Below are 56,574 nucleotides of genomic sequence, written 5' to 3'. Positions count from 1 at the left end.
ACCTGGTCGATGACATCGAACACCCCCAACTCCATCAGCATCAGTGCAATCGCCACATTGAACACCAGCCACACCACGCGGCCGGGATGACTGTGGGTGACCCGGGCGAAGAAGTTCGACCAGGCCAGGGAGCCGGCGTAGGCATTGGTCAGGTTGATCTTCATCTGTGAGACGAACACGAACAGCACCATCGCGCCCAGCGCCCACTCCGGCGAGGAGAACACATAACTGAAGGCCACCAGGTACATCTGCGTCGGTTCGGCGGCACGCTCCATGGGGATTTCGTGTTGCAGGGCGAGAAAGGCCAGGAAGGCGCCGGCGGCCATTTTCAGGGCGCCGGGGATGATCCAGCCGGGGCCGGCGCAGAGCAGGGCGGCCCACCAGCGTTTGCGGTTGGCCGAGGTTTTCTCCGGCAGAAAGCGCAGGTAGTCGACCTGTTCGCCGATCTGCGTCACCAGGGACAGGGCCACGGTACAGGCCGCGCAAAACTCCAGCAGATTGAAGTCACCACCGCTGGAGCTGCGGCCCAGGAAGCTGGTCCAGTCGCTGAAGGCCTGGGGATTTTTCACCAGCACAAACAGGTAGGGCAGCACCAGCAACACCAGCCACAGCGGCTGGGTCCAGAGTTGCAGGCGGCTGATCAGCGTGACCCCATAGGCCACCAGCGGGATCACCAGCAGCGAGCAGATCACATAGGCGAAGGCCAGCGGGATATGGAAATACAGCTCCAGGGCCAACGCCATGATCGCCGCTTCCAGGGCGAAGAACAGGAAGGTGAAGCTGGCGTAGATCAGCGAGGTGATGGTCGAGCCGATATAGCCGAAGCCGGCGCCGCGGGTCAGCAGGTCCATGTCGACGCCGTAGCGGGCGGCGTAGTAGCTGATGGGCAGGCCGGTGAAGAAGATCACCAGGCTCACCGCGAGAATCGCCCAGAAGGTGTTGGTGAAACCATAACTCAGGGCCAGCACTCCGCCGATCGCCTCCAGGGCGAGGAACGACACCGCGCCCAGGGCGGTGTTGGCGATGCGCAGCTCCGACCACTTGCGAAAGGACTTCGGCGTGTAGCGCAGGGCGTAGTCCTCCATGGTCTCGTCGGCGACCCAGCTGTTGTAGTCGCGACGGATCTTGGCGATGCGCTGGGTGCCGGGTGGTAGCACGGTGAAAGACTCCTGCGGTCAAGGCGCTCCGTGCCTGGCGGTGGTGTGGTGAAAAATTGAGCAATTTTCATGCCCCGTGCCGTTTGGCCGCCTTCGCGCCTGCTGGCGCGCGTCTCTGTGCAGCGCCAGGCGGGCCGGGCCTCGGGCGCTAGCCTGCGCCACCTTGGTGCGAATTTCCCTACGTCAAATGACGTATGCCTTTACGTCAGGCTGCGTATACCGGCCGCCGCTGCTCGCCGCCATGCTGATGCCATCACCGTTGCTGGCCGCCCTCCCAGGCGAACCCGCAGCGCCACCGCAGAGGAGTAGCAGCATGGAACCACGATTGATCCGCACCAAAGGTCTGTTGCCGCGCCGTCTGGCGCTGGGAGCGGCGGCCCTGTCGTTACTGGCCGCCAGTGTGTTCAGCCAGGGCGTGATGGCGGACGAGGCCAACACCACCGGCCTGGCCGTGACCCCGACTGAAGTCACCGTCGGCCAGCTGCACTCGGCCACCGGCACCATGGCGATTTCCGAAACCGGTTCGATCCAGGCCGAGCGTCTGGCCATCGAGCAGATCAACGCTTCGGGCGGCATCCTCGGCCGGCAGATCAAGGTGATCCAGGAGGACGGCGCCTCCGACTGGCCGACCTTCGCCGAGAAGGCCAAGAAGCTGCTGGTCAACGACAAGGTGGCGACGGTGTTCGGCTGCTGGACCTCGGCTTCGCGCAAGGCTGTGTTGCCGATCTTCGAGAAGGAAAACGGCCTGCTCTACTACCCGACTTTCTATGAAGGGCTGGAGCAGTCGAAGAACGTGATCTACACCGGCCAGGAAGCCACCCAGCAAATCCTTGCCAGCCTCGACTGGATCGCCAAGACCAAGGGCGCCAAGACCTTCTACCTGGTGGGTTCGGATTACATCTGGCCACGCACCTCGATGAAGATCGCCCGCAAGCACATTGAAAACGTGCTGCACGGCACCGTGGTCGGCGAAGACTATTACCCGCTGGGCAACACCCAGTTTGGTTCGCTGATCAACAAGGTCAAGTTGAAGAAGCCTGATGTGGTATTCGCCGCTGTGGTCGGTGGTTCCAACGTGGCGTTCTACAAGCAACTGAATGCGGCGGGCGTCAATTCCGCCAAGCAGACCTTGCTCACCCTGTCGGTGACTGAAGACGAACTGCTGGGTATCGGCGGCGAAAACATGGCCGGTTTCTATGCCTCGATGAAGTACTTCCAGAGCCTGGAAAACCCAAACAACAAAGCCTTCGTCGAAGCCTTCAAGGCCAAGTACGGCAAGGATGCGGTGATCGGCGATGTGACCCAGGCAGCCTACCTCGGCCCGTGGTTGTGGAAAGCGGCGGTGGAGAAGGCCGGTAGTTTCGACGTCGACAAAGTGGTCGCGGCCTCGCCAGGCATCGAGCTGAAAACCGCGCCTGAAGGCTACGTGAAAGTGCACGACAACCATCACCTGTGGAGCAAGACCCGCATCGGTGAAGTGCAGCCCAATGGTCAGTTCAAGGTGGTGTACGAGTCCGGTCTGATCGAGCCGAATCCGTTCCCTAAAGGCTACCAATAACGTTCAGGCCCTATCGCCGGCAAGCCGGCTCCTACAGGGGCTGGTTTGCCGGGGATGCGGTTTTTTTACTTCCACCGCAGGAGACCATCATCATGGAATGGCTATCGGAATTTGGTGCCATCGCGGCCATGCAGGGGTTCAACGGTTTGTCCGTGTTCTGCGTGCTGTTGTTGATGGCGCTGGGGCTGGCGATCATCTTCGGGCAAATGGGGGTCATCAATATGGCCCACGGCGAGTTCCTCACCATCGGTGCCTACACCACCTATGTCTGTTCGAGCCTGACCAGCCATTTCGCCCCGGCGTTCCAACCCTACTATTTTTTCTTCGCCATCGCGTTGTCGTTTCTGATCGCCGGCGCCATTGGCTGGCTGGTGGAGTGGGCGATGATCAGCCGGCTCTACAAACGGCCGCTGGACACGCTGCTGGCGACCTGGGGCCTGTCCCTGGTCATGCAGCAGACCTTCCGTTCGGTGTTCGGCGCCCGTGAAGTCAGTGCCACGCCACCGGAGTGGTTGATGGGGTCGTTCAACCTCACGGACTCCATCGAAATCCCGCGCAACGGCCTGTTCATGATGGCCCTGACCTTGCTGCTGACGGCAGGCATTTTTGTCCTGCTCTATCGTTCGCGCTGGGGCCTGCATGTGCGCGCCACGGTGCAGAACCGGTTGATGAGCCGGGCCGTGGGTATCAATACCCGCAAGGTCGACCGCATGACCTTTGCCCTGGGTTGCGGTGTCGCCGGGGTGGCTGGCGCGGCCTTCACCACCATCGGTTCCACCGGACCCACCGCCGGCTCGCAGTACATCGTCGACACCTTCCTGGTGGTGGTCTTCGGTGGTGCGCAAAGCCTGTTCGGCACCATCGCGTCGGCCTTCGTGATTGCCCAGACCCAATCGATCTCGGAGTTTTTCCTCAGCGGTTCGATGGCCAAGGTGCTGACCCTGTCCGGGGTCATCCTGATCCTGATGTTGCGCCCCCAAGGGCTGTTCTCCATCAAAGTGCGCAAGTAGAGGCGAGCCGATGAACGTTCTAGACAAGATGCTGGCGGGCAAGCCGAACCTGCTCGGCGTGGCGCTGTTGGCGCTGCTGATTTTCGTGGTGTTTCCGCTGACCCTGGATGCCTTCCGGTTGAACATGGTGGGCAAGTATCTGACCTATGCCTTCGTTGCCGTCGGCCTGGTGTTGTGCTGGGGGTATGGCGGCATTCTCAGCCTGGGGCAGGGCGTGTTTTTCGGTGTCGGCGGCTACTGCATGGCGATGTTTCTCAAGCTGGAAGCCTCCGATCCGATCAGCACCAAGATCCAGACCACGCCGGGCATTCCGGACTTTATGGACTGGAACCAGATCACCGAACTGCCCTGGCTCTGGGTGCCGTTTCACAGTTTCAGTTTCACGCTGCTGGCGGTGATTGTGGTGCCGGTGTTGCTGGCCTTCATCATCGGCATTGCACTGTTCAAGCGACGGGTCGGGGATGTGTATTTCTCCATCGTGACCCAGGCCATCGCGCTGATTCTCACGGTGCTGATTGTCGGCCAGCAGGGCCTGAGCGGTGGGGTCAACGGCATCACCGATCTCAAGACTCTGCTCGGCTGGGACCTACGCACCGACAGCGCCAAGTTGGTGTTGTACTTCATCAATGCGGCGCTGCTGTTCGGCTGCATTTTTATCGGCCGTTTTGTCCTCGCTTCCAAGTTGGGGCGCTTGCTGATGGCGATGCGCGACAAGGAAGAGCGGGTGCGCTTCTCCGGTTATGACGTGGCCACGTTCAAGATATTCGTGTTCTGCATCGCCGCCGGCTTCTCGGCCATTGGCGGCGCGATGTTCGCTTTGCAGGTGGGCTTTATGTCACCCACATTCGTCGGCATCGTGCCGTCCATCGAGATGGTGATCTTTACTGCGGTCGGCGGGCGTATGTCGCTGCTCGGCGCGGTGTATGGGGCCCTGCTGGTGAACTACGGCAAGACCTATTTCTCCGAGTCCTTTCCCGAGCTATGGCTGTACCTGATGGGCGGGCTGTTCATTGCCGTGGTCATGTACTTCCCCAATGGGTTGGCCGGGCTCTGGGACAGTCATGGTCGCCAGGCGCTTGCTCGATTGCTGCGACGTTCTCCTCGCTCACAACCGGTGGCTGCGTCCTTGCCACAGGCCGTACGTGTCGAACCGAAAGCTCCAGCCCCTGAACGTCCTTCCCTGGAGACACAGCCATGACCGCCATCGGTTTTCAGATGAACAAACCGGTATTGGCCATCGAGGGACTGACGGTGTCCTTCGACGGTTTCAAGGCGGTGGACAACCTCAACCTGTATATCGACCGCAATGAAGTGCGGGTAGTGATCGGACCCAACGGCGCGGGCAAGACCACGGTGCTCGACCTGATCTGCGGCAAGACCCGAGCCACCAGCGGCAGCATCCAGTTCGATGGGAAAGAGCTGACCCGGATGCACGAGTACAACATCGTCCGTGCCGGTGTCGGGCGCAAATTCCAGAACCCGTCGATCTACGAAAACCTCACGGTGTTCGAGAACCTGGAGATGTCCTATCCGGCCGGGCGCAAGGTGTTCAGCGCCTTGTTCTTCAAGCGCAGCGCGGCGGTGATTGCGCGGGTGGAAGAGGTGGCCCGGGAGATCTTTCTCGGTGAGCTGCTGGAGCAACAGGCCGACCTGCTGTCCCACGGGCAGAAGCAGTGGCTGGAGATCGGCATGCTGCTGATGCAGAACCCCGACCTGCTGATGCTCGACGAACCCGTCGCCGGGATGAGCGTCAACGAGCGCGTGCAGACCGCCGAGTTGCTCAAGCGCATCAGCCAGGGCCGTTCGGTGCTGGTGATCGAGCACGACATGGAGTTCGTCAAGAGCATTGCCCACAAGGTCACGGTGCTGCACCAGGGCAAGGTGTTGGCCGAGGGCAGCATGGAGTCGGTGCAGAACAACCCGAAAGTCATCGAAGTCTATCTGGGCCATTGAGGAAGCAGGCATGTTCAACGTCAACAAGCTGTCCTGTGGCTACGGCCAGAGCCAGATCCTCCATGACCTTGACCTGGTTGTGGCCAGGCAGGAAATCGTCGCCGTGATGGGGCGCAACGGCATGGGCAAGACCACGCTGTTCAAGAGCCTGATGGGCATTCTTCCGCAGTGGGGCGGGCAGGTCAGTGTCGATGGTCGTGAGGTCTCCAGTCTCGAGACCCACGAGCGGGTCGAGCACGGCATCGCTTATGTGCCCCAGGGGCGGATGATCTTTCCCAGCATGACGGTGCTGGAAAATATCCAGACCGGCTTGCCGGCCGCGGCCCGGGGCCAGGTGCCGGAAGACCTCTATGCGTTGTTCCCGGTGCTCCACGACATGCGCTCGCGCAAGGGCGGCAACCTCTCGGGTGGGCAGCAACAGCAACTGGCGATTGCCCGGGCGCTGGCGACCAATCCCAAGGTGTTGTTGCTGGATGAACCCACCGAAGGCATCCAGCCGTCGATCATCAAGGACATCGCCCGGACCCTGAAGGAAATCCGCACCCTGCGGGATTTGACCATCGTGGTTTCCGAGCAGGTGCTGTCCTTCACCCTGGAAATCGCCGACCGCTTTCTGGTGATCGAGAAGGGACGTTTCGTTATCGAGGAGACCCGCGACAAGGTCGACGAGGCGACGATCAGCCGTTACCTCTCCGTATAGACATCTACCCTCTGTAGGCACCGCTTTGACCCGGACTCGAAACCCCGGTCAACGCGGTCCCCTGTAGGAGCCAGCTTGCTGGCGATGAGGCCCTTGAGCCTTGCATCGCCTGTTCGGCCGCTATCGCCAGCAAGCCAGCTCCTACAGATTGCGGTGTTGCGAGGGGCTACGTCATCCGACGTATTGGCCGATTCGCGTCGCCATTCGAGACTGCCAGCAACGCTGTACATCCCTACTGTCCAGGAGCTTTGCCATGACCGATACCTTGATCAAAGTCGACCTCAACCAGCCCGCCACCGAGAACGAGCAGATCCACAACCGCTGGCATCCGGACATTCCGATGGCCTGCTGGGTCAAGCCGGGGGATGACTTCATTCTCGAAACCTACGACTGGACCGCCGGGGCGATCAAGAACAACGACGATGCTTCCGACGTGCGCGATATCGACCTGTCCACCGTGCACTACCTCTCCGGCCCGGTCGGCGTGCACGGCGCCGAACCTGGCGACCTGCTGGTGGTCGACCTGCTGGACATCGGCGCCAAGGCTGAATCCCAGTGGGGCTTCAACGGCTTCTTTTCCCGGCAGAACGGCGGCGGCTTCCTCACCGATCATTTCCCCAGCGCACAGAAAGCCATCTGGGATTTCAAAGGCATGTTCACCAGCTCGCGGCACATCCCCGGGGTCAACTTCGCCGGCTTGATCCACCCCGGCCTGATCGGTTGCCTGCCCGACCCGGTGATGCTCGCCGACTGGAACCGCCGCGAGCAGGAACTGATCGACACCAACCCGACCCGCGTGCCGCCCCTGGCCAACGCGCCGCTGGCCGCCACCGCACATATGGGCCGACTCAAGGGCCAGGCCCGCGATGACGCCGCCGCCACCGGCGCCCGCACCGTGCCGCCGCGCGAGCATGGCGGTAACTGCGATATCAAGGACCTGTCCCGTGGGTCGAAGATCTTCTTCCCTGTCTACGTCAACGGCGCCGGCCTTTCGGTAGGCGATCTGCACTTCAGCCAGGGCGACGGCGAGATCACCTTTTGTGGCGCCATCGAGATGGCCGGCTGGGTACACATGAAGGTCGAGCTGATCAAAGGCGGCATGGCCAAGTACGGGATCAAGAACCCGGTGTTCAAGCCAAGCCCCATCACCCCGAACTACAAGAACTACCTGATCTTCGAAGGCATCTCGGTGGACGAAAGCGGCCAGCAGCACTACCTGGATGTCAACGTCGCCTACCGCCAGGCCTGCCTCAATGCGATCAACTACCTGACCAAGTTCGGCTACTCCCCTGCCCAGGGTTATGCCTTGCTGGGATCGGCCCCGGTGCAGGGCCATATCAGTGGCGTGGTGGATATCCCCAATGCCTGCGCGACCTTGTGGCTGCCGACCGAGATCTTCGACTTCGATATCAACCCCAACGCCAGCGGCCCGATCAAGCACCTGGACGGCAGTATCGACCTGCCTATCGCCCACGATCTGTAAGGCGTCATCAAGATTCCGGGAGTTCGAACCATGCCGACTTACGAATACCAGTGCCAGGCCTGCGGCACCTTCACCATGCTGCGGCCCATGAACCAGCGCCATGAACCTTGCCAGTGCCCCTATTGCGGCGGCGCGGGCGGTGGTTTGCAGCTTTCGGCGCCGGCCTTGAACTGTCTGTCGAGCAGTCAGCGCCAGGCCATCGCCACCAACGAACGTAGCGCCCATGCGCCGCAGACCGTCGCCGAGTACCAGCAGCGGCGTCATCCCAAGGGTTGCGGTTGCTGCGCGCCAAGCAAACCGGTGGTGCCGACCAAGGCCAATCCCCTGGGACTCAAGAGCAAGACCGGGCCACGGCCCTGGATGATCAGTCACTGACAGAGGTTTTTCTCCATGCGCCATGGCGACATTTCCAGCAGCCCGGATACCGTCGGTGTTGCTGTCGTGAACTACAAGATGCCGCGCCTGCACAGCAAGGCCGAGGTCATCGACAATGCCCGCAAGATCGCCGAGGTGATCAAGGGCATGAAGCAGGGGCTGCCCGGGATGGACCTGGTGGTGTTCCCCGAGTACAGCACCATGGGCATTCTCTATGACCATGACGAGATGATGGCCACCGCCGCGACCATTCCCGGCGAAGAGACCGCGATCTTTTCCGCGGCCTGTCGCGAGGCCAATACCTGGGGTGTGTTTTCCCTGACCGGCGAACGCCACGAGGAGCATCCGCACAAGGCGCCTTACAACACCCTGGTGCTGATCGACAATCAGGGGCAGATCGTCCAGCGCTATCGCAAGTGCATTCCCTGGTGTCCTATCGAAGGCTGGTACCCCGGCGACCGCACCTATGTCTGCGACGGCCCCAAAGGCATGAAGATCAGCCTGATCATCTGCGACGACGGCAACTACCCGGAGATCTGGCGCGATTGTGCGATGAAGGGCGCGGAGCTGATCGTCCGTTGCCAGGGCTATATGTACCCGGCCAAGGAGCAGCAGGTGCAGATGTCCAAGAGCATGGCCTGGGCCAATAACTGCTATGTCGCGGTGGCCAACGCCGCCGGTTTCGACGGGGTGTATTCGTACTTCGGGCACTCGGCGATCATCGGCTTCGACGGCCGTACCCTGGGTGAGTGTGGCGAAGAGGAAATGGGTATTCAGTACGCCCAGTTGTCGATCTCACAGATCCGCGATGCGCGAGCCAACGACCAGTCGCAGAACCATCTGTTCAAGTTGCTGCACCGTGGCTACACCGGCATCTACGATTCCGGCGATGGCGACAAGGGCATCGCTGAGTGTCCGTTCGAGTTCTATCGCACCTGGGTCCTGGATGCCGAGAAGGCCCGGGAGAATGTGGAGAACTTCACCCGGCGCACGGTGGGCGTGGCGGACTGCCCGGTGGGGCAATTGCCCCACGGCGGTAAAGAAAAGACCGCGGGCTGAAGCATGTCGTCGATCCAGCAGGTCCCCGCGTCAGGGCAGCCCGAGGTGCGTCCGCTGACCTCGCGGTTCACCTTCGAACCGCAGCAGGTGATGGCGCTGCTGCGTAAGCGCATCGTCGGCCAGGACGCGGCACTGGCGGCGGTCGAGGCACAGCTCAAGGTGCTCAAGGCGGACATCGGTGATCGCGAGCGACCGCTTGGGGTCAACCTGTTCATGGGCCCGACTGGCGTTGGCAAGACCGAGATCGTGCGCCTGCTGGCCCAGGCCATTCATGGTCGTAGCGATGCGATGTGCCGCATCGATATGCAGACCTTGGCCCAGGAACATTACGCGGCGGCGCTGACCGGTGCGCCGCCGGGTTATGTCGGTAGCAAGGAGGGTGTCAGTCTGTTCGACAGTGAGTTGATCGAGGGCACTTACAGTCGTCCGGGCATCGTCCTGTTCGATGAGCTGGAAAAGGCCAGCGACGAGGTGTTGCGCAGCCTGTTGGGGATTCTGGAAAGCGGCAGGCTGACCCTGGCGGGCGGCAGCCGTACTTTGGATTTTCGTAACAGCCTGATCTTCATGACCAGCAACATCGGCGCACGGCAGGCCAACGCTCGACGGCAGCGTTTGAGTGGGGGCTGGAGACGTTTGCTGGGTTGGTTCGTCGAGGCTGAATCACGGCTGCTGGAGCGGGTGTTGCACAACCGTTTCGAACCGGAGTTTCTCAATCGGATCGATCGTATCCTGGTGTTCGAACGCATCGAGGGTCGCTGGCTCGACGCATTGTTGGATATCGAACTGAGCAAGCTCAATCAGCGCCTGGGGCCGCGGCGCCAGCTGTTGGTGGACGAGTTGGCCCGTGCCTGGCTGGGACGCGATCACGATCCGCGCTTCGGCGCCCGCGCCCTGGTGCGCAGGGTGCGGGTCGAGTTGGAACCGGCGATTGCCGATTGCCTGCTGGCCTGTGCCGACGCCGGGCAGATGACGGCGACGGTGCAGGGGCAGCGGTTGGTGGTGTTGCCGCAGGGCTAGCTTTCTGCGATCTCTACTCGATTGCGGCCCTTACCCTTGGCTGCGTAAAGTGCCTCATCCGCCACCGACAGCAACCGCGAGAGTTCGTACCCGGATTCCCCCGTGGTGACCAGCCCGATACTCACGCTGAGAAAGCCGGGTTCCAGCAGCGTCAGTCCGGCAAAGCCGGCCCTGATCCGCTCCGCCACTTCCATCGCGCGGGCTTTGTCGCTATCGCCCAGCACACAGGCAAACTCTTCGCCGCCAATGCGCCCGAATACATCCGCCGGGCGCAGGATCTGTGTCGTTACCCGGCCGAAGGCGATCAGTGCCTGGTCGCCCACGGCATGGCCGAAGGTGTCGTTCAGACGCTTGAAGTGGTCCAGGTCGCAGAGCAGCAGCGCCGCCGCCGTGCCCTGACGCCCGCAGTCGGCCAGCAGCTTTTCACTCTTGAACATGAACGACCGCCGGTTGCCGACGCCGGTCAGGGGATCGCTATAGGCCGCCGCCTTGAGCTGGCGCTCGGCGCGCTCCTTGACCATGGCCAGGGTGACGTAGCCGATCCCGACCACGTAGAGCATGGACTCGAACAGCATGAAGGAGAAAAACGGCACGCCTTCGCCGCTACCCGCGAGGGCCTGGTCCAGGCCCATGCCGGCGTCAGTAAAGGTCCGCACGCAGTAGAACAGAGTATTCAGTGCTGTCAGTGTCAGCGCGGGCAGGTAGGAGGCTTCGAGGCTGTGGCGACTACGCCAGAACTCCAGCAAGGTCAGCACGCCGTAGCCGACCGTCAGCACCGAATAGGCGGCCACCCGCAATGGCAGTGACTCCAGGAAGGTTGGCACCGTGCACAGCGCGAGCCAAGTCAGCGCGCCAGCGAGCATGCCTGGGACCGAGGGCGCGCGCCCGGCAAACACGCGCATGGCCGTCCAGTTCATCGCTGCGCTCAGCAACAGCGCCACGTTGCCCACCACCAGCGGTACAAAGTCGACGCCCAAGCCACGCAAGCTCACCAGCAGGATGCCGAGGGATGCCAGCAACATCATGCTGCCCAGGTAGGCGAGGCAGCGTTCGCGGGTTTCCCGCAGCCAGGCGTGCAGGCTCAAGAGCCCCATCAGGCAGAAGATGAAGACCGAGACCAGCAGCAGGGTGGGGATGTGCAGCAGCGTCATGTTCGGGCAACCCTGTTCAGCCGGCGACCGGGGGGCGCCCGGGACGGCGGCGGTGGGTGCCAGGGCACACCGCGAGTTGGAAAGCAGGACTTGGCACGTGAGCGAGCATCTTGGCAATCACTCGGCGGGATTGTAGCGGGATCTCCGTGGGGTTGCCTGCTTGTTGAAGGGGGCTGTTGACCAGGGTCCTACAGATGGCGTTGAGTTGTCTGGCATCCAATGCGGTCACTTCCTTTCGGCCTCGACCGTAAGCTTCGGTAACTGGGCCGAGCAGCTGATTTTCTGTTTTTGTCGGTCCTTCTCGAAGGAGCGAACGACTGTTGAAACAGGGATCTCGTTAACCGTGGGCCATTACGATTCCAGGGGCAATTACTCACCCACGCCGGGCCCGTGCTTTCCTTTGCCGTCGCGTAATACTGAGCGTCGCGTGCCGCCTCCAGAGCCTTATAACGGCGACTTCTACAGCGAGGCAAAGCGGACCATTGAGCGCCAGATTCCGACCAGCACCTGCCATGTCGGTTTGAAGTTCATCTGGGATAACGGCGAAGGCTTGGGGTGTGATTTGCCTTGCGTGCTGACCCCGGCCAGCGGCGAGCCCATTCGGACTCGGTTGGATGAGTACAGTCGGTTTGTCGGCAGTATTCCCGATGGAGCTTATCAGGCGCAGATGCTGGCGGAGGTCGACACCGAAGATCTGGTGGTCCGCAGCCGCGCCGAGGTGCAGGCCGCGCTGGAGGCGATTCTCGAAGCAGAGCGTGCCGAAGCGGCGGCGTTGCAGGCTATCCAGGATGAGCGTGGTGTTGTCACCAATGCATTCCATACCCATTTGGCGATTGGCAAGGGCGCGCTTTATGGCGCTTGGGGATTGGTCAAGAGCGCCAAGGAATATGGCGACCTGATCAATCCCTTGGTTACCTTTTCCAATGTCGTGGTGTCCGCCTGGAACGCCGACGCTTCCAATGGTGGCAGTTGGATCGCTTCCTTTCGCGACAACTTTTCCCAGGCGCAGCATCGTGAACTGATTGAGGCGCTGGGCTTCGACCCAAGCAAGATCACCCGTGAACAACTGGCCGAAAGCTACGAAACGGCGTGCTTCGTGATGGAGGACGGGCCGAGCCGGGACCTGCTGGCGCGATTTGCCGTTGACTATGTAAAAGCCCAGAACCGCGAAGAAATCGCCGAGTTCGGTGGTGCGGTGGTCTTCGAGATAGTGCTGATCGGGCTGTTGGTCATGTACAGCGGTGGTGCTGGTCTGGCGGCGAAAGGTACGGTGTCGATGCGTAACCTGGCATTGACGCAACGTCTGGGCTCTGGGCTGAAACGGCTTGGTCAAGGCCTCAAGAACGCTAGAATCAAAAAGGCGGGACGGGCAGAAGGGAAGGGCGCTGGGGCGCAGATTGTCAGGCTTGAATGGCCTAAGGAAATTGATCCGGCCACTTTATACCGGCCAGATAGGAAATTAGTAAACGACAAGCATGGTAGGCCCGTTCCCGATGCCGAAGAGCCCCACACCCAGCTTGCAAATAGAAGAGGAAGAAAAGATGAATACAGGCAAGCCAGAGAGTGGCATTTGAACAAAGATGGCAAACTGGAGCCCAAGCGAGATATAGACTTTACGGATCACGGACGCCCCAAAGAGCATACGAGTCCGCATCAGCATGATTTCATCCCAAATCCCACGGGGGGGACGCCCCAGCACGGGCCCGCAAGACCACTGGAGTATCCGCAATGAACTCAGTCACCTTGGCGTCTTTCCGGGCGGATGGAACAGTCCTGTTGCTAAGCGATTTGCTGGCGGTCATTCCTGATAATGATTGGGTGTGGTCAGTTCTCGAGTTTCAAGGTGTGGGTTGTGCACCTGATGGCCTTTCTATGGATGAGTATGAGGCTTTTCTACTCTCTCAGGAGAGAGGAGACATCATGACGTGGGGGCAATTGCTTGAGTTCTCACAATCGATGGAGCAAACGTTCAACTGTCTTGTGGTCGCAGTCAATACGGTCGCTGAAATTATTAAACCCTCTGGCTTCGAAATAGTGCCAGAGACTTATGTTTTAGCTATTGAAGCATTCGATAGTACCTGCTGGACACTTTGGAGCGACAGACCGGAAATTACTCAGGCGCTAGGGTTGGTGCAGGGGCTGAGTGTCGCAGGTGGCACAAGTGGGAACATTTCCTAAAAGCACATCATCTGCACTCATGTGCACTTCAAATGTTGACACTATGAATACGGATAACCGAGATTGACTCGGCGGTCGAGGTTGTCTGGTGGGTCGGCATCTGTTCTGAGGTCAAAGTGCCATAGGCGGAATAGTTACTGTCAGGACCGTGTATCTCTGAATGAATGTGAAAAGTCAGGCGCCCTAGTGGGTCGGGGTGGTTTATGGATGCGAATAAAAACAACAGTACCCGAAGACTTTCAGGAGAAAACACATGATGCCGCGAAAATTGTTGGGTTGCGCGACTGCAATATTGGGATTGAGTCTCGCTGCTTCGGTCAGCGCGGCGGAACTGAAACAGATCGGCACACTGGAGGTTCCAGGCGAGCCTCTCAACGGCTTCGACATCAGCTATGTCGATCAGGCGACCAACCGTTATTATCTGGCCGATAGAAGCAACAAGGCTATCGACGTGTTCGATGGCGCCAGCGGCAAGATGGTCGACCGGTTGCCCGGCGGATTCGCAGGACAATTAAAGACCAGTAGTGTGTCCGGCCCGAACGGCGTCGTCGTGGTTGGTGGCGAGGTGTGGGCCAGCGACGGCGACAGCACTGTGAAGGTCATCGACCTCAAGACGAAAAAAGTCACGGATAGCCTTTCCACCGGCGGAAAATTCCGGGTTGACGAGATGGCCTACGATCCGAAGGCCCACGTTGTGCTTGTCGCCAACAATGCCGACGAGCCGCCGTTCCTGACGCTGATTTCGACCAGGCCCGAACACAAAATCATGGCCAGGATTTCCCTTGAGGACGCCACGGACGGGATCGAGCAGCCCGTCTACGATGCGGTGACAAAAAGGTTCTATGTTTCGATTCCCGAGTTGAAGAAGGATAAGGCCAAGGGTGCCGTCGCGGTCATCAACCCGGCCAGCGGCAAGCTCGAGAAATTGCTGCCAGTCAATGACTGCCATCCCAACGGCCTGGTGCAAGGACCAGGTGCAAACCTGCTGTTAGGTTGCGACGCTGGCGGCAAGGGCAGCGGTCTGCCGCCGGTATTCGTCGTGATGAAGACCGACGGTTCGGTGGTCAAGGTCATTCCAGGCCTCGGTTCCGCCGACATGGTCACCTACAATCCGAAGCTCAAGCAGTATTACACCGCTTCGCGCGGCATGCCGGACGGCCCGGAGCTCGGTGTTATCGACGCAAAATCCAATACGATCGTCCAACGCATAAAGCTGCCCGGCGGCAATCCGCATTCGGTCGCGGTCAGCGAGAAAAATAACCACGTCTTCCTGCCGCTCAGTGCGAAGGACGGAGGCTGTAATGGTTGCGTGGCGGTGTTCGCGCCGGGCAGCTAGCAGGACAAGTGCTTTTGGCGCTGCATGACCGGGCGTGGAGTGTGTGCAGCAGGACCGGCACACTCTCCGTCCCCGCCAGCCATTCCCTCTGTGATCGTGTTGTAAAAATATAGTTTGGAAACTTGGACGCACGGTCAAGCCTGTGACCGCGGATCACATATGCTCGGCGAATTTAATGCTCATTTAGCAGCAATGAGCCGGGGAAGAAAAACATGCACTGCACGCATCGCACGACCCTACGCAAATCCAGGCATCGGCAGCCATCGACAGCCGGTCGCCTGACCGTATTAAGCCTGGCCTTGACGTCCGCGCTGGCGGCAATGGAACGGCTGTCAGTTTTTTGGCTAATAAGAATGCGAAAAAATCGGCGTATTAATGGCGTTATGTGCCTATTTTCAGTGAACACGCAGCCTTCCAGCGGAAATATTATGAAACACACATGTAAGGGTTGGCAGGATGATGTCAGTTAGGCATTATTTCGCCATTACTTTGACTTTACCGCTTCCTCCCGGCGGATTGTCGTGGACTCTGGCCCCCAGAGTCGTCCCCCAACCTCTTTGAATCATTTCTGGAGCCATCCGCATGGCCGTCCTTGACGTTGCTCGTGGGCAGCAATCAGGTGCCCGATCGCTGAGTGATAGCGAATTCTGGAGGCTCTTGCGCCAGGAAGTGTTGCCTCTTCGTCCGAGCCAGTACGACATCACCTCGATCTGCAACCTGACCTGCGAAGGGTGTCTTTTCTTTTCAGGCGATGACTATCTTGGGCACAAGGATGTGAAGGACCTGCAGAGCATCGAGCGGTTCTTCGCCGACGAAGGCGCACGAGGCGTGCGCTACGGCTACTTCGGCGGGGCGGAGCCGTCGCTGGCGGAGAACAAGTTGCTCATTGCCAGCCGGCACATTCCTTACGGCGTGGTGTTCACCAACGGCATCAAGCGCTTGAGTGCCGAGATCGACTATCGCGTGCATGTGTCGCTCTGGGGCAACCCCGAGCGCAGCCGCGAACTGCGCGGTGCCGACACCATGAACAAGCAGATCAGAAACTATCGCAATGACCCCAGGGCGGTCTTCGTCTTCACCCTGACCGCACGCAACCTCGACGATATTCCGTATATCGCCCAGCTCTGCGCGGACAACGGTCTGGCCCTGACCTTCAATCACTACAGCCCGACCAGCAAGTACCTGGACTTTATCGACAGCGGAGCCGGCGCCGATCAATACCACATCACCAGCACCGCCGCCGACAACCTGGTCCTGAGCGCCGACGATCTCCTGCGTGCCCGGGACAGTATCGGGCTGCTGCTGCAACAACCGGGGCAGCGGATTCTGTATGACGATGATTTCAATGCGCTGATTCACGACCCGGCGGGCCTGTATCCCGATGCCCAGGGGGCGGGCGCCGTGACCCGCGATTGTGGCGTACTGCTGACCCCCTCGCTGCGCCACTACAACACCGACCTGAGCCAGAGCGCCGGCAAATGCTGCACGCCGAACATCGATTGCCGCAGCTGCCGGCTCTACGCCCAGTCCTTTGCCAGCGTTCTGGCCCGGGCCACTCGGGATCTGCGCCAGGAGGGTGGTCAGCAACGACTGATCAAGCTATGGCGCCTGTGGTGCGAGCTGTTCCTCAACGACACTCGCCTGCGCACGCCTTACCCGTGCAATGGCAGCCAACCTTCACTCTGACCTTCAACACGAGAAGCTGCCATGTCGGCCATCAGCTTATTCAAAAATCACCGGATCGTCTGGGTATGGGGGCAGGTCACTGCCCAGATGCGCAGCGAACTCATCGCGTTCTGGGGCGAAACCGGCGCGATACCCGATCCCGCCGAGGCCTGGCGCAGAACCTTCGAGGTGGCGTGTGTGGTCCTGGACCCCGAGGGGCGGATCGTTGGGGTCAGCTCGGTGTATTGCGCCTCTCCCGGCGCCGGGGCGCTCTATTGGTTCTATCGCACCTTCATTCGTGAGGACCACCGTGAAGTTGGCCTGGCTCCCAGGTTGTTTACCCATACCTACGAGCAACTGGCGCTGGCCTATGCCGGCGACGCTCAGGCGCCCGTGGGGATGATGATCATTGTCGAGAATCCGAAGCTGGAGACCGCCGCTGGTATCCGTGTGATCCAGCGCGCCGGGTTCCAGCACCTGGGTATCGATGAGAGCGGTCAAAGTGTCTGGCATCGGCTGTTCCTGTCATGAGCCAGGGCGTTATCAACCCTTTCACCAGGAGCCCGATCGATGACTGAACGCGTTCTGCATTTCATTTCCGGCCTGCCCCGTTCCGGCTCGACCTTGCTGTCGGCCCTGTTGCGCCAGAATCCGCGTTTTCATGCGCACATGAGCAGCCCTGTGGCAGGCCTGGTCGATGACCTGCTCAATGGCATGAGCGGCAAGAACGAGTATTCACTGTTCATCTCCGATCAGCAGCGTGAACGCATTCTGCGTGGGCTGTTCGAGCAGTTCTACGGTGACGAATTTTCCGCGCCGGTGATCTTCGACAGCAACCGTGCCTGGTGTTCGCGCATGGCCTTGCTCAAAAGCCTGTTCCCCGCCAGCAAGGTGATTGCCTGCGTGCGCGACGTGCCCTGGATCATCGACAGTATCGAGCGCCTGGTCCAGAACAACCGCCTTTCGCCCTCGGCGATTTTCAATTTCCACGCCGGTGGCACGGTCTATAGCCGCGCCGATGCTCTGGCGAATGCCGAGGGCATGCTCGGTTATCCCTACAACGCCCTCAAGCAGGCTTTTTATGGCGAGCACGCCGCCAGCTTGCTGCTGGTGCGTTACGAGAGCCTGGTCAGCGACCCGCAAGCGGTGCTCGACGGTATTTACGACTTCATTGGCGAGCCGGCTTTCAGTCACGACCTGCATAACGTCCAGTTCGAGGCGCAGGAGTTCGACCGGCGGGCCGGTACGCCAGGGCTGCACGATGTGCGGCCGAGGGTACAGGCCGTCCCCCGGCCGACGCTGCTGCCGCCCGATGTGTTCGCGCGGTTTATCAACGACGCTTTCTGGCAACACCCTCAACACAACACTCAAGGGGTCAGGATTCTTTGAAGAGCCCCCATAAAAAAATCAAACCATTGGAGCGCACGAGATGAACAAGGGGATTTATCGATTGGTCTGGAACAGCGGCCTGGGAGCGCTGCAAGTCGTTTCCGAAGCCGCCAAATCGAAGAGCTGCGGCGGCTCGGGCACACGCCTGGCGGGGGCGCGCGGTAAAGCAGCGGTCTGGCCGCTGGCACTGCTGTCGCTGGGCATTGCCTCGTCGGCCTGGGCAAGTGCGGCCCCCAACATCACTTCCAATGCCGATTCCGGTACGGGTTCCTTGCGCGAGCAATTGTCCATCGGTGGGACGTTGCGGGTGGACCCTTCCGTCAACACGATCAACCTCGGTTCGGATGCCACGATCAACAGTGGGCTGACGACGCTGATAGTGACTGCTCCCCTGACCGTCACCGGTGCCAATCTGGTGGGGAACAACGGTTCTCTGGGGTTGAGCGGGGCGAGTGGTGGGATCATCACCACCGCGATCGCGGGGCAGTTCACCGGCGCTGCGGGGAGCGCAGGCCTATCGTTTCCGGGATCCGTGGGCGCAGCCGGCTCGAACGTCAGCTCGGGTACCGGCGGCGTCGGCGGCACGGGCTCCACCGGCAAATACTTCACCCCCACCAATGCTTCGGCAGCCGTCAACGGGAGCTTTTTTACGCTAACCAACAATGCGACCCTCACCGGTGGTCAAGGTGTTGCCAGTGTCCCCGGCAACGGTGGCAATGGGGGGGGTGGCGGGTCCACCAGCTTAGCATCCGGTAACACCGGGGGCTCCGGTGGCACCGGCGGGGCCGGAGCGAACGGAGGCGCCGGCTCGGCCGGTGGGGCCGGCATTTCAGGCAGTTTCTTTACCGTTACCAATAACGCCAGCATCACCGGCGGCAATGGTGCCACCGGTGCCACCGGTGGCACTGGCGGTCAGGGTGGGGCCGGCAGCTCTTCCGGTAAATATGGTGGTAGCGGTGGCAATGGTGGTCGTGGTGGGAACGGCGGTAATGGCGGGGTGGGTGGTGTCGGCATCAGCGGTTTCAACATTCAGGTGATCAACACCGGCACGATTCAAGGCGGTAACGGTGGTGTCGCCGGTGCTGCGGGCGTGGGTGGCGCAGGCGGTGCGGGAGGTTCGGGCTTTATTCACGCCGGCACGGCCGGGGTCGCGGGCGCCAACGGTGTTGCCGGCTTCGCGGGAGTAGGTGGCGCGGGTGTGGTGGTGACGGGCAACTCGACGGTCTTCAACGCCGGAACCATTTCTGGTGGTTTTGCCAATGGCGGCAGTGGCGCCCGGGCCAATGCGATCGAGCTCAGTGGTGGTGGTAACCAGCTGACGCTCGCCGCCGGTTCGGTGATCAATGGCAATGTAGTCAGCTCCAGCGGTGGCAGCGATGTACTGGCCCTTGGCGGCGACAGCAACACCGGTTCCACCACGTTCGACCTCGCTTCGACCGGCCCTCAAGGGAGCCCGCTGCAGCAGTATCAGGGCTTCGGCAGCTTCGAGAAAATCGGCAACAGCACCTGGACCCTGACAGGCACTGACACCTATGGCCAGAATTGGGCCGTCAACAACGGCACCCTGGTCATGGCCAGTGGCGCGAGCCTGCTGGGTTCGGTGGCTGTCGCCAGCGGTGCCACGCTCAACACGAGTGACGCTTCGATCGCCGGGGGGGTGAGCAACGCCGGTGCGCTGGTGATTGGTAGCGCAGCCACGCCTTTTTCCACGCTGTCGGTGGGGAACACCTTCAGCCAGAGCAGCAGTGGCACGTTGCAGGTCAGCGCCCTTAGTTCATCGCAGTACAGCAAGCTCAGCGTCAATGGCAACGTCGCCCTGGCCGGCACCTTGAACGTCGACGTCAAAAGTGGCAATACCCTGGCCGCCGGTAATCAGTTGACCCACGTGATCAGTGCGACCGGCACGGTCACTGGCCAGTTCAGCCATGTCACCGATAACAGCCTGCTGTTCGACTTCACGCCGACCTACAACAGCAGCAGTGTCGACCTGAATGTGGTCGCCACCTCTGGCAGCGCCAACACCGTTCTGGGCAGCGTCCAGACCCTCGGCAATTCTCCGGCCCTGGGTGCCGCGGCAGCCTTGGACCAGATCATTGCCAGCGATCCGAATGGCAAGTTGGCCAGTCACTTTGTCGCGCTCAGCACCCAGGGCGAAGTGTCCAAGGCCGCCAGCGAAGTCTTGCCGCTGATGACCGGAGGATCCACCACGGCGGCGCGGACGGCATTGAGCAGCATCAACGGCGTGGTGCAGGCGCGCAGCGAATCGGTCCTTGGCGGACAGTCTTCCGGCGACAGCGGCCTGTCTTCCGGCGAGAGCGTGACTGAGCAGCACCTCTGGATCAAGCCGTTCGGCTCCTGGGCCAACCAGGAAAGCCACGATGGCGTTGCCGGGGTCAACTCCAGTGTGGGCGGTATGGCCTTTGGTCTCGATGCCAACCTCAATGATCGCTGGATGCTGGGTACAGCCTTCATCTACGCCAAGGCGGACACCCACAACAGTGGTGACACCGCCAGTCAACAGCTGACCACCGACGTCTATCAATTGGTGGGCTACGGTGCGTATCACCTGGACGACACCACTGACCTGAGTTTCCAGCTCGATGGTGGCCAGAACCACAACGATGGCAAGCGCAACCTCGACTTCGCCGGGCTGCAAGCCAAATCCAACTACGACTCCTGGACCGCCCATGCTGGTGTTGCCCTGGAACGGACCTTCAGCCTGACGCCCGCCACGCGCTTCACCCCCTCGGTACGGGCGGACTACACCTGGATCAAGGATGAGGCCTACAACGAAAAAGGTGCCGATGAGCTGGACCTGCAGGTCAAGAGTCGCAGCACCAATCAGTTCATTCTCGGTGTGGATGGCAAGCTGGCCCATGACCTCACGCAACAGCTGACCTTGAGTGGCAAGCTGGGCGTCGGTTATGACTTGCTGGCGAGTCGTGACTCGCTGACCAGCAGCTTTGCCGGTGCGCCGGGAACGGTCTTCACCACTTACTCCAGCAGTCCGCAGCGCTGGCTGGCTCGCGGTGGCACCGAGTTGAGCTACGCGGTCAACGGCCAACTGCAACTGGCCGTGCGTTATGACGTGGAGGAGCGCAGCCACTTCGTCAACCAGACTGCTTCTGCCCAAGCACGCTGGGCCTTCTAAAGGTCGGGTAGGCCGGGAGGCCGACCACGGGGGCTTGATGTTCCCGTGTGCAGTCATCCGGTGATACGCAAAAGGCCCCTGAAGTCGAGAGACTCCAGGGGCCTTTTGTTTTCTCGATTCCGAAGCGGTTGCGCCGCTCTATTCCCCCGCCCGTCTTTATGGGGGCGCTAGGTGTTCAGTCTCGGAATGAAGAACGAAAGCCGTGTCGAGTGATGTGTTCGTATCCCATGGCGTGCAGGAGAGTGCGTATGGCGTTGAACACCATCGGACAGGAGAATGCCTGAAGCCCCCGGAATAGCTGGGCTATCGGCAGAATTCTCGGATGGGACAGGATTATTTCGGACAATTAAAAAGCCGGCTTGTGGCCGGCTTCTCGGGGACGGGTTTGGCTTATTTTTGGTAAGCCTCGCTCGCCTTCAAAATGTACATCCAGAGCAAATCTGGTTGTGGGACACCACGCAGTTGTCTCGCGCCGTGTCGTGGGCAATGTGGCCTGCTGGAAGCAGGACGCTGCCCAAATGTGCCGCGCAGGATACCGGCATTTACGACAGATTCCCAGCGAAAACCACACGCCAGAGCTGTCGTTTTCAGACAAGAGATGTCTTGTCCCCTATTTTGAGGGCACCGGCGGCCGTCGCTTGTTCAATGTCGACCACCAGAACACCCAACCCAGTACCCGGATGTTCTGCTCGTCGATCTGTTCCGCCGTGAACACTTCGTCCGGGTACTCGGCGCTGTTATGGCTGCGCAGCCGCAAGGCCCCCGCCGGCAGGCGATAGACATACTTCACCCGCAGCATGCCGTCGTGCTCCAGCGCGTAGATTTCGCCGTCCACCACCTGGGTCAGGCTGCGGTCGATGGCAATGGTGGAGCCGTCCTGGATCTTTTCCGCCATGCTGTTGCCGGTCATGGGCGCGCAGATGGCCTGGTCCGGCTCGACACCCATGGCCTGCAGGATGCGATAGGGCAGGCGTACCTTGCGCCCAGGGATGATCGCAACCTGGGTCAGGCTTGATCCGGGGGCCGTTGGCGTCTCCTTGTACAGCGGCACTTGCACATCGTTGCGCTCGGTTGCTGCCAGCTCGTCACGGGCCGAGTAGGGCTCCTTGCCATGGAGAGGCTGCGCTTCTTCATCCTGAGCTTCGTTGCTCGAGCTGCCGGGGTGCTTGGGTCCGTCGCCGTTGCGCAGCCAGCGGCTATTGACGCACAACAACTCGGCTATCTCGTCCAGTCGCGCCATGGGAATGCCGCGCTTGAACCAGTTATTGACGTGCTGCGGCGTCACTTGCCGGTTGGCAGCGAAGTCCGAAGCAGATAGGTGGCACTCCCGCAGGAGGGCCCTTAAGCGATCGCCTGATGTATTCATGAACACGGAGTTTACTGGCGTGCTACACCTGTTTAAATAAACGAGGTGTTCAAAAATTGTCCCGGCCAGCACACGAACTGATTGGGTTTGTTCAGAATTCCTACACTCAAATAGCTGAATCTGAGTCGTTGTGTTTATTCATTAAAACTCTTGTTTGTTTATTGGTAAACAGGCACAAAAAAACCCCGGCAAGCCGGGGTTTTTCAGTTCGCGCCAGGGCGCGGCGGATCAGCCCTTGTAAGCGGCGACCGACTTCATGATTTCGGCGCGGGCGGCTTCGGCATCGCCCCAACCTTCGATCTTCACCCACTTGCCTTTTTCGAGATCCTTGTAGTTCTCGAAGAAGTGCTTGATCTGCTCCAGCAGCAGCGGTGGCAGGTCGGTGTATTCCTTCACGTCGACGTACAGCTGGGACAGCTTGTCGTGCGGGACCGCGAGGACCTTGGCGTCGCCGCCGCCGTCGTCGGTCATGTGCAGGATGCCGACCGGACGGGCACGGATGACCGAGCCTGGGGTGACCGGGTACGGGGTCACGACCAGCACGTCGAGGGGGTCGCCATCGTCAGCCAGGGTATTGGGGATGAAACCGTAGTTGGCCGGGTAGAACATCGGGGTGGCCATGAAACGGTCAACGAACAGGCAATCGCTGTCTTTGTCGATTTCGTATTTGATCGGCGCGTGGTTGGCCGGAATCTCGATCGCGACGTAGATGTCGTTCGGCAGGTCTTTGCCAGCCGGAATCTTGCTGTAGCTCATTGGGCGATGCCCCCGTTGGTTGATCAGAAAACTTGGCCGGTTTGACCAAAAAGTGGCGGGGATTATAGGCATATTCCGGGGCCGATGCCACGGGCGGCGGGACGTGTGGAATACCACCTTGGTCGGGGGCTGCTGGGTAGTGTGAGGTCCTGAAGTCCTGTGGTGTGCTGACGACCGCTATCGCCGGCAAGCCGGCTCCTAGAGGTGGGGAGTGGCGCTCGGGCCTTGTGCTTCGGGCTGGTAGCGTGGGTCGTGGGCTTGCAGATGCTGCAGCCGCGCCAGCGGGTCCTGGCGGTAGAACGCGCGCAATTGCTCGTACACCTGCGGGTAGGCCGTGGCCAGGATATCCGGGGCACTGAAGAAATATTCGCTGGTCACCGCGAAGAATTCCGCCGGGTTTTCCGCGGCATAAGGATCAATCGCGGTGTCGGCGTCGGGGTTGCGGTCCAACTGGCGATTGAGGTCGTCGTAGGCGTGTTGCATGACCTTGGCCCATTCGCCTACGCGCATGTCGCCGTGCAACGGTGGCAGGCCGTTGGCGCTGCCGCTGAGCATATCGAGCTTGTGCGCCAGTTCGTGGATCACCAGGTTGTAGCCTTCCCAGCCGCCGCTGGCCTGTACGCCGGGCCACGCCAGGATGATCGGGCCCTGTTGCCAGGCTTCGCCGCTGTGCTCGGCATCCCATTCGTGCTCCACGCCGCTGGCGTCACGATGGCGCTGGGGGCTGAGGAAGTCGTCCGGGTAGAGGACGATTTCATGGAAGCCCTGGTACCAGTTCAAGTCCCCCAGGTGCAACAGGGGCAGTTGTGCCTGGGCCGCCAGCAGCAGGCGGCGTTCCTGGTTCAGCTCGACGCCCGGCAAGGCGCTCAGGTGCTTGTCGTCGAGGAACAGCACGCTGTGTTCTCGCAGCCAGCGATCCTCGGCATCGCTCAGGCCGTCGAGGAAGCTCAGGTGTTCGCGGACCCGTTGCCAGGTTTCATCGGCAACGGGGTGGCGGGCCAGGGTTCGCCGGCGACGCCAGGCACTCAGCGACCACACGGGATCAGTGGGTGCCGGCTTTGGACGCGGCGTTGCCGAAGCGGCTGCGGACCACGCCGATGATCATCGGCAGCAGCGACAGCAGGATGATGCCAACGACCAGCAGCGACAGGTTTTTCTTGATGAACGGTACGTTGCCGAAGAAATAACCCAGGGTGACCAGGCCGCCGACCCAGAAAATGGTCCCGAGGATGCTGAACATGAAGAAACGCGGGTAAGGCATTTTGCCAACGCCGGCGACGAACGGTGCGAAGGTCCGCAGGATCGGCAGGAAGCGCGCCAGGGTCACGGTCTTGCCGCCATGGCGATCATAGAAGTCGTGGGTCTTCTGCAGATAGTCGCGGCGGAAGATCTTCGAGTTCGGGTTGCTGAAGAGCTTCTCGCCCGCCGTTCGGCCGATGATGTAGTTGGTGCTGTCGCCGAGAATCGCCGCCAGCATCAGCAGGCCGGCCAGCAGTACCGGGTCCATGCCACCGCCCGCGGCCACCGCGCCGGCGATGAACAGCAGCGAATCGCCCGGCAGGAACGGCATCACCACCAGGCCGGTTTCGCAGAAGATCACCAGGAACAGGATGGCGTAGATCCAGGGCCCGTAGTTGTTCACCAGCATGTCGAGGTAGACATCGAGATGCAGGACTATGTCGATCGGGTTGAAATCCATGGGTGGCACCTGTGTGGACGGTCCGACTCGGCGGACCCGTGCAAGGAAAATAGATAGGCGTAGTTAACTACAAGGAATGTAGTTTTTTCGTACATTCCGTGAGAAAGCGGGATTATAAGAGTTGGGGAGATTTCTGCCTGCTGAGTTTGTAGCGGGGGATGTCGGGCGAAGGTTATGCACGAGTCAGTGAGAGCACCGGTCGACGCTCGACTGCCAGTGATGGCGATGTGGTATTCACTACCGCTATCGCTGGCAAGCCAGCTCCTACAGAGCGCGTGCGATGATCACTTTTCGTCGATCGGCAGCACGTAGTTCTTGAATTCGCTGTCTTCGCGAAAACCAATGGATTCGTAGGTTTTCTGCGCTACCAGGTTGTTGCTGCTGGTGGACACGCGCAGACGAACGGCATGGGTGTCACGGGCCATTTTCTTCGCCGTGCGCATCAGGTTGTCGGCCACCAGCTGGCGACGGGCGTCCTCGGCGACGTAGATATCGTTGAGGATCCACACGCGCTTGAGTGAGAGCGAAGAAAAGCTTGGGTACAGCTGGCAGAAACCGAGCAGCTTCTTGTCGTCATCGTCGGCCAACGCCAGGTAAATCACCGACTCTTTGCGGCGCAGGCGTTTTTCCAGGAAGCTACGGGACGAATCAGGGAAGGGCAGTGCGCCGTAGAATTCACGGTATTTGACGAACAGGGGCGTCAGCAGGTCCAGATGTTCCAGGGTCGCTTGAGTAATCCGCATAGATCAGGCCTCAACTTCGTGGATATGACGGCAAACGGTTCACTCGGGCAGCCGTGGTGTCGATGCTGCCCAAAGCGCGGGAAAAGCGCAATCCGGATGACGGTCAGTCTTGGGGCGGGCCCAGTAGGAAGTTGCCGTTTGAATGGACATCCGAATCACTCTCCAGCGTTTGCACTTGAGCCTCGTCCTTGAGATTGACCCCCGATAATTGTCGGCGGCAGGCTTCTTTCATCAGGTACAGCAGTTTGTGCGCGGCCATGCCGTAACTCATGCCCTCCAGACGCACGTTGGAGATGCAGTTGCGGTAGGCGTCGGTCAGGCCGACTTTTGGATTATAGGTGAAATACAAACCCAGGCTGTCCGGCGAACTCAGGCCTGGGCGTTCGCCGATCAGGATCACGGTCATTTTCGCACCGAGCAATTCGCCGATTTCGTCAGCCACCGCGACTCGTCCCTGTTCCACCAGGATCACTGGCGACGTCGACCAGCCTTCGGCCTGGATCTGCTCCTCCAGGCGGTTGAGGAAGGGCAGGGTATGCCGATGCACCGCCAGCGCCGACAGGCCGTCGGCCACGACAATGGCCAGGTCGATCCCGCCGGGATGGGCCAGGGCATGCTCGCGTAGCTGTTGGGCCGACGCGCTGTTGAGCTTGCGACCCAGATCCGGGCGTTGCAGGTAGCTGTGGCGGTCGTCGGCAGCACTGTGCAGCAGCAGGGTTTCCCGCCCACGCTCGGCGAGTTGGGCGCTCAAGCCGGCGTGGTCGAACGGCAGGTGCACGGCGTCGCGGGCCTGGGCGTGGGCGAACTGGAAATCCAGTTGTGCGCGGGTGGGCAGGCTGGTGCCGGTACGTCCCAGGGCGATACGCGCCGGGGTCAGGCGACGCAGTTGCAGCCAGGGATTGTCGTTGTCGATCTCGTTGGCCATGTCGTTCATCCGAGCTGCGCCAGTGCCTGGCGAAACGCCGGGGGCAGGCTGTTGCCAAAGTGCACCTTGCCGTCGGCCTGGGTAAAGATGCCCATCTTCGCCAGCCACTGTTCGAACTCCGGCGCGGGCTTGAGGCCCAGGGTCTGGCGGGCATACAAGGCGTCGTGGAACGAGGTGGTCTGGTAGTTGAGCATGATGTCGTCGGAGCCGGGAATACCCATGATGAAATTGATCCCGGCCACCCCCAGCAGGGTCAGCAGGGTGTCCATGTCGTCCTGGTCGGCTTCGGCGTGGTTGGTATAGCAGATGTCGCAGCCCATGGGCACGCCCAGCAGCTTGCCGCAGAAGTGGTCTTCGAGGCCGGCGCGGATGATCTGCTTGCCGTTGTAGAGGTATTCCGGGCCGATAAAACCGACCACGGTGTTGACCAGGAAGGGTTTGAAGTGTCGGGCCACGGCATAGGCGCGGGTTTCGCAGGTCTGCTGGTCGACGCCGAAGTGGGCGTTGGCCGACAGCGCGCTGCCCTGGCCGGTTTCGAAATACATCAGGTTTTGCCCGAGGGTGCCGCGATTCAGGCTCAGGCCGGCGTCGTAGCCTTCCTGCAGGACGCTCAGGCTGATGCCGAAACTGGCGTTGGCCGCTTCGGTGCCGGCAATCGACTGGAACACCAGGTCCAGGGGCACGCCACGGTTGATCGCCTCGATGGAGGTGGTGACGTGGGTCAGCACGCAGGCCTGGGTGGGGATTTCGTAGCGCTTGATGACCGCGTCGAGCATGTTCAGCAGGTCGCAGATCGAGCTCAGGCTGTCGGTGGCCGGGTTGATGCCGATCATGGCGTCGCCGTTGCCATAGAGCAGGCCGTCGAGGACGCTGGCGGCAATGCCGGCCGGATCGTCGGTGGGGTGGTTGGGTTGCAGGCGGGTCGACAGGCGACCGCGCAGGCCCAGGGTGCCGCGGAATTGGGTCACCACGCGGATTTTTTGCGCCACCAGCACCAGGTCCTGTACACGCATGATCTTCGACACGGCGGCGGCCATTTCCGGGGTCAGGCCCGGGGCCAGGGCGCGCAGGCTCTGTTCGTCGGCGGCGTCGCTGAGTAGCCAGTCGCGCAGTCCGCCGACGGTCAGGTGGCTGACGACGGCGAAGGCCTGTTTGTCGTGGGTGTCGACGATCAGCCGGGTGACTTCATCGGATTCGTAGGGGATCAGCATTTCCTCGAGGAAATGCTTGAGGGGAATATTGGCCAGGGCCATCTGGGCCGCGACCCGTTCGCCGTCATTGAGGGCGGCGACCCGGGCCAGGAAATCACCGGAGCGGGCGGGGCTGGCCTTGGCCATGACATCCTTGAGGCTGTCGAAGCGGTAGGTCTGGGCGCCGACGGAATGGGCGAATGTGGCCATGGGGCGGTGTCCTCCTGAACTTTAACGATAACCCTTCCTTGTAGGAGCCGGCTTGCTGGCGATGGCGGCCGACCAGGCTATGCATGTCTTACTGGCCTCATCGCCAGCAAGCCGGCTCCTACAGTTCAGCGGTGTTCATATGTACAGCGCCGGGGCGCAGGGCGCCCCGTGCTGGTGCAATCAGTTACCTGTGAGCATAGCGTCCGCCGGTGCGTCCGAGCGCTGGCTGGCGGTCAGCTGGAAGTAGATGAAGCCCACCGCCATGAAACCGAGGAAAATCAGGCCGATCAGGGTGTTGAACCAGGCCATCGCGATCAGGCACACCACCGCCAGGACCAGCGCGATACCCGGGATGATCGGGTAGCCCGGCGCGCGGAAGCTGCGCTCCAGGTTCGGCTCGGTTTTACGCAGCTTGAACAGGCTCAGCATACTGATGATGTACATCACAATGGCACCGAATACCGACATGGTGATCATCGCGGCCGTCAGACTCATGCCTTGCAGGTTGACCAGCCCGTCGCTGTAGATCGCCGCGATGCCGATCACACCGCCGGCCAGGATGGCCCGGTGCGGGGTCTGGAAGCGCGACAGCTTGGCCAGCGAGCGTGGCAGGTAACCGGCCCGGGCCAGGGCGAAGAACTGCCGTGAGTAACCGAGGATGATCCCGTGGAAGCTGGCCACCAGGCCGAACAGGCCGATCCACACCAGCATATGCATCCAGCTGGAGTTATTGCCGACCACGGCTTTCATTGCCTGGGGCAACGGGTCGTTGATGTTCGACAGCTGGCGCCAGTCGCCGACGCCGCCGGCCATCACCATCACGCCGAGGGCCAGGAACACCAGGGTCAGGATGCCGCCGACATAGGCCTTGGGAATGGTGCGCTTGGGGTCCTTGGCCTCTTCGGCGGCCATGGCCGCGCCTTCGATGGCGAGGAAGAACCAGATCGCAAAGGGGATCGCGGCGAAGATGCCGGGGATCGAGTCGATGCTGAAGTTGGTTGAACCGGACCAGCCGTTGAGCACGAAATTGCTGAAGCTGAAGCCCGGCGCGACCACGCCCATGAACACCAGCAACTCGGCCACCGCGAGCACCGTCACCACCAGTTCGAAGGTGGCGGCGATGCTGACGCCGAGGATATTCAGGCCCATGAACACCACATAGGCACCGACGGCGGCCAGGCGCGGGTCGAGGTCTGGGTACTGGACATTGAGGTAGGCGCCGATGGCCATGGCGATGGCCGGCGGGGCGAAGACGAACTCGATCAGGGTGGCGATCCCCGCGATCAGGCCACCGCGTTCGCCAAAGGCCCGGCGGCTATAGGCAAAAGGCCCGCCGGCATGGGGAATCGCGGTGGTCAGTTCGGTGAAGCTGAAGATGAAGCAGGTGTACATGGTCGCCACCAGCAGGGTGGTGACGAGGAAGCCCATGGTGCCGGCGGTCCCCCAGCCATAGCTCCAGCCGAAGTATTCGCCGGAGATCACCAGGCCCACGGCGATGCCCCAGAGGTGCAGGGTGCCGAGGGTGGGTTTGAGTTCGGTTTGGGTTGTCATAAGTCCTCGCTTGTCATTTTTATTGTTTGGGTGTTGGACTTGCGGGTATCGATTTTCGGTACAGCGTGCACGCAAAGCCCGTGCCAGAGCGGCCAGGCGTTATTTTCAGGGTGTCAGTGACGGCCTCTTCGCGGCGGTTCGGCGCCCCGACAAGCCCTGCTCCTACAATGTAGTGTCGTACCCGAGAGGGCGTACAACACGAAACCTGTAGGAGCCTGGCTTGCCCGCGAAGGCGGCCTCAGGGTTTAGAAGAACCCAAGTGGATTGATGTCATAGCTCACCAGCAGGTTCTTGGTCTGCTGGTAATGATCGAGCATCATTTTGTGGGTTTCGCGACCCACGCCGGACTTCTTGTAGCCGCCGAACGCCGCATGCGCCGGGTACAGGTGGTAGCAGTTGGTCCAGACGCGACCGGCCTTGATCGCCCGGCCCACGCGGTAGGCGCGGTTGATATCACGGGTCCACAGGCCCGCACCGAGACCGAACTCGGTGTCGTTGGCAATCGCCAGGGCCTCGGCTTCGTCCTTGAAGGTGGTGATGCTCACCACCGGGCCAAAGATTTCTTCCTGGAACACGCGCATCTTGTTGGTGCCCTTGAGCAGGGTCGGTTGGATGTAATAGCCGGTGGCCAGATCCCCTTCGAGCTTCTGCACCTGGCCGCCGGTCAGCAACTGCGCGCCTTCCTGCTTGGCGATTTCCAGGTAGGAGAGGATCTTGTCGAACTGCTGCTCGGAAGCCTGGGCGCCGACCATGGTGTCGGTGTCCAGCGGGTCGCCACGTTTGATCTGCTCGACTTTCTTCATCACCACTTGCATGAACTCGTCGTAGATCGACTCTTCAATCAGGGCGCGGGATGGGCAGGTACAGACTTCGCCCTGGTTGAAGAAGGCCAGGACCAGGCCTTCGGCGGCCTTTTCGATAAAGCTCGGCTCGGCTTTCATGATGTCGGCGAAGAAGATGTTCGGCGACTTGCCGCCCAGCTCCACGGTGGACGGGATGATGTTCTCGGCCGCGCATTTCATGATGTGCGAGCCGACCGGAGTCGAGCCGGTAAAGGCGATCTTGGCGATGCGCTTGCTGGTGGCCAGGGCTTCGCCGGCTTCTTTGCCGAACCCTTGCACCACGTTCAGCACGCCAGGTGGCAGCAGGTCGCCGATCAGTTCCATCAGCACGGTGATGCCCAGCGGGGTCTGCTCGGCCGGCTTGAGTACCACGCAGTTGCCGGCGGCCAGGGCCGGAGCGAGTTTCCAGGCGGCCATCAGGATCGGGAAGTTCCACGGGATGATCTGCCCGACCACGCCCAGGGGTTCGTGGATGTGATAGGCCACGGTGTTGCCGTCGATTTCCGCGGCGCTGCCTTCCTGGGCCCGCAGGCAACCGGCGAAGTAACGGAAATGGTCAGCGGCCAGAGGGATGTCGGCGTTGAGGGTTTCGCGCACGGCCTTGCCGTTGTCCCAGCTTTCGGTGATGGCCAGCAGTTCGAGGTTCTGTTCGATACGGTCGGCGATTTTCAGCAGGGCCAGCGAGCGCGCCTGGACCGAGGTGGCGCCCCAGGCATCGGCGGCGGCATGGGCGGCGTCGAGGGCCTTGTCGATATCCTTGGCGTTGGAACGGGGGAATTCGGCAATGGCCTTGCCATTGACCGGGGAGGTGTTGGTGAAATACTGGCCGTCGACAGGCGCGACGAATTCGCCATTGATGTAGTTGCCGTACTTGGACTTGAACGTAACGATGGCGCCGGCAGTACCAGGGTGGGCGTAACGCATGGTGTGTGTCTCCTTGGCTATTGTGCTTATAAGGGAGTACGCGCTTGAGCGCTTCATAAGCGTAGAGCAAAGGTCGGGCCAGTGCGTCGAGGTCCGGGTTCCAGAGCGGTTGCCGGGTGTCTCCGGTGGCAGATGGCGGGGGTGTTGCAACAGGGATGACACAGCCAGGGTGACAGTTTGTACCGTGATTGGCACAGCCTGTGACTCGGCGGTCGCGGGGTGATTGCATTGCTCGTGGCGCTGGAGGATGCTGGTCATCCATCCGCACCTACAGGTCGGGAGAATAATAAGAAATGCAGAACAACCATCTGAGTCGCCATGCCCAGCAGGTGCTGACCGTGACCCAGGGCAAGGCCCACCCGGGCGGTCCCGGCAGTGATCCGTCCATTGCCCGCTCCTGGCTGCGCTGCCTGGAGGACTATCACCTCGACCCCTCGCTGAGCATCGCGCCCACCGTGCTTGAACACGGTCGCCTGCTGGAAAGCCGCGAGCACCTGCGTCAGGTCCTGCAGATTGCCGGTAATGAAATGACCAGCCTGCACCAGCAGCTCTCCGGTGCCGGCCACGCGGTGCTGCTCACCGATGCCCGCGGGGTGATCCTCAACTGTGTCACCGCGCCCGCCGAACGCAAGATCTTCGAGCGCGCCGGCCTCTGGCTCGGCGCCGACTGGAGCGAGGCTTGCGAAGGCACCAACGGCATTGGCACCTGTCTGGTGGAGCGCCAGTCCCTGACCATCCATCAGGATGAACATTTCCGTGGCCGCCACACTGGCCTGACCTGCTCCGCCAGCCCGGTCTTCGATCCCCATGGCGAATTGATGGCGGTGCTCGACGTGTCCTCAGCCCGCCCGGACGTGTCGCGCCAGAGCCAGTTCCACACCATGGCGCTGGTCAATCTCTCGGCGAAGATGATCGAGAGCTGCTATTTCCTCCGGCATTACGACAACCACTGGCTGCTGCGCTTCCACTTGCAGGCCGAGTCGGTGGGGCTGTTCAGCGAAGGGTTGTTGGCGTTCGACGGCGAAGGTCGGATCAGTGCCGTCAACCAGAGTGCCCTGAACCTGTTGGGGCAGGGGCGTGGCGGTTTGTTGGGCCAGCCGGTGGAGGCGTTCTTCGATTGCTCACTGGATGAACTGCTCGGTCGCGCCAGTGCCCAGGCCAGTGCCAGTTGGCCACTGCGTACCCGTGATGGCCGTGCCCTGTTCGCGGTGTTGCGCGGTCAGCCACGCAGCGTGCCCAAGGTGCTGGCGCCGACCCCGGCACCACTGGAGCGGCCGAAGCCGTCCAACATCTGCCTGGGCGATCCGGCCTTGCAGACGGATTTTCGTCGGGCGCTACGGGTCTTCGAGCGCGATGTGCCCTTGCTGATCAATGGCGAAACCGGTTCGGGCAAGGAGGCCTTCGCCAAGGCGGTGCACCAGGCCAGCCAGCGTGCCGAGAAAGCCTTTGTCGCCCTCAACTGCGCGGCGATTCCCGAGAGTCTGATCGAAAGTGAACTGTTCGGTTATCGCGGCGGCAGTTTTACCGGCGCGCGCAAGGAGGGCATGCGCGGCAAGCTGCAGCAGGCCGATGGTGGCACGCTGTTTCTCGATGAGATTGGCGATATGCCGTTGGCCTTGCAGACCCGCTTGCTGCGGGTGCTGGAGGATCGCCAGGTGGTACCCATCGGCGGCGAGCCGGAGGCGGTCAATGTACGGATTATCAGCGCCACGCACCGTAACCTGATGGAGCGGGTCGGCGATGGCAGTTTCCGCGAGGATCTGTACTACCGGCTCAATGGGCTGGAAGTTGCCTTGCCGGCGCTGCGCGAGCGCTGCGATAAATCGCAGTTGCTGGATTTCCTGCTGGCGGAGGAGGCTGGCGATCAACCCGTATTGATTGACGCCGCCGCGCGTCAGGCGTTGCTGGCATTCGAGTGGCCAGGCAATGTGCGGCAGATGCGTACGGTGTTGCGCACGCTGGCGGCGTTGTGCGAGGACGGTCGGATCGGGCTTGAGGACCTGCCGGTGCTGATCCGTCAGGCGCGGCCGAGTCTGGTCGCGGTGGCGGTTGATGAGCCGTGCGGACATCCCCTCGAAGACGCCGAGCGCCTGGCCCTGCTCAATGCCCTGGAACAGCAGCGCTGGCACATGACCCATACAGCCGAGCAACTGGGGGTCAGCCGCAACACCCTGTATCGCAAGCTGCGCAAGCACGGGATCGCCCGCTAGGTCTGCTTTGGTCTCGAGTACAAGTGTGCCTGTACTGACGCCTTCGCGGGCAAGCCCTGCTCCTACAGGATTTGTGTTGTAACGCCATGGTGCGTATGGCGCATAACTGTAGGAGCCTGGCTTGCCAGCGAAGGCGTCCTTGAGCCAGAAACACCAGGTGCGATTTCCTCCGCCCTGGGCTAACCTGCGACCACGTTTTACGAGGTCGACTATGCACATTCATATTCTGGGTATCTGCGGTACGTTCATGGGTTCGATGGCCGTGCTGGCCAAGGAACTGGGCCATCACGTCACCGGTTCCGATGCCAACGTCTATCCGCCCATGAGTACCCAGCTCCAGGCCCAGGGCATCGAGCTGACCCAGGGCTACGATCCGGCACAACTCGATCCGGCCCCGGACCTGGTGGTGATCGGCAATGCCATGTCCCGTGGCAATCCGGCGGTCGAATACGTCTTGAACAAGGGCCTGCCCTATGTGTCCGGCCCGCAGTGGCTGGCGGACCATGTGCTGCAAGGCCGCTGGGTCCTGGCCGTGGCCGGCACCCATGGCAAGACCACCACCAGCAGCATGCTCGCCTGGGTGCTGGAGCACGCCGGCATGAGCCCGGGTTTCCTGATCGGCGGCGTGCCGCAGAACTTTTCGGTATCGGCCCGCCTGGGCAGCACGCCGTTCTTCGTGATCGAAGCCGATGAGTACGACAGCGCCTTTTTCGACAAGCGCTCCAAGTTCGTCCACTACCGCCCGCGCACTGCGATCCTGAACAACCTGGAGTTCGATCACGCGGATATTTTCCCGGACCTGGCGGCGATCGAGCGGCAATTCCACCATCTGGTGCGGACCATCCCGAGCGAAGGCCTGGTGATCCATCCGACCACCGAGCCGGCCTTGCAGCGCGTGATCGAAATGGGCTGCTGGACCCCGGTGCAGACCACCGGCGCCGGCGGTCAGTGGCAGGTCAAGCTGCTCAGTGAAGACGGCTCGCGCTTTGAAGTGATGTTCGAAGGCGTGGCCCAAGGCACGGTCGAGTGGGACCTCACCGGCCAGCACAACGTTGCCAATGCCCTGGCCACCCTGGCGGCGGCGCGGCATGTCGGTGTGGTGCCGGCCATGGGTATTGCCGCCCTCAGCGCGTTCAAGAGCGTGAAGCGGCGGATGGAAAAGGTCGCCGAGGTCCACGGCGTGACGATCTACGACGACTTCGCCCACCACCCGACGGCCATCGCCACTACCCTGGATGGCCTGCGCAAGAAAATCGGTGATGCGCCCCTGATCGCGATTATCGAGCCGCGCTCCAACTCGATGAAACTCGGTGCCCACCGCGACGGTTTGCCGGACAGCGTGGTCCAGGCCGATCAGGTGATCTGGTATGCGCCGGCCAATCTCGGTTGGGACCTGGGTGCCACCGCGGCGCTGTGCTCGGTGCCGTCCATCGTCAGCGATTCCCTGGAAGGCATTATCGAACGGGTGAAAAGCCAGGCCAAACCCGGCACCCACGTGGTGATCATGAGCAACGGCGGCTTCGGCGGCCTGCACGGCAAACTGGCCGAGGCGCTGCAATGAACAACGGACCGGAACGCATCACTTTGGCGATGACCGGCGCTTCCGGCGCGCCCTATGGCCTGCGCCTGCTCGACTGCCTGGTGCGCGAGGACCGCGAGGTGCATTTTCTGATCTCCAAGGCCGCGCAGTTGGTCATGGCCACGGAGACCGATGTGGCGCTGCCGGCCAAGCCGCAGATGATGCAGGCTTTCCTCACGGAATATACCGGCGCGGCGGCCGGACAGATCCGGGTGTATGGCAAGGAAGACTGGATGTCGCCGGTGGCCTCGGGCTCCGGCGCGCCGGCGGCGATGGTGGTGGTGCCCTGTTCCACCGGGACTTTGTCGGCGATTGCCACGGGGGCCTGCAACAACCTGATCGAACGGGCGGCGGATGTCACTCTCAAGGAGCGCCGTCAGTTGATCCTGGTGCCGCGCGAGGCGCCGTATTCGAGCATTCATCTGGAGCATATGCTCAAGCTGTCGAATATGGGCGTGACCATCCTGCCGGCGTCGCCGGGCTTTTATCATCAGCCGCAGACCATCGATGACCTGGTGGATTTTGTCGTGGCGCGGATTCTCAACCTGTTGAATATCCCCCAGGACATGCTGCCGCGTTGGGGCGAACACCATTTGAGCAGTGATGAGTAAGCCGCTGCTGTACCTGCTGCTGGCGCTGCAACTGGCCGGCTGTGCGACCGCGCGGACCCTGGACGCCGGCAAGGCCGGAGCACCCATAGTGTATTCGGGGATGCGCCTGGATCTGTATGCGTTGCAGGGTGGTTGTTGCGCTTTTGACCGCTTTGGGGCTGAGGCGCCGAGTTATCCCGGGGTGGATCTGCCTGCCAGTGCGTTGCTGGATACGCTGTTGTTGCCGCTGTCGGTGTTGACGGTATTGGGCGTGGGGTATCAGGCGACGGGCGGGTTGTAGCACCGAGTGACAACCTAACCTGTGGGAGCGGTGCTTGCCCGCGAAGCTTTTAGTGGCCTCACCGCCGTCTTCGCGGGCAAGCACCGCTCCCACAGGGTATGCATTCCATTGCTCTTCACGCAGGGTGGTGCTATTTGCCCAGCCGACGCAATTCGTCCGACTCGACAATCCGCACCCCATCCTGCTCTTCCAGCGCCAGGCGCCACAGCGCTCGCGCCAACTGGCAGGCCTCGATACCGCGATATTTCCCCGGAATCAGTTTCGACAGCGGTGCCGCCAACTGTTCCGCCAGGCGCGGCTCGACCCGCTCTCCCAGCAGCAACGAAGGACGGGCGATGGTCAGCTGCGGCCAGTTCTGCGCCCGCAGTGACTGTTCCATCTCGCCCTTGACCCGGCTGTAGAACACCTTGGATTTTGGATCGGCATCGATGGCACTGACCACGATCAGGTGCCGCGCGCCCATTTCCCGTGCGCGCTTGCCAAAGGCCACGACCATGTCATGGTCCACGGCGCGAAACGCTTCCTCGGAACCCGCCAGCTTGATGGTGGTGCCCAGGCAGCAGATGGCCAGGTCCACACGGCCACTCAACTGCGGCAGGAAAATTGCTGGATCGCCCACCGGATTTTCCAGGTGCGGATGTTCGGCCAACGGTCGGCGCGAGGGTGCTAGTACACGGGTAACCGTCGGCTCGTTGAGCAGGCGGTCGAGCAGATGTTCACCGGTCAGGCCGGTGGCTCCAGCGAGCAGGATATGCTGAGGCGTCAAGTACATAAAAGACCTCCCTTGATACAGTTCAGCTTAGTTGCTCTTGGCAGTCTTGCTGTCTAGCGAAGCGCTTTGCAACGCTTTTCGTGCCTGTTGTTTACGCAACGCTTGCCAATGTGCCAGCACGCCCTTGGGGGCCCATATTTGCGGTTCCGACGCCTCGAAATTATCCGTCTGCTCGCGCTCGGCAACATGGGCCTTGGCCAGGGCGAAGGCCTGCTGCAGGTCGTCGGTCTGGTTCAGCGCCTGGGCGAACAGGGCGTCACCGAAATAGGTGAAATCCGCTTCCTCGGAACAGCCGAAGGAAACCCGGTCCTCGCGGGACGCGGTCATGATCAGGGTTCTTTCATCCTTGAGCGCCGGGATGAAGCCGCCGGAGTAACAAGCGGAAATCACGATGACCTTGTCGCGGTTTTTCAGCGGTGCCAGCGCCGAGGCCAGTTCATCGGCCGGCAGGTCGGCCAGTTCCAGGCGTGGCTGATCCAGCACGAACTCGTGTTCATGGGTGCCATGACTGGTCAGGTAGATGAAGATCAGGTCTTCCGGCCCGCTGCGCTCGGCCAGGGTCTGGGCGGCGCGGCGCAGGTTCTCGCGGGTGGCCATCGGCCGATCGCCCAGGTGGTCGCGATGGTTCACCAGGCTGATCTGGCCATAGGCGCCGAAGCGGGTGGCGAGCATCTGGTTGACGTAATCGGCCTCGCGCATGAATACGCTTTGCTTGCCGTCGCCGGCCAGTACCAGGCTGTAGAGTTCGATCGCCGGGGTCGAGGCCGGCACGGCGGCCAGGGCTTTGTCCAGCAGCGGGCCCTGGGCCAGCAGGCCAAGCTCCAGCAGGTCGGGCAGCAGCTTGCCGTCGGCATCGCGGACCCGCTGGCCGTTGGTCCAGGTGCCGCTTTGCACACTGCCGTCGGCCAGGGTCAGGCTGCCACGACCGTTATAGGTGTCGCTGGCGAACTCGCCGATATAGACGCTGCCGTCGCCCAGGGTCAAATGCCCCTGGCCGTTGAAGCGCCACTCGCTGAATTCGCCGCGATAGTGGCTGCCGTCGACGCCGATCAGTTGGCCCTTGCCGCTGAGTACGCCGTCCTTGAATTCACCGATCCAGACATCGCCATCGGCATTTTCGTAGCGGCCCTTGCCATTGAGCTGGTTGCGCTTGAAACCGCCGGCATACTGGTCGCCGTCGGCGCTGTTGAAGGTGCCAACCCCTTCCAGTTGACCGTTGACGAAGTGGCCGGTGAACAGGTTGCCGTTGGCATCGCTGCGCTGCCCCTCGCCGTTGGGCTTGCCGTGGGCGAACTCGCCCTGGTATTGGCTGCCGTCTTCCAGTTCCAGATGGCCGAGGCCCGAGTACTGGTCGTCCTTGAATTCGCCGCGGTAGGTCATGCCGGCTTCTTTGAGCGTGCCTTCGCCATCGCGCCGGCCCTGCTTGAAGCCACCGGTGTAGACGCTGTCGTGCACGGTCAAGGTGCCCTGGCCGTGGAACAGGCCCTGCTGGAACTGACCCTTGTAGACCTCGCCATTGCTGCCGTGCCACTCGCCGTCGCCTTGCCACTGGCCATGGTCGAACTGGCCGGCGTACCAGCTGCCGCTGGGGTAGTCGATGCGACCCTGGCCTTGCAGCAGCCCATTGATCACTTCGCCGCGATAGCGACCGCCGTCCGGCAGACGAGCGTCCGGCGGCAATAGCGATTCGCCATCACCGCAGGCGGTGAGCAGCAGGGTCAAAGCAAGGGGTACGAGTGGGCGCATAACGGGATCCGGATAATTAGGGGACCGAGTATGCCGTAGCAATATGGCGTGTCCAGTGTCCTGCACGAAACAGAGTGCACTCTGTTTCGTGAGTACGGGGTATCAGACGAAGCAGAGTGACAGTGGTTCAGCGATATAGGCGGGTTTTTCCTGGCCTTCGATTTCCAGCGTGGCAGTGGCCTTGAGCAGCCATTGGCCGGGTTTTTTCTCGGTGACCTCGGTCAGTTCGACCTTGAGGCGCACCCGCGAGTCGACCTTCACCGGCTGGATGAAGCGCACGCTGTCCAGGCCGTAGTTGACCGCCATCTTCAGGCCTTCGGGCATGATGAAGATGTCTTCCATCAGTTTTGGAATCAGCGACAGCGACAGGAAACCGTGGGCGATGGTACTGCCGAACGGGGTTTGCGCGGCCTTGACCGGGTCGACATGGATGAACTGATAGTCGCCGGTAGCTTCGGCGAACAGGTTGATCCGCGCCTGGTCGATGGTGAGCCATTCGGAATGTCCGAGTTCCTTGCCGACATAATCGTTGAGCTGCGCTACAGGTACATAGGGCATTGACACACTCCTTGGTCTATCGAGTTATCGGGCCTCGGGTTGCAGCCCTTGGCATCCACTGTAGATCATCATGGGACATGTGCCCGGTCAAGGCACCCTACCTTTGGTGAATGGCGCTATATGGGCGTGCTTATAATGCTGGCATCTTCAGGGGAGAGTTCGGATGTTGTTACGCGGCCTGACCTGGCTGGTGCTGTTTCAGTTGCTCGGCACCGCCCTCAATCATTTGTGTGTGCCGGTGTTGCCGGGGCCGATTATCGGCCTGTTGTTCCTGCTGGGGTTTCTGATGGTGCGTGGCGAAGTCAGTGCGCCGTTGAGTGAGGCGGCCTCCAGTTTGTTGCGTTATCTGCCGCTGTTGCTGGTGCCGCCGGCGGTGGGCGTGATGGTCTATGCCAGGCAGATCGCCGCGGACTTCTGGGCGATTGCCGGTGCGCTGGTGTTGTCGGTGTTGATCTCCATGGCATTTGTCGGGGTATTGATGAACGCCCTGATCAAGCGCCACGCCCGGCGCGGAGAGTAACCATGAACTTCGACTGGCAGGGGGCCTGGGCGTCGGTGATCCATCATCCGCTGTTCGGCATCGGTATTACCCTGGGCGCCTATCAACTGGTGCTGGCGGGTTTCGAGAAGACCCGCTGGGTGTTCCTGCAACCGGTCCTGGCCTCGATGATGCTGGTGGTCGCCATCCTGTTGCTCTGTGGCCTGGAGTATGCCGAGTACCGCAAGAGCACCGAGATTCTCGGTATTCTGCTGGGGCCGGCCACGGTGGCGCTGGCCGTGCCGCTGTACCTGAATCTGCGGAGGATCCGGCAGTTGTTCTGGCCGATTTTTACTACGCTGGTGATTGGCGGGATACTGGCGACAGGCCTGGGGGTGTTGCTGGGCTGGCTGTTCGGGGCCGATCACATGATCCTGATGACCCTGTTGCCCAAGTCGGTGACTTCACCCATCGCCATGCTGGTGGCCGAGCAGATCGGTGGCGTCGCGGCGCTGGCGGCGGTGTTCGTGTTGATCACCGGGGTCATCGGCGCCATTGCCGGGCCCTGGTTGCTTACGCGGTTGGGTGTGCATGCAGCGGAAGCCCGGGGCATGGCCCTGGGCATGACCGCCCATGCGGTGGGGACCTCGGTCGCCTTGCAGGAAAGTGAAGAATGCGGCGCCTTCGCGGCGCTGGCGATGAGCCTGATGGGCGTGGCCACGGCAGTCTTGCTGCCGTTGGCGGTAACTTTGGTGGTTTAAGGAAATCGTTATGAGCCTGGCGTTGTTTCCCCTGAACACCGTGCTGTTTCCCGGTTGTATCCTCGATTTGCAGATTTTCGAGGCGCGGTACCTGGACATGATCAGTCGCTGCATGAAACAGGGCAGCGGTTTTGGCGTGGTCTGCATTCTCGAGGGGCAGGAGGTCGGCGATGCGCCGGAGGGCTTTGCCCTGGTCGGTTGTGAAGCGTTGATCCGCGATTTCCAGCAGCAGGACAACGGCTTGCTGGGCATTCGGGTCGAAGGCGGCCGGCGTTTCCGCGTGCTGAGCAGTGAGCTGCAACGCGATCAACTGACGGTCGCCGAGGTCGAGTGGCTGGATGAGGTTCCCGAGCAGCCATTGCAGGACGAGGACGAAGACCTGGTGGCCCTGCTCAAGGCGCTGGCCGAACACCCGATGGTCGCGGCCCTGAACATGGGGGCCGAAGCGACCGGGCAGCAATCGTTGGCCAATCAGTTGGCCTATCTGCTGCCGTTTTCCGAGTTGGACAAGATCGACCTGTTGGAACTGGATGATCCTCAACAGCGCCTGGATGCGATTCAGGTGTTATTGGACGAATTGCAAGGCGAGTTGTTTGCTTGAGTGGGCCCATGTAATGACATGGAATAACCGTTATATAAAAATAATCTGAAAACCTGTCAGAAATGACAGTAGCGCCGACAGGCGCAATGGATCCAGGATTGAACGGCAGAAATATGGAAAGCTCGCAGGACGAATGTTGTCCACGGACGAGCTTTTCGTCATTCAGTGACTGGGAAAATTTGAAATGTCAGAGCATACGGAACACAAGGAACCCTCGTCGCACTCCGGGCCCAGAAAAGGTACGGTCAAGTGGTTCAATGATGCAAAAGGGTTCGGGTTTATCACGCCGGACGATGGGGCAGCAGATGTTTTTGTGCATTTCAGAGCCATCCAGGGCAGTGGTTTTAAAAGTCTCGCTGAAGGGCAGAAAGTGAGCTTTAAAACTACCCAGGGGCAAAAGGGTCTGCAAGCGGACGAAGTTCAAATACTTTGAGGTTCTGCTGCGTGGAAACAGCTGTCCAAGTATCCCTTGGATGACCGAACCTTATTCAGTTCGGCGCCACGGCGTGCGTCTTCCTTTTTGGGATAAGCAATCATGGATAAGCACGGCGAAGAACGTTACGACTCCGCCCGGGGCGGAGTAGGCGTGATCACAGCGCATGTGGACGGACGAGAGCTTTTCTTTCACGTGAAATCCGTTGCCGACGGTGGGCCGAAGTTGAAGGCCGGCGACACCGTGACCTATGAAGTCGTGCAGGGCGAAGACGGCCGGTTTTATGCCATCAATCTTGAAGTCGTGGAAAGTGATCCCCCCGAAACGCCTCAATAGGCATATCGGCCGATTGCATGCTGCAAATGCCACATTGCATAAAAGCCATAGATCGCCACTGCGGCCGGCAGGATCAGCCACCAGGCCCTAGGGGGCATGGCCGGTAGCGGCATGAAACGCTCGCTGAGACTCAGGCTGGCGGCGAGCACCGTGATGGCGAGCAGGGCGCCGGCCAGGACGTCGGTGGGCCAGTGTGCGCCCAGGTATACCCGTGATGACGCTACCGCTAGTGCTGGCAGGCAGCCGAGCAATAGCCAGGTCATGCGCATCCTTGGCGGTTGTTCGCGCCCGGCCAGTATCGCCAGCATCAGGAAAAACGCGAACGAGCCCGAACTGTGGCCGCTGGGCATGCTGAAACTGGTGATCGGCTCGGCCAGCACTTCCGGGCGGATCCGCGCGAAGAAGTATTTGGCGGCGGTGTTGCCCAGCGCCGTCACCGCCAGGGTGGCGCCGAAAAACAGCCCGTGACGCCATTGGCGGGCGAGAAACAGCAGGGTGGTCAGAGTCCCGGCGACGATGAACTGGATACGGAAATCGCCGAGGCGGGTGGCGATCACCGCTGCCACGTCCAGTGCCTGGTCGCGATGTTCCTGGACCAGCGCCATCAGGCCCTGGTCGAAGGCCTTGAGGTACGGGTAGCCGATAAACAGGCTGACCAGCAACGCCAGGCTCAAGCCTGAAATCAGCAGGGTGGTCCGGGGATGACGCTTCACGCTGCAATGGATGCACAACCCGATCAGGGCGACGAGCCCGAGGGCGACCACGGCGGCCTGTGACCAGAACCCTTCAGGCAAGGGTAGGCGGATAGCCGCGCCGGTGGCCCAGCCAGGCAGCAGGTAGACCACCGACCAGCCGGCGCCGGCGATCAGGCTGACGCCGATAAAGCGCGGGAACGGCATGTCGCACATGCCCGCGATCATTGGCAGCATCGGGCGCAGGGGGCCGATAAACCGTCCGACCAGCAGGCTGGCGATGCCGTAGCGCTGGAAGTAGCTTTCGGCGCCGCCGATCCACTGCGGGTGACTGCGCAGGCCGGGCAGGCGCCGGATGTTCTGGTGGAAACGGCGGCCCAGGGTGTAGGAGATCATATCGCCCAGCAAACCACCGATGAACCCCAGCAGTAGGGTTTCGCCCAGGGGCAGGGCGCCGCTGCCGGCCAGCACGGCGATGGCGAACAGCGTGACCGTGCCTGGCACGATGCTCCCGACGATGGCCAGGCATTCGAGGCAGGCGACGATGACAATCGCCAGGCCCAGCCATTGTGGGTTGGCGGTCAGCCAGCCGGTGATGCTATCGAGCCATGGGCCCATGAAGGATTTCCTTTTTCAGGCCAAACAAAAACATTGAGTCATGCACTCCCCATGTAGGAGCTGGCTTGCCAGCGATGAGGCCCGCAAGACTTGCACCGACTGTCCGGCCGCCATCGCCGGCAATCCAGCTCCTACAGGTCATGTGCCTGCAGGAGGCGCATTCTCAGGTATGCAGCAAGTAATCGCGACCTTCGACCTGCCCCCGCCGCAGCGGGTTGCGCGTGCAATACGGCGCATGGCTGGCATCGACGAAGCGGTACATCAGTTGTTCGTCACGCCCGTCGGGAATGCCCAGGCGGGTGGTCTGGATGATCTGTGTCACCTGGGTGCCGACATCCTCGACCACCAGTCCCTGCGGGTCGAAGCGCTTGGCATCCCACATCGGCACCTTGAGCCCGAGGGCCTTGCACAGCAGGGTCTGCCCCGCGCACAGCTTCTGTGTCGGGCGCGCGGAGCCATTGGTCGCCGGATTGTTCAGCAGCATCTGCGCCAGGCTGGCTGGCCCGGAGAGCTCGTCGACCCACGGATAAGCGGATTTGATCAGCACCGCGTTGCCAGGCCCGTGGGCGCTGAAGTTCAGTGAATCGCCGCCACGGGAGTAATACATATAGATATGTCCGCCATCCAGAAACAAAGCCTTACGCTTTTCTGTATAGCCGAGGGAGGCATGGCTGCCTTTTTCCTCGAGGTAATAGGCTTCGGTCTCGATAATCCGCGCTGCCAGCCAGAGATCGCCGACCTTGTGGCGGACGACTTTGCCCAGCAATTCACGGGCGAGCAGCTGCGCATCACGGTCGAAAAAGGCGTCGGGCAGGGCGTTCGGCAAGGGCGCAGGGGTAAGGCTGGACATCGTGGGCGCGAGACTGTTGATGGCTGATCGAGGGGCAAGCATAACGTTTTATGCCTTAATCGCGTCTGAACAGCGACTATTTGTCCTCCATTTCGACCATCCGCCCGGCACCGCTGTCCGTGAGGCGACGCGACAGCTATAATCGGCCGCTTTCCTCTTTGCCAAGTCCCCCTTAAGAGCCATGACTGAGTCCGTTCTCGACTATATGACCCGTCTGGGTCGCGCTGCCCGCGAGGCTTCCCGCGTGATCGGCCGTGCCAGCACCGCGCAGAAGAACCGCGCCCTGCTGGCCGCCGCCGCCGCGCTGGACGCTGCCCGCGCCGAGCTGAGTGCCGCCAACGAACTCGATCTGGCCGCCGCCCGTGCCAATGGCCTGGAGCCGGCTCTGGTTGAACGTCTGGCCCTGACCCCTGAACGCATCGACGGCATGATCGTCGGCCTGCGCCAGGTGGCGAGCCTGCCGGACCCGGTAGGGGCGATCCGCGACATGAGCTACCGGCCTTCGGGGATCCAGGTCGGCAAGATGCGCGTGCCCCTGGGCGTGATCGGCATCATCTACGAGTCGCGGCCGAACGTGACCATCGATGCGGCCAGCCTGTGCCTCAAGTCGGGTAACGCGACCATCCTGCGCGGCGGCTCCGAGGCCATTCATTCCAACCGTGCCATTGCCGCCTGTATCCAGCGCGGCCTGGACGAAGCCGGTCTGCCGGCGGCCGTGGTGCAGGTGGTGGAAGTTACCGACCGCGCCGCCGTCGGGGCGCTGATCAGCATGCCCGAGTACGTCGACGTGATCGTGCCGCGCGGTGGCAAGGGCCTGATCGAGCGGGTCAGCCGCGAGGCGCGGGTGCCGGTGATCAAGCACCTGGACGGCATCTGCCATGTGTATGTCAGCGCCCACGCCGACCTGGCGAAGGCCCGCGACATCGCCTTCAACGCCAAGACCTACCGTTATGGCATCTGCGGTGCCATGGAAACCTTGCTGGTGGATAAGGCGGTCGCCGCCGAATTTCTCCCGGCCATGGCCGAGCGCCTGCGCACCAAGGGCGTCGAGCTGCGCGGTTGCGAGCGGACCCGGGCGGTGATCGAGGCCATCGCCGCCAGCGAAGAAGACTGGAGCACCGAATACCTGGCGCCGATCCTGTCGATTCGGGTGGTCGACGGGCTGGACGCGGCCATCGAGCACATCAACCACTACGGCTCGCACCATACCGACGCCATCGTCACCGAGAACCTGGCGCAGTCCCGGGCCTTCATGGCCGAAGTCGACTCCAGTTCGGTGATGCTCAATGCCCCGACCTGCTTCGCCGACGGCTTCGAATACGGATTGGGTGCCGAGATCGGCATTTCTACTGATAAGCTGCACGCCCGCGGCCCGGTAGGGCTGGAAGGCCTGACCTGCGAGAAGTACATCGTGGTCGGCGACGGGCAGTTGCGCGGTCAGGCCGCGGTCTGAGCGAGTGAGTAAACGTCTGCCAGCCGTCGTCAGCCCGCGCCAGGTTCCGCCCCGGCGCATTGGCGTGCTCGGCGGAACCTTCGACCCGGTGCACATCGGCCATTTGCGCAGTGCCCTGGAAGTCGCGGAGCTGATGGACCTCGATGAGTTGCGCCTGACCCCCAGTGCCCGGCCGCCCCATCGGGATACACCGCAGGTCTCGGCCATTGATCGATTGGCCATGGTCGATTGCGCGGTGGCCGGCGTCAGCCCGCTGGTGGTGGACGACCGCGAGCTGCAACGGGACAAGCCGTCCTACACGATCGACACCCTGGAACTGATGCGCGCCGAGCTGGCCGCCGAGGACCAGTTATTCTTGTTGTTGGGCTGGGACGCATTTTGCGGCCTGCCCACGTGGCACCGCTGGGAAGAATTGCTCCAGCATTGCCATATCCTGGTGCTGCAACGCCCGGATGCCGACAGCGAACCGCCGGATGCCTTGCGCAATCTGCTGGCCGCGCGGTCGGTCAGCGACCCGAAGGCCCTGCCGGGGCCTGGCGGGCATATTACATTCGTCTGGCAGACACCTCTCGCGGTGTCGGCCACCCAGATCCGTCAACTGCTGGCCAGCGGTAAGTCGGTACGTTACCTGGTGCCTGACGCGGTCCTGGCCTATATCGATGCGCACGGGCTGTACCGTGCGTCGAACTGAAACGGCGCGCTTGAAAGCACGAATAGTCGTGTATTGAAGCGCCCGAACATATGAGCAAAACGAGTTTTTTATGACCAACAACGACGTAAACAAAGTAAAGCGCAAAGGCACGTTCAAGAGTGCTCCGCTGCCGGAGAAAGTCCTCAGCGGTGAGCCCCTCAAGGGTGAAGAGCTGGTCAAGATTGCCGTAGCCGCCCTGGAAGACGTCAAGGGCCAGGACATCCTGGTGATCGACGTTCGTGAAAAGCAGAGCATCACCGACTTCATGATCATCGCCACCGGTACCTCCAACCGCCAGATCGGCGCGATGCTGGACAAGGTCCGCGAAGCGGTCAAGGCCCTGGGCATCAAGCCGCTGGGTGAAGAAGGCAAGGGTGACAGCGACTGGGTACTGTTGGATATGGACGACGTGATCGTCCACATGATGACCGCCAGCGCTCGCCAGTTCTATGACCTGGAGCGTTTGTGGCAGGGTGCCGAGCAGAGCCGTTCGGCCAGCGCCGCGCACCACAGCCCGGAAAACACCCATGAGCATTTCATCAAGCTCAACAAAGACCAGGAATAAGGTGGCGTTGTGCGCCTGCGCCTGATTGCTGTCGGTTCACGCATGCCCAAGTGGGTGGAAGAGGGTTGGCACGAGTATGCCAAGCGTCTGCCATCCGAACTGGCGCTGGAACTGGTGGAAATTCCGCTCAATACCCGGGGCAAGAACGCCGACGTGACGCGTTTTATCCGTCAGGAAGGCGAAGCGATGCTGGCCAAGGTCGGTCCGAACGAGCGGATCGTCACGCTGGAGGTCCATGGCAAGCCGTGGAGCACCGAGCAGTTGGCGGTCGAGCTGGATCGCTGGCGGCTGGATTCGCGCACGGTCAACTTCATGGTCGGCGGTCCCGAGGGGCTGGCGCCGGAAGTCTGTGCGCGGGCCGATCAGCGCTGGTCGCTGTCGCCGCTGACCTTGCCGCACCCCTTGGTGCGGATCCTGATCGGTGAACAGCTGTATCGCGCCTGGACCGTGCTGTCCGGGCATCCTTACCATAAATAAGCCTGCCGAATGACCCAGCCGATTCGCCTCAAGGACCACGAGAAAGACGCCCGTCTGGTGCGTAACCGTGTCGTGGTCGGCGCAATTGTGGTGGTGGCGCTGATCGGCGTGCTGATCGCCCGGTTGTATTTCCTCCAGGTGATCCAGTACGACTATCACTCGACCAAGTCGGAAAACAACCGCGTCCATGTCCAGTCGATTCCGCCCAGCCGTGGCCTGATCTACGACCGTAATGGCCTTGTAGTGGCGGATAACCGGCCCAGCTTCAGCCTGAGCGTGACCCGTGAGCGTTCGGGGGACTGGCGCCAGGTGCTGGACGTGCTGGTGGAGGTCCTGCAGCTCACCCCGGAAGATCGTGTTCTTTTCGAAAAACGCGTGCGCCAGGGCCGGCGGCCGTTCGAGCCGGTGCCGATCCTGTTCGAGTTGACCGAAGAGCAGATCGCCCGGGTGGCCGTGAACCAGTTCCGCCTGCCGGGCGTCGAGGTGGTCGCGCAATTGGTTCGCCATTATCCCCAGGGTGCGCACTTCGCGCACTCGGTGGGCTATATGGGGCGGATCAACGAAGCGGAGCTCAAGGCCCTGGACCCGGTGAACTACAGCGGCACCCACCATATCGGCAAGACCGGCATCGAGCGTTTCTACGAGGCCGAGCTGCATGGCCAGGTGGGTTACGAGGAAGTCGAGACCAACGCCCGCGGGCGTATCCTGCGGGTGCTCAAGCGCACCGACCCGGTGCCGGGCAAGGACATTGTCCTGAGTCTGGACATCAAGTTGCAGGAAGCCGCCGAAGAAGCCCTCGGCGGTCGCCGTGGCGCCGTGGTAGCGCTGAACCCGGCCACCGGCGAGGTGCTGGCGATGGTCAGCCAACCGAGTTTCGACCCGAACCTGTTCGTCACCGGGATCGGCTTCAAGGCCTACGCCGAGTTGCGCGACTCCATCGATCGGCCGCTGTTCAACCGGGTGCTGCGCGGCCTTTATCCGCCGGGTTCGACCATCAAGCCGGCGGTGGCGATTGCCGGACTCGACAGCGGCGTGGTCAACGCTACGACGCGGGTTTTCGACCCCGGTTACTACGAACTGCCCAATTACGATCACAAATACCGCAACTGGAACCGCACCGGCGATGGCTGGGTGGACCTGGACACGGCGATCATGCGTTCCAACGACACCTACTTTTATGACCTGGCCCACAAGCTGGGCATCGACCGGCTGTCCACCTACATGAACAAGTTCGGCCTGGGCCAGAAGGTCTCCCTGGACATGTTCGAGGAATCGCCGGGGCTGATGCCTTCGCGCGAATGGAAGCGCACCACCCGGCGCCAGGCCTGGTTCCCCGGCGAAACCCTGATCCTCGGCATCGGCCAGGGCTATATGCAGGCCACGCCCCTGCAACTGGCCCAGGCCACGGCGTTGGTGGCGAACAAGGGCGTGTGGAACCGTCCGCACCTGGCCAAGACCATCGAAGGCCAGAAACCGCTGGATAAAGACCCGATGCCGGACATCGTCCTGCGTAACCAGGCGGATTGGGACAAGGTCAGCCATGGTATGCAGCAAGTGATGCACGGTGCCCGTGGCACCGCGCGCAAGGCGGCCGTCGGTTCGCAGTACCTGATCGCCGGCAAGAGCGGGACCGCCCAGGTCGTGGCGATCAAGCAGGGCGAGAAGTACGACCGCTCGAAAGTCCAGGAACGTCATCGCGACCACGCCCTGTTCGTCGGCTTCGCCCCGGCCAACAACCCGAAAATTGCCGTGGCGGTGATGGTCGAGAACGGTGAGTCCGGTTCCGGCGTCGCCGCGCCGGTGGTTCGCCAGGTCATGGACGCCTGGTTGCTCGGCCCGGATGGCAAGCTCAAACCCGAATATGCCGACTCAACCCCCTTGCAGGTGATGCCTTGATCGCCAATTTCGACCGCATCCTCTCCAGTGAAGATGTGATGCGCCGCCGGGCCACCTTGTTGCAACGCATGCACATTGATGGCCCCTTGCTGGTCCTGCTGCTGACCCTGGCGGCCGGTAGCCTGTTCGTCCTCTATTCGGCCAGCGGCAAGAGCTGGGACCTGCTGATCAAGCAGGCCACCTCCTTCGGCATCGGCCTGGTCTCGATGTTCGTCATCGCCCAGCTCGAACCGCGCTTCATGGCGCGCTGGGTGCCACTGACCTACGTGCTGGGGGTGATGCTGCTGGTGGTGGTGGATGTCATGGGGCACAACGCCATGGGCGCCACGCGCTGGATCAATATTCCCGGGGTGATCCGCTTCCAACCGTCGGAATTCATGAAGATCCTGATGCCGGCGACCATCGCCTGGTACCTGTCCAAGCGCACCCTGCCGCCGCAGCTCAAGCACGTGGCCATCAGCCTGATGCTGATCGGCGTGCCGTTTATCCTGATCGTCCGCCAGCCCGACCTCGGCACCTCGCTGCTGGTCCTGGCCGGCGGTGCGTTCGTGCTGTTCATGGGCGGCCTGCGCTGGCGCTGGATCATCAGCGTACTGGCGGCGGCTATACCGGTGGCGGTGGGCATGTGGTTCTTTATCATGCACGACTACCAGAAACAGCGGATCCTGACCTTCCTCGACCCGGAAAGCGATCCGCTGGGCACCGGCTGGAATATCATCCAGTCCAAGGCCGCCATCGGTTCCGGTGGTGTATTCGGCAAGGGCTGGCTGCTGGGCACCCAGTCGCACCTGGACTTCCTGCCGGAAAGCCATACCGATTTCATTATCGCGGTGATGGGCGAAGAGTTCGGCCTGGTGGGTATTTGCGCCTTGCTGCTGCTCTACCTGCTGCTGATCGGGCGCGGGCTGGTGATTACCGCCCAGGCCCAGACGCTGTTCGGCAAACTGCTGGCCGGCAGCCTGACCATGACGTTTTTTGTGTATGTTTTCGTCAACATCGGTATGGTCAGCGGTCTGCTGCCGGTGGTGGGGGTGCCGTTGCCATTCATTAGCTATGGCGGAACTTCGCTGGTGACACTGCTGTCAGCGTTTGGGGTTTTGATGTCGATCCATACCCACCGCAAGTGGATCGCACAGGTTTGAGCAAGGTGAACAATTCAATGCAAGTATTGCGCGGTTGGGCGGCTCGGTGTGCGCCCTGGATAGGCCTGGTCGGCTGTCTGGGGGCAGGAACGGGCGCGCTGGCCGGTGACTACGAAGGTTCGCCGCAAGTGGCCCAGTTCGTCGCGGAAATGACCCGCGACTACGGCTTTGCCGGTGAGCAACTGATGGAGGTGTTCCGTCAGGTCGAACGCAAGCAGAGCATTCTCGACGCGATTTCCCGCCCGGCGGAACGGGTCAAGCCGTGGAAGGAATACCGGCCGATCTTTATCACCGAGGCGCGGGTGGCCCGCGGCGTCGACTTCTGGCGCCAGCATGAAGCGGCCCTGGCCCGTGCCGAGCAGGAATACGGCGTGCCGGCCCAGGTGATTGTCTCGATCATCGGCGTGGAAACCTTTTTTGGCCGTAACACCGGCAATTACCGGGTGATCGACGCCTTGTCGACCCTGGGCTTCGACTATCCGCCGCGGGCCGATTTTTTCCGCAAGGAGTTGCGTGAATTCCTCCTGCTGGCCCGTGAAGAGCAGCTCGACCCGCTGAGCCTCAAGGGCTCCTACGCCGGAGCCATGGGCCTGCCGCAGTTCATGCCGAGCAGTTTTCGCGCCTATGCGGTGGATTTCGACGGCACCGGCCATATCAATATCTGGACCAACGCCGACGACGCCATCGGCAGCGTGGCCAGCTATTTCAAGCGCCACGGCTGGGTCGCCGGGGAACCGGTGGTCAGCCGCGCGGATGTGCGCGGCGACCAGGTCGACCAGGGCCTGAGCCCGGGTCTCGAGCCGGTCAAGACCGTTGGGGAGTTGCGGGCGCTGGGCTGGTCGAGTCATGATGCGTTGCGCGATGATATGCCAGTGACGGCGTTTCGCCTGGACGGCGACAATGGCCCGGAATATTGGATGGGCCTGAAGAATTTTTATGCGATCACGCGCTATAACCGCAGCGTAATGTACGCCATGGCCGTGCATCAGCTGTCTGACCTGTTGGTCCAAGCACGGGGCGTCAAGTAATGCAGGCTTTGCCGATTCCAAAACCACTGAAGCTGTTGGCTTACACCGCGTTGGCGGTGCTGGTGGTCAGTTGTTCGACCAGCCGCTCGCCCTACCAGTCGTCGTCCTCTTCCAATGCCATCCGCGCCAAGCCGGGCCTGGACATCAACCGTGCCCATAAAGACGGCGCGCCGTGGTGGGACGTCGATGTGTCGCGGATCCCGGATGCCACGCCGACCTTGCACACCGGGCCGTACAAGGCCAACCCCTACACGGTGCTGGGCAAGACCTATTTCCCGCTGACCGACTCCAAGCGCTACGTGGCCCAGGGCACGGCGTCTTGGTACGGCACCAAGTTCCATGGCCAGAACACCGCCAATGGCGAGGTCTATGACCTGTATGGCATGAGTGCCGCGCACAAGACCCTGCCGTTGCCCAGCTATGTGCGGGTGACCAACCTGGACAACAACCGCAGCGTGATCTTGCGGGTCAACGACCGCGGGCCGTTCTATTCGGATCGGATCATCGACCTGTCCTACGCCGCCGCGAAAAAGCTCGGTTATGCCGAGATCGGCACGGCGCGGGTCAAGGTCGAGGGCATCGACCCGCAGGAATGGTGGGCCCAGAAGGGGCGGCCGGCGCCGCTGATGCTCAACGAACCGCAAGTGGCGCAGTCCCAGGCTCCAGCCCTGACCGCGTCCACCGGGACGATCGAGCAGTGGACGCCGCCACCGCAGCAACACGCCACCGACGTTGTGCCCGTACAGGCTGACGCAAAAAAAAACGGTTCTGCACCAGCCTCTGGCCAGTATCTCCAGGTGGGCGCCTTCGCCAACCCGGACGCTGCCGAACTGTTGAGGTCGAAGCTAAGCTCGATGGTGAAAGCGCCGGTCTTCGTCAGCTCGATCGTGCGCAACCAGCAGACCCTGCATCGGGTACGGATGGGGCCGATCGGCACGCCGGGTGAGGTCCAGCAAGTGCAGAACAGCGTACGTCTGGCCAATCTCGGTTCACCAAGTCTGGTGACGTCGGAGTAACACAGGCACAATTGTGGATTAGGCTGCTTTTCAGGGGCCGGGTCCTGGGTTGTTGGTTCGTTTGATAATAAAAGCCTGGAAAGGGTGGTGGAGCGAGCAACCTGACACGGGGCAGTTGGAAAACTGCCGGATTTATTTTTGCCCGCGAGGGCAAGTTTCCATTAGCGATTTCGAGAGACGGATGAACATCACCACCTTTGCCAAACGTTTGTGCCTGCTTGTACCCCTGATCGTTGCGCCTGCCGCCTGGGCCGCCGATGACATGGCCCTGCCGGCTTCGCCGCAACTGGCCGCCAAAGCCTATGTACTCATGGATGCCGCCAGCGGCAACGTGCTGGTCGAGAACAATGGCGACCAGCGCCTGCCCCCGGCCAGCCTGACCAAACTGATGAGCGCCTACATCGCGACCAAGGAAATCCGTCGCGGGCAGATCGGCGAGAACGATATGGTGACCGTCAGCGAAAACGCCTGGCGCACCGGCGGCTCGCGGATGTTCATCAAGGTCGGTTCCCAGGTGACCGTCAGCGACCTGCTGCACGGCATCATCATCCAGTCCGGCAACGACGCCACCGTGGCGCTGTCCGAGCACATCGCCGGCAGCGAAGACGCGTTCGCCGACATGATGAACAAGACGGCTGGCGAACTGGGCATGACCAACAGCCACTTCATGAACCCGACCGGCTTGCCGAACCCGGATCACTACTCTTCGCCTCACGACATGGCGGTCCTGGCTCGGGCGATCATTCGTCTCGACCCGGTGCACTACGCGATCTACTCGCAGAAAGAGTTCTTCTGGAACGGCATCAAGCAGCCTAACCGCAACCTGCTGCTGTGGCGCGACAAAACGGTCGACGGCCTGAAAACCGGCCACACCGAAGAGGCCGGTTACTGCATGGTGGCCTCGGCGGTACGTGACGGCCAGCGCCTGATCGCCGTGGTGTTCGGTACCAACAGCGAATCGGCACGTGCTTCTGAAACCCAGAAGCTGCTGACCTACGGTTTCCGTTTCTTCGAAACCCAGACCTTCTACCAGAAGGGCACCGAACTGGCCCAGGCACCGGTCTGGAAAGGCACCACCCACCAGGTCAAGGCCGGCCTGGCCGAAGACCTGACCATGACCATGCCTAAAGGCCAGCTGAAGAAGCTCGCCGCCAGCATGACCATGAACCCGAAACTGGTCGCACCGATTGCCAAGGGTGACGTGATCGGTAAAGTCGAAGTCAAACTGGACGACAAAGTGGTACACAGCGCCGATCTGATCGCGCTGGACGCGGTCGAGGAAGGTGGTATCTTCCGTCGCCTGTGGGACAGCATCCGTATGTTCTTCTACGGCATGTTCAACTGAGGTCGACCGCTAACAGAAAGTGTCGATTTGCGTACCTCGCGCCTGACCCGGGCGTGAGGTATGTCCGTTGCCTGGGCTTACGAGGCCGTTATTGTCATGACAGACACTGAAGTAAAAGCACCGAAAATCGAATTCCCCGTTACCGACTACCCGGTCAAGGTCATCAGCGACACGGGTGTGGGCAACAAGGACAAGATCCTCGAGATCGTCAAGAAACACGCCACGATCAACGATAATCGGGTGGACGAGCGCCAGAGCACCAACGGCAAGTACACCACGATCCAGCTGCATATCGTGGCCACTGGCCAGGACCAGCTGTACGACATCAACAGCGAGTTGCGGGCCACCGGTTTCGTGCATATGGTGCTGTGATGGGCGGTGTGCTGGGCTTTCGCGAGCTCGGCCAGACCCCTTACGAGCCGGTCTGGCATGCCATGCAGCGTTTCACCGATGGGCGCAAGAACGCGGACGCACCGGACGAAATCTGGCTGGTGCAGCATCCGTCGGTGTTCACCCAGGGCCAGGCCGGCAAGGCCGAGCATGTGCTGCTGCCGGGAGATATTCCGGTGGTCAAGGTCGATCGCGGCGGCCAGGTGACTTATCATGGCCCCGGCCAACTGGTGGCCTATCTGTTGCTGGATGTTCGCCGCCTGGGTTTTGGCGTGCGCGAACTGGTCAGCCGGATGGAGCGTTGCCTGATCGATCTGTTGGCCGGCTATGGCGTGAACGCCGAGGCCAAGGCCGACGCCCCCGGCGTGTATGTCGACGGGGCGAAGATCGCCTCCTTGGGCCTGCGGATTCGCAACGGCTGTTCGTTCCATGGCCTGGCGCTGAATGTCGACATGGACCTTGGGCCGTTTCGACGGATTAACCCCTGCGGTTATGCGGGGCTGGCGATGACCCAGCTGCGCGACCACACAGGACCGATTGAATTTGCCGAGGTAAGTGCCCGGCTGCGCGCGCAGCTCGTCAAACACCTCGACTATGCTGAGCAGACGACCCTCACGGGCGGAATCGATTGATATGACTACTGCGCAAGACGCTGTGCAAACCCTGATCCCGGCGCTGGACGTTTCCGAGCGCCCGGCCCGTGCGAAAGTCGAAACCGGCGTCAAGCTGCGTGGCGCCGAGAAAGTCGCACGTATCCCGGTGAAGATCATTCCGACCACCGAACTGCCGAAGAAACCCGACTGGATCCGCGTGCGCATCCCGGTTTCGCCGGAAGTCGACCGTATCAAGCAATTGCTGCGCAAGCACAAGCTGCACAGCGTCTGTGAAGAGGCTTCCTGCCCGAACCTGGGCGAGTGCTTCAGCGGCGGTACCGCGACCTTCATGATCATGGGTGATATCTGCACCCGTCGTTGCCCGTTCTGCGACGTCGGCCACGGCCGGCCGAAGCCCCTGGACGTCAACGAGCCGCAAAGCCTGGCCATTGCCATCGCCGACCTGCGCCTGAAGTACGTGGTGATCACCTCCGTGGATCGTGACGACCTGCGTGACGGCGGTGCCCAGCACTTCGCCGACTGCATCCGCGAGATCCGCAAGCTGTCGCCGAACGTGCAGCTCGAGACCCTGGTCCCCGACTACCGTGGGCGCATGGACATCGCGCTGGAAATCACCGCCGCCGAGCCGCCGGATGTGTTCAACCACAACCTGGAAACCGTGCCACGCCTGTACAAGGCCGCGCGTCCGGGTTCCGACTACCAGTGGTCGCTGACCCTGCTGCAACGCTTCAAGCAGATGATGCCGCACATTCCGACCAAGTCCGGCTTGATGCTGGGCCTGGGCGAAACCGACGAGGAAGTCATCGAAGTCATGCAGCGCATGCGCGAGCACGACATCGACATGCTGACCCTCGGCCAGTACCTGCAGCCGTCCCGCAGCCACTTGCCTGTGCAGCGTTTCGTGCACCCGGACGTCTTCGCCTGGTTCGCCGAGGAAGGCTACAAGATGGGCTTCAAGAACGTGGCTTCCGGGCCGTTGGTGCGTTCGTCCTACCATGCCGACGAGCAGGCCAAGCTGGTCAAGGCTGAACTGCTGGGAGCGTAACCCTTGAACCGTCGTCGACCCGTGCAGGCTTCCTATCAGGTCCAGAGCGCGGTGCCGGCGCTACGGCAGGGCGGGGTGATCGGTTTGATCGCCCCGGCCGGTCCTGCTGCCCTTGACGTGCTCAGGGCGCAGGCGTGGGTTCAGGCCCGCGGCTATGAGCTGCGGATCTTTCCGGGTGTCTCGCAACGGGACGGTTACCTGGCCGGCAGTGATGAAGTCCGCCTGCGCGACTTGCACGACGCCTTTGCCGATCCTGAAATCGATGTGATTCTCTGCCTGCGCGGGGGTTATGGTTGTCCGCGTCTGTTGGACGACATTGATTTCGAATTACTTAAAAAACATCCAAAAGCCTTGGTCGGTTACAGCGATATCACTGCGCTGCACCTGGCGATTGCCCGTTATGCGGGGTTTATGACCTTTCATGGACCGTTGTTCAATGCGGATCTGCTCGGGGACAAGCTGCCGCCGACCGAGTCCTCGTTGTTCAACCTGCTGACCGGGCAGGTGCGCGCGGGTAGCGTGTTCGAGCATCCCGCGGCGTTTCCACTGACCACCGTGGTTCCGGGCGCCGCCTCGGGGCGCTTGCAAGGCGGCAACCTGTCGTTGATCTGCTCCACGCTGGGCACGCCCTATGAAATCGACACCAATGGCTTGATCCTGCTGATCGAGGACGTCAATGAGCCGCTGTACCGGGTTGACCGGTTACTCACACACCTGCGCCTGGCGGGCAAACTGGAAGGCCTGAGGGGCGTGTTGGTGGGGGATTTTGCCGGGGTCGACCCGGATGCGCTGGCGCGCTTGCTCAAGCAAGAGCTGGGGCCCTTGGGCATTCCGGTGCTGGCGGGTTGGCGCAGCGGGCATTGCGACCCGAACCTGACGTTGCCGCTGGGGGCGCAGGTGAGGTTGGATGCCGATGCGCGGCAGCTGGTGTTGGAGCAGGATGTGGTGCGCGCCGAATAACCTGGTTTTATCCACAATCTCACGGCTGATCAGATTCCT

The 56,574-nt window shown here is 61.7% G+C and carries 54 protein-coding genes (1 of these 54 only partly in view); 38 read left to right on the top strand and 16 right to left on the bottom strand.

Going from position 1 to position 56,574, the window contains the following annotated elements; all coding sequences use genetic code 11:
- Positions 1–1,157, bottom strand: the start of a protein-coding gene (locus M5C71_RS27935) for an ATP-binding protein (RefSeq protein ID WP_248769257.1). 2,221 nt of this gene lie to the left of the window's left edge; 1,157 of the gene's 3,378 nt are visible here — the first part of the coding sequence; its start codon is at positions 1,155–1,157; its stop codon lies beyond the left edge, outside the window.
- 313 nt (positions 1,158–1,470) lie between these two features.
- Here M5C71_RS27935 and urtA point away from each other — a divergent pair, with 313 nt between their 5' ends.
- The 9 genes from urtA (at position 1,471) to M5C71_RS27890 (ending at position 10,312) form a co-directional block, all read left to right on the top strand.
- Positions 1,471–2,715, top strand: coding sequence for an urea ABC transporter substrate-binding protein (urtA, locus tag M5C71_RS27930; protein ID WP_248769256.1), 1,245 nt, complete (start codon positions 1,471–1,473; stop codon positions 2,713–2,715).
- Positions 2,716–2,807: 92 nt separating this feature from the next.
- Complete coding sequence (urtB, locus tag M5C71_RS27925) at positions 2,808–3,725, top strand: urea ABC transporter permease subunit UrtB (protein ID WP_177104652.1); 918 nt, start codon at positions 2,808–2,810, stop codon at positions 3,723–3,725.
- A gap of 10 nt (positions 3,726–3,735) precedes the next feature.
- Positions 3,736–4,923 carry an urea ABC transporter permease subunit UrtC gene (gene urtC / locus M5C71_RS27920; RefSeq protein ID WP_248769255.1) on the top strand — a complete coding sequence of 396 codons (1,188 nt, stop codon included), beginning with the start codon at positions 3,736–3,738 and terminating at the stop codon, positions 4,921–4,923.
- Positions 4,920–5,678 (top strand): urea ABC transporter ATP-binding protein UrtD, encoded by a 759-nt coding sequence (gene urtD / locus M5C71_RS27915; RefSeq protein ID WP_248769254.1) that lies wholly within the window; start codon positions 4,920–4,922, stop codon positions 5,676–5,678. The genes urtC and urtD overlap by 4 nt, the downstream gene beginning before the upstream one ends.
- A gap of 10 nt (positions 5,679–5,688) precedes the next feature.
- Positions 5,689–6,378, top strand: a complete 690-nt coding sequence (gene urtE / locus M5C71_RS27910) for an urea ABC transporter ATP-binding subunit UrtE (RefSeq protein ID WP_248769253.1) — start codon at positions 5,689–5,691, stop codon at positions 6,376–6,378.
- Between the two features lie 253 nt (positions 6,379–6,631).
- Positions 6,632–7,861, top strand: coding sequence for a formamidase (gene fmdA / locus M5C71_RS27905; RefSeq protein WP_248769252.1), 1,230 nt, complete (start codon positions 6,632–6,634; stop codon positions 7,859–7,861).
- A 30-nt stretch (positions 7,862–7,891) separates the two neighbouring features.
- Positions 7,892–8,236 (top strand): zinc ribbon domain-containing protein, encoded by a 345-nt coding sequence (locus M5C71_RS27900; RefSeq protein ID WP_100941562.1) that lies wholly within the window; start codon positions 7,892–7,894, stop codon positions 8,234–8,236.
- Positions 8,237–8,251: 15 nt separating this feature from the next.
- A complete protein-coding gene (locus M5C71_RS27895; RefSeq protein ID WP_248769251.1) occupies positions 8,252–9,295 on the top strand; it encodes an aliphatic amidase in 1,044 nt (347 codons plus the stop codon).
- Positions 9,296–9,298: 3 nt separating this feature from the next.
- On the top strand, positions 9,299–10,312 hold the full coding sequence (locus M5C71_RS27890) for an AAA family ATPase (RefSeq protein WP_248769250.1): 1,014 nt from the start codon (positions 9,299–9,301) through the stop codon (positions 10,310–10,312).
- Here the strand turns inward: M5C71_RS27890 and M5C71_RS27885 are convergent.
- The gene (locus tag M5C71_RS27885; protein WP_248769249.1) at positions 10,309–11,463 is read right to left on the bottom strand and encodes a GGDEF domain-containing protein; all 1,155 of its coding nucleotides are present in this window, start codon (positions 11,461–11,463) and stop codon (positions 10,309–10,311) included. The genes M5C71_RS27890 and M5C71_RS27885 overlap by 4 nt on opposite strands.
- A gap of 205 nt (positions 11,464–11,668) precedes the next feature.
- Here M5C71_RS27885 and M5C71_RS27880 point away from each other — a divergent pair, with 205 nt between their 5' ends.
- The 7 genes from M5C71_RS27880 (at position 11,669) to M5C71_RS27850 (ending at position 21,182) form a co-directional block, all read left to right on the top strand.
- Positions 11,669–13,195: a hypothetical protein gene (locus M5C71_RS27880; RefSeq protein ID WP_248769248.1), complete on the top strand. Its 1,527-nt coding sequence runs from the start codon at positions 11,669–11,671 to the stop codon at positions 13,193–13,195.
- A complete protein-coding gene (locus tag M5C71_RS27875) occupies positions 13,192–13,641 on the top strand; it encodes a hypothetical protein (protein ID WP_177104640.1) in 450 nt (149 codons plus the stop codon). Before M5C71_RS27880 ends, M5C71_RS27875 begins: the two co-directional genes overlap by 4 nt.
- A 253-nt stretch (positions 13,642–13,894) precedes the next feature.
- Entirely contained in the window at positions 13,895–14,977 is a 1,083-nt protein-coding gene (locus tag M5C71_RS27870) for a hypothetical protein (RefSeq protein ID WP_248769247.1), read from the top strand.
- 582 nt (positions 14,978–15,559) lie between these two features.
- A complete protein-coding gene (locus M5C71_RS27865) occupies positions 15,560–16,663 on the top strand; it encodes a hypothetical protein (RefSeq protein WP_248746858.1) in 1,104 nt (367 codons plus the stop codon).
- A 21-nt stretch (positions 16,664–16,684) separates the two neighbouring features.
- Complete coding sequence (locus tag M5C71_RS27860; protein ID WP_248746859.1) at positions 16,685–17,173, top strand: hypothetical protein; 489 nt, start codon at positions 16,685–16,687, stop codon at positions 17,171–17,173.
- A 39-nt stretch (positions 17,174–17,212) separates the two neighbouring features.
- Positions 17,213–18,031 (top strand): sulfotransferase, encoded by an 819-nt coding sequence (locus M5C71_RS27855; RefSeq protein ID WP_248769246.1) that lies wholly within the window; start codon positions 17,213–17,215, stop codon positions 18,029–18,031.
- Between the two features lie 40 nt (positions 18,032–18,071).
- Positions 18,072–21,182, top strand: a complete 3,111-nt coding sequence (locus tag M5C71_RS27850; RefSeq protein ID WP_248769245.1) for an autotransporter domain-containing protein — start codon at positions 18,072–18,074, stop codon at positions 21,180–21,182.
- Positions 21,183–21,792: 610 nt separating this feature from the next.
- Here the strand turns inward: M5C71_RS27850 and M5C71_RS27845 are convergent.
- From M5C71_RS27845 to M5C71_RS27805, 9 genes are all read right to left on the bottom strand, one after another.
- Positions 21,793–22,548 carry an XRE family transcriptional regulator gene (locus M5C71_RS27845; protein WP_177099259.1) on the bottom strand — a complete coding sequence of 252 codons (756 nt, stop codon included), beginning with the start codon at positions 22,546–22,548 and terminating at the stop codon, positions 21,793–21,795.
- Positions 22,549–22,776: 228 nt separating this feature from the next.
- Positions 22,777–23,304 (bottom strand): inorganic diphosphatase, encoded by a 528-nt coding sequence (ppa, locus tag M5C71_RS27840; protein WP_100941554.1) that lies wholly within the window; start codon positions 23,302–23,304, stop codon positions 22,777–22,779.
- Between the two features lie 198 nt (positions 23,305–23,502).
- Positions 23,503–24,342, bottom strand: coding sequence for a zinc-dependent peptidase (locus M5C71_RS27835; protein ID WP_103498202.1), 840 nt, complete (start codon positions 24,340–24,342; stop codon positions 23,503–23,505).
- 4 nt (positions 24,343–24,346) lie between these two features.
- Positions 24,347–25,003 carry a DedA family protein gene (locus tag M5C71_RS27830; RefSeq protein WP_103498203.1) on the bottom strand — a complete coding sequence of 219 codons (657 nt, stop codon included), beginning with the start codon at positions 25,001–25,003 and terminating at the stop codon, positions 24,347–24,349.
- Between the two features lie 284 nt (positions 25,004–25,287).
- Positions 25,288–25,746 (bottom strand): GNAT family N-acetyltransferase, encoded by a 459-nt coding sequence (locus M5C71_RS27825; RefSeq protein WP_103498204.1) that lies wholly within the window; start codon positions 25,744–25,746, stop codon positions 25,288–25,290.
- A gap of 103 nt (positions 25,747–25,849) precedes the next feature.
- Positions 25,850–26,680 (bottom strand): ethanolamine ammonia-lyase subunit EutC, encoded by an 831-nt coding sequence (eutC, locus tag M5C71_RS27820; protein WP_152741722.1) that lies wholly within the window; start codon positions 26,678–26,680, stop codon positions 25,850–25,852.
- Positions 26,677–28,071, bottom strand: a complete 1,395-nt coding sequence (locus M5C71_RS27815; protein ID WP_248769244.1) for an ethanolamine ammonia-lyase subunit EutB — start codon at positions 28,069–28,071, stop codon at positions 26,677–26,679. The genes eutC and M5C71_RS27815 overlap by 4 nt, the downstream gene beginning before the upstream one ends.
- 180 nt (positions 28,072–28,251) lie before the next feature.
- Positions 28,252–29,622 carry an ethanolamine permease gene (eat, locus tag M5C71_RS27810; RefSeq protein WP_152741724.1) on the bottom strand — a complete coding sequence of 457 codons (1,371 nt, stop codon included), beginning with the start codon at positions 29,620–29,622 and terminating at the stop codon, positions 28,252–28,254.
- 245 nt (positions 29,623–29,867) lie between these two features.
- Positions 29,868–31,388: an aldehyde dehydrogenase family protein gene (locus M5C71_RS27805; protein ID WP_103497281.1), complete on the bottom strand. Its 1,521-nt coding sequence runs from the start codon at positions 31,386–31,388 to the stop codon at positions 29,868–29,870.
- A 293-nt stretch (positions 31,389–31,681) separates the two neighbouring features.
- Between M5C71_RS27805 and M5C71_RS27800 the strand changes: the two genes are divergently transcribed.
- The 4 genes from M5C71_RS27800 (at position 31,682) to M5C71_RS27785 (ending at position 36,068) form a co-directional block, all read left to right on the top strand.
- Positions 31,682–33,598 (top strand): sigma-54-dependent Fis family transcriptional regulator, encoded by a 1,917-nt coding sequence (locus M5C71_RS27800; protein WP_248769243.1) that lies wholly within the window; start codon positions 31,682–31,684, stop codon positions 33,596–33,598.
- Between the two features lie 211 nt (positions 33,599–33,809).
- The gene (mpl, locus tag M5C71_RS27795; protein ID WP_247263173.1) at positions 33,810–35,159 is read left to right on the top strand and encodes a UDP-N-acetylmuramate:L-alanyl-gamma-D-glutamyl-meso-diaminopimelate ligase; all 1,350 of its coding nucleotides are present in this window, start codon (positions 33,810–33,812) and stop codon (positions 35,157–35,159) included.
- Positions 35,156–35,788, top strand: coding sequence for a flavin prenyltransferase UbiX (gene ubiX / locus M5C71_RS27790; RefSeq protein ID WP_103495795.1), 633 nt, complete (start codon positions 35,156–35,158; stop codon positions 35,786–35,788). The genes mpl and ubiX overlap by 4 nt, the downstream gene beginning before the upstream one ends.
- Entirely contained in the window at positions 35,781–36,068 is a 288-nt protein-coding gene (locus M5C71_RS27785) for a YceK/YidQ family lipoprotein (RefSeq protein WP_248769242.1), read from the top strand. The genes ubiX and M5C71_RS27785 overlap by 8 nt, the downstream gene beginning before the upstream one ends.
- Positions 36,069–36,198: 130 nt before the next feature.
- On the opposite strand, the gene M5C71_RS27780 is transcribed toward M5C71_RS27785, so the two are convergent.
- From M5C71_RS27780 to M5C71_RS27770, 3 genes are all read right to left on the bottom strand, one after another.
- Positions 36,199–36,840, bottom strand: coding sequence for an NAD(P)H-binding protein (locus M5C71_RS27780; RefSeq protein ID WP_103495797.1), 642 nt, complete (start codon positions 36,838–36,840; stop codon positions 36,199–36,201).
- Positions 36,841–36,867: 27 nt separating this feature from the next.
- On the bottom strand, positions 36,868–38,586 hold the full coding sequence (locus tag M5C71_RS27775) for a C13 family peptidase (protein ID WP_248769241.1): 1,719 nt from the start codon (positions 38,584–38,586) through the stop codon (positions 36,868–36,870).
- Between the two features lie 102 nt (positions 38,587–38,688).
- Entirely contained in the window at positions 38,689–39,144 is a 456-nt protein-coding gene (locus tag M5C71_RS27770) for a MaoC family dehydratase (RefSeq protein ID WP_103495799.1), read from the bottom strand.
- A 163-nt stretch (positions 39,145–39,307) separates the two neighbouring features.
- On the opposite strand from M5C71_RS27770, the gene M5C71_RS27765 reads away from it, so the two are divergent.
- The 5 genes from M5C71_RS27765 to M5C71_RS27745 all read left to right on the top strand — a co-directional run bounded on the left by M5C71_RS27765 (position 39,308) and on the right by M5C71_RS27745 (position 41,753).
- Positions 39,308–39,664 carry a CidA/LrgA family protein gene (locus M5C71_RS27765; protein ID WP_103495800.1) on the top strand — a complete coding sequence of 119 codons (357 nt, stop codon included), beginning with the start codon at positions 39,308–39,310 and terminating at the stop codon, positions 39,662–39,664.
- A gap of 2 nt (positions 39,665–39,666) precedes the next feature.
- Entirely contained in the window at positions 39,667–40,383 is a 717-nt protein-coding gene (locus M5C71_RS27760; RefSeq protein ID WP_248769240.1) for an LrgB family protein, read from the top strand.
- 10 nt (positions 40,384–40,393) lie between these two features.
- Positions 40,394–40,984 (top strand): LON peptidase substrate-binding domain-containing protein, encoded by a 591-nt coding sequence (locus tag M5C71_RS27755; protein WP_103495802.1) that lies wholly within the window; start codon positions 40,394–40,396, stop codon positions 40,982–40,984.
- Between the two features lie 184 nt (positions 40,985–41,168).
- Entirely contained in the window at positions 41,169–41,417 is a 249-nt protein-coding gene (locus tag M5C71_RS27750) for a cold-shock protein (protein WP_152741731.1), read from the top strand.
- A gap of 102 nt (positions 41,418–41,519) precedes the next feature.
- Positions 41,520–41,753 (top strand): cold shock domain-containing protein, encoded by a 234-nt coding sequence (locus M5C71_RS27745; protein ID WP_152741732.1) that lies wholly within the window; start codon positions 41,520–41,522, stop codon positions 41,751–41,753.
- Here the strand turns inward: M5C71_RS27745 and M5C71_RS27740 are convergent.
- A complete protein-coding gene (locus tag M5C71_RS27740) occupies positions 41,747–43,063 on the bottom strand; it encodes a bifunctional DedA family/phosphatase PAP2 family protein (RefSeq protein ID WP_248769239.1) in 1,317 nt (438 codons plus the stop codon). The genes M5C71_RS27745 and M5C71_RS27740 overlap by 7 nt on opposite strands.
- A gap of 163 nt (positions 43,064–43,226) precedes the next feature.
- Positions 43,227–43,913, bottom strand: coding sequence for a DNA-3-methyladenine glycosylase (locus tag M5C71_RS27735; RefSeq protein ID WP_248769238.1), 687 nt, complete (start codon positions 43,911–43,913; stop codon positions 43,227–43,229).
- Between the two features lie 181 nt (positions 43,914–44,094).
- Here M5C71_RS27735 and M5C71_RS27730 point away from each other — a divergent pair, with 181 nt between their 5' ends.
- The 13 genes from M5C71_RS27730 (at position 44,095) to M5C71_RS27670 (ending at position 56,535) form a co-directional block, all read left to right on the top strand.
- Entirely contained in the window at positions 44,095–45,366 is a 1,272-nt protein-coding gene (locus M5C71_RS27730; RefSeq protein WP_103495807.1) for a glutamate-5-semialdehyde dehydrogenase, read from the top strand.
- Between the two features lie 16 nt (positions 45,367–45,382).
- Positions 45,383–46,057 (top strand): nicotinate-nucleotide adenylyltransferase, encoded by a 675-nt coding sequence (gene nadD / locus M5C71_RS27725; protein WP_247263181.1) that lies wholly within the window; start codon positions 45,383–45,385, stop codon positions 46,055–46,057.
- A gap of 70 nt (positions 46,058–46,127) precedes the next feature.
- Positions 46,128–46,622, top strand: a complete 495-nt coding sequence (gene rsfS, locus M5C71_RS27720; protein WP_103495809.1) for a ribosome silencing factor — start codon at positions 46,128–46,130, stop codon at positions 46,620–46,622.
- Between the two features lie 9 nt (positions 46,623–46,631).
- Positions 46,632–47,099: a 23S rRNA (pseudouridine(1915)-N(3))-methyltransferase RlmH gene (rlmH, locus tag M5C71_RS27715; RefSeq protein WP_040071182.1), complete on the top strand. Its 468-nt coding sequence runs from the start codon at positions 46,632–46,634 to the stop codon at positions 47,097–47,099.
- 9 nt (positions 47,100–47,108) lie between these two features.
- Entirely contained in the window at positions 47,109–48,995 is a 1,887-nt protein-coding gene (gene mrdA / locus M5C71_RS27710; RefSeq protein WP_103495810.1) for a penicillin-binding protein 2, read from the top strand.
- 38 nt (positions 48,996–49,033) lie between these two features.
- Positions 49,034–50,137, top strand: coding sequence for a rod shape-determining protein RodA (rodA, locus tag M5C71_RS27705; protein ID WP_177099602.1), 1,104 nt, complete (start codon positions 49,034–49,036; stop codon positions 50,135–50,137).
- 17 nt (positions 50,138–50,154) lie between these two features.
- Positions 50,155–51,165 (top strand): lytic murein transglycosylase B, encoded by a 1,011-nt coding sequence (gene mltB, locus M5C71_RS27700; RefSeq protein ID WP_152741736.1) that lies wholly within the window; start codon positions 50,155–50,157, stop codon positions 51,163–51,165.
- Positions 51,165–52,181 carry a septal ring lytic transglycosylase RlpA family protein gene (locus M5C71_RS27695; RefSeq protein WP_103495812.1) on the top strand — a complete coding sequence of 339 codons (1,017 nt, stop codon included), beginning with the start codon at positions 51,165–51,167 and terminating at the stop codon, positions 52,179–52,181. The genes mltB and M5C71_RS27695 overlap by 1 nt, the downstream gene beginning before the upstream one ends.
- 181 nt (positions 52,182–52,362) lie before the next feature.
- Positions 52,363–53,526, top strand: coding sequence for a D-alanyl-D-alanine carboxypeptidase family protein (locus M5C71_RS27690; protein ID WP_103495813.1), 1,164 nt, complete (start codon positions 52,363–52,365; stop codon positions 53,524–53,526).
- Between the two features lie 96 nt (positions 53,527–53,622).
- Positions 53,623–53,898 (top strand): DUF493 domain-containing protein, encoded by a 276-nt coding sequence (locus M5C71_RS27685; protein WP_103495864.1) that lies wholly within the window; start codon positions 53,623–53,625, stop codon positions 53,896–53,898.
- Entirely contained in the window at positions 53,898–54,548 is a 651-nt protein-coding gene (gene lipB / locus M5C71_RS27680; RefSeq protein WP_103495814.1) for a lipoyl(octanoyl) transferase LipB, read from the top strand. Before M5C71_RS27685 ends, lipB begins: the two co-directional genes overlap by 1 nt.
- 1 nt (position 54,549) lies before the next feature.
- On the top strand, positions 54,550–55,575 hold the full coding sequence (gene lipA, locus M5C71_RS27675; protein ID WP_103495815.1) for a lipoyl synthase: 1,026 nt from the start codon (positions 54,550–54,552) through the stop codon (positions 55,573–55,575).
- Between the two features lie 3 nt (positions 55,576–55,578).
- The gene (locus M5C71_RS27670) at positions 55,579–56,535 is read left to right on the top strand and encodes an LD-carboxypeptidase (protein ID WP_103495816.1); all 957 of its coding nucleotides are present in this window, start codon (positions 55,579–55,581) and stop codon (positions 56,533–56,535) included.
- Positions 56,536–56,574 lie beyond the last annotated feature (39 nt).

The organism is Pseudomonas sp. MWU12-2345, from assembly GCF_023242385.1.
Lineage (GTDB): Bacteria > Pseudomonadota > Gammaproteobacteria > Pseudomonadales > Pseudomonadaceae > Aquipseudomonas > Aquipseudomonas gingeri_D.
The sequence above is the reverse complement of the archived record's forward strand: the minus strand, read 5'-3'. Positions and strand labels throughout refer to the sequence as shown.

Excerpts from the sequence above, each read along its gene's own strand:
- M5C71_RS27775 (WP_248769241.1), bottom strand. The coding sequence starts at position 38,586 with ATGCGCCCACTCGTACCCCTTGCTTTGACCCTGCTGCTCACCGCCTGC.
- M5C71_RS27755 (WP_103495802.1), top strand. The coding sequence starts at position 40,394 with ATGAGCCTGGCGTTGTTTCCCCTGAACACCGTGCTGTTTCCCGGTTGT.
- M5C71_RS27895 (WP_248769251.1), top strand. The coding sequence starts at position 8,252 with ATGCGCCATGGCGACATTTCCAGCAGCCCGGATACCGTCGGTGTTGCT.
- M5C71_RS27825 (WP_103498204.1), bottom strand. The coding sequence starts at position 25,746 with ATGCGGATTACTCAAGCGACCCTGGAACATCTGGACCTGCTGACGCCC.
- M5C71_RS27870 (WP_248769247.1), top strand. The coding sequence starts at position 13,895 with ATGATGCCGCGAAAATTGTTGGGTTGCGCGACTGCAATATTGGGATTG.
- M5C71_RS27800 (WP_248769243.1), top strand. The coding sequence starts at position 31,682 with ATGCAGAACAACCATCTGAGTCGCCATGCCCAGCAGGTGCTGACCGTG.
- M5C71_RS27750 (WP_152741731.1), top strand. The coding sequence starts at position 41,169 with ATGTCAGAGCATACGGAACACAAGGAACCCTCGTCGCACTCCGGGCCC.
- M5C71_RS27855 (WP_248769246.1), top strand. The coding sequence starts at position 17,213 with ATGACTGAACGCGTTCTGCATTTCATTTCCGGCCTGCCCCGTTCCGGC.
- M5C71_RS27730 (WP_103495807.1), top strand. The coding sequence starts at position 44,095 with ATGACTGAGTCCGTTCTCGACTATATGACCCGTCTGGGTCGCGCTGCC.
- M5C71_RS27885 (WP_248769249.1), bottom strand. The coding sequence starts at position 11,463 with ATGACGCTGCTGCACATCCCCACCCTGCTGCTGGTCTCGGTCTTCATC.
- M5C71_RS27770 (WP_103495799.1), bottom strand. The coding sequence starts at position 39,144 with ATGCCCTATGTACCTGTAGCGCAGCTCAACGATTATGTCGGCAAGGAA.
- M5C71_RS27860 (WP_248746859.1), top strand. The coding sequence starts at position 16,685 with ATGTCGGCCATCAGCTTATTCAAAAATCACCGGATCGTCTGGGTATGG.
- M5C71_RS27685 (WP_103495864.1), top strand. The coding sequence starts at position 53,623 with ATGACAGACACTGAAGTAAAAGCACCGAAAATCGAATTCCCCGTTACC.
- M5C71_RS27760 (WP_248769240.1), top strand. The coding sequence starts at position 39,667 with ATGAACTTCGACTGGCAGGGGGCCTGGGCGTCGGTGATCCATCATCCG.
- mltB (WP_152741736.1), top strand. The coding sequence starts at position 50,155 with ATGCAAGTATTGCGCGGTTGGGCGGCTCGGTGTGCGCCCTGGATAGGC.
- M5C71_RS27785 (WP_248769242.1), top strand. The coding sequence starts at position 35,781 with ATGAGTAAGCCGCTGCTGTACCTGCTGCTGGCGCTGCAACTGGCCGGC.
- M5C71_RS27890 (WP_248769250.1), top strand. The coding sequence starts at position 9,299 with ATGTCGTCGATCCAGCAGGTCCCCGCGTCAGGGCAGCCCGAGGTGCGT.
- eat (WP_152741724.1), bottom strand. The coding sequence starts at position 29,622 with ATGACAACCCAAACCGAACTCAAACCCACCCTCGGCACCCTGCACCTC.
- M5C71_RS27875 (WP_177104640.1), top strand. The coding sequence starts at position 13,192 with ATGAACTCAGTCACCTTGGCGTCTTTCCGGGCGGATGGAACAGTCCTG.
- eutC (WP_152741722.1), bottom strand. The coding sequence starts at position 26,680 with ATGAACGACATGGCCAACGAGATCGACAACGACAATCCCTGGCTGCAA.
- rsfS (WP_103495809.1), top strand. The coding sequence starts at position 46,128 with ATGACCAACAACGACGTAAACAAAGTAAAGCGCAAAGGCACGTTCAAG.
- M5C71_RS27805 (WP_103497281.1), bottom strand. The coding sequence starts at position 31,388 with ATGCGTTACGCCCACCCTGGTACTGCCGGCGCCATCGTTACGTTCAAG.
- M5C71_RS27735 (WP_248769238.1), bottom strand. The coding sequence starts at position 43,913 with ATGTCCAGCCTTACCCCTGCGCCCTTGCCGAACGCCCTGCCCGACGCC.
- M5C71_RS27845 (WP_177099259.1), bottom strand. The coding sequence starts at position 22,548 with ATGAATACATCAGGCGATCGCTTAAGGGCCCTCCTGCGGGAGTGCCAC.
- fmdA (WP_248769252.1), top strand. The coding sequence starts at position 6,632 with ATGACCGATACCTTGATCAAAGTCGACCTCAACCAGCCCGCCACCGAG.
- M5C71_RS27815 (WP_248769244.1), bottom strand. The coding sequence starts at position 28,071 with ATGGCCACATTCGCCCATTCCGTCGGCGCCCAGACCTACCGCTTCGAC.
- lipA (WP_103495815.1), top strand. The coding sequence starts at position 54,550 with ATGACTACTGCGCAAGACGCTGTGCAAACCCTGATCCCGGCGCTGGAC.
- M5C71_RS27850 (WP_248769245.1), top strand. The coding sequence starts at position 18,072 with ATGAACAAGGGGATTTATCGATTGGTCTGGAACAGCGGCCTGGGAGCG.
- M5C71_RS27695 (WP_103495812.1), top strand. The coding sequence starts at position 51,165 with ATGCAGGCTTTGCCGATTCCAAAACCACTGAAGCTGTTGGCTTACACC.
- rodA (WP_177099602.1), top strand. The coding sequence starts at position 49,034 with ATGCGCCGCCGGGCCACCTTGTTGCAACGCATGCACATTGATGGCCCC.
- urtC (WP_248769255.1), top strand. The coding sequence starts at position 3,736 with ATGAACGTTCTAGACAAGATGCTGGCGGGCAAGCCGAACCTGCTCGGC.
- ubiX (WP_103495795.1), top strand. The coding sequence starts at position 35,156 with ATGAACAACGGACCGGAACGCATCACTTTGGCGATGACCGGCGCTTCC.
- ppa (WP_100941554.1), bottom strand. The coding sequence starts at position 23,304 with ATGAGCTACAGCAAGATTCCGGCTGGCAAAGACCTGCCGAACGACATC.
- M5C71_RS27780 (WP_103495797.1), bottom strand. The coding sequence starts at position 36,840 with ATGTACTTGACGCCTCAGCATATCCTGCTCGCTGGAGCCACCGGCCTG.
- urtE (WP_248769253.1), top strand. The coding sequence starts at position 5,689 with ATGTTCAACGTCAACAAGCTGTCCTGTGGCTACGGCCAGAGCCAGATC.
- M5C71_RS27900 (WP_100941562.1), top strand. The coding sequence starts at position 7,892 with ATGCCGACTTACGAATACCAGTGCCAGGCCTGCGGCACCTTCACCATG.
- mpl (WP_247263173.1), top strand. The coding sequence starts at position 33,810 with ATGCACATTCATATTCTGGGTATCTGCGGTACGTTCATGGGTTCGATG.
- M5C71_RS27765 (WP_103495800.1), top strand. The coding sequence starts at position 39,308 with ATGTTGTTACGCGGCCTGACCTGGCTGGTGCTGTTTCAGTTGCTCGGC.
- mrdA (WP_103495810.1), top strand. The coding sequence starts at position 47,109 with ATGACCCAGCCGATTCGCCTCAAGGACCACGAGAAAGACGCCCGTCTG.
- M5C71_RS27740 (WP_248769239.1), bottom strand. The coding sequence starts at position 43,063 with ATGGGCCCATGGCTCGATAGCATCACCGGCTGGCTGACCGCCAACCCA.
- lipB (WP_103495814.1), top strand. The coding sequence starts at position 53,898 with ATGGGCGGTGTGCTGGGCTTTCGCGAGCTCGGCCAGACCCCTTACGAG.
- M5C71_RS27830 (WP_103498203.1), bottom strand. The coding sequence starts at position 25,003 with ATGGATTTCAACCCGATCGACATAGTCCTGCATCTCGATGTCTACCTC.
- urtA (WP_248769256.1), top strand. The coding sequence starts at position 1,471 with ATGGAACCACGATTGATCCGCACCAAAGGTCTGTTGCCGCGCCGTCTG.
- urtD (WP_248769254.1), top strand. The coding sequence starts at position 4,920 with ATGACCGCCATCGGTTTTCAGATGAACAAACCGGTATTGGCCATCGAG.
- M5C71_RS27865 (WP_248746858.1), top strand. The coding sequence starts at position 15,560 with ATGGCCGTCCTTGACGTTGCTCGTGGGCAGCAATCAGGTGCCCGATCG.
- urtB (WP_177104652.1), top strand. The coding sequence starts at position 2,808 with ATGGAATGGCTATCGGAATTTGGTGCCATCGCGGCCATGCAGGGGTTC.
- M5C71_RS27745 (WP_152741732.1), top strand. The coding sequence starts at position 41,520 with ATGGATAAGCACGGCGAAGAACGTTACGACTCCGCCCGGGGCGGAGTA.
- M5C71_RS27690 (WP_103495813.1), top strand. The coding sequence starts at position 52,363 with ATGAACATCACCACCTTTGCCAAACGTTTGTGCCTGCTTGTACCCCTG.